The 51,135-nt window shown below is 48.4% G+C and carries 44 protein-coding genes and 1 tRNA gene; 11 read left to right on the plus strand and 34 right to left on the minus strand.

From position 1 onward, the window contains the following. The coding region (locus ABY802_RS03675; protein WP_372625656.1) for a GAF domain-containing protein at positions 1–647 on the minus strand (647 nt) is incomplete at its 3' end. Between the two features lie 159 nt (positions 648–806). On the opposite strand from ABY802_RS03675, the gene ABY802_RS03680 reads away from it, so the two are divergent. Together ABY802_RS03680 and ABY802_RS03685 are read left to right on the plus strand one after the other, a co-directional pair. Next, positions 807–1,208: a translation initiation factor gene (locus tag ABY802_RS03680; protein WP_372625657.1), complete on the plus strand. Its 402-nt coding sequence runs from the start codon at positions 807–809 to the stop codon at positions 1,206–1,208. A gap of 40 nt (positions 1,209–1,248) precedes the next feature. Then, on the plus strand, positions 1,249–2,046 hold the full coding sequence (locus ABY802_RS03685; RefSeq protein ID WP_372625658.1) for a response regulator: 798 nt from the start codon (positions 1,249–1,251) through the stop codon (positions 2,044–2,046). Between the two features lie 36 nt (positions 2,047–2,082). Here ABY802_RS03685 and ABY802_RS03690 read toward each other — a convergent pair whose 3' ends face one another. The 4 genes from ABY802_RS03690 to ABY802_RS03705 all read right to left on the minus strand — a co-directional run bounded on the left by ABY802_RS03690 (position 2,083) and on the right by ABY802_RS03705 (position 11,472). Further along, positions 2,083–3,750: a M28 family metallopeptidase gene (locus tag ABY802_RS03690; protein ID WP_372625659.1), complete on the minus strand. Its 1,668-nt coding sequence runs from the start codon at positions 3,748–3,750 to the stop codon at positions 2,083–2,085. A gap of 239 nt (positions 3,751–3,989) precedes the next feature. After that, positions 3,990–5,300: an amidohydrolase family protein gene (locus tag ABY802_RS03695; protein ID WP_372625660.1), complete on the minus strand. Its 1,311-nt coding sequence runs from the start codon at positions 5,298–5,300 to the stop codon at positions 3,990–3,992. A 15-nt stretch (positions 5,301–5,315) separates the two neighbouring features. Beyond that, the gene (locus ABY802_RS03700) at positions 5,316–8,444 is read right to left on the minus strand and encodes an amidohydrolase family protein (protein ID WP_372625661.1); all 3,129 of its coding nucleotides are present in this window, start codon (positions 8,442–8,444) and stop codon (positions 5,316–5,318) included. 43 nt (positions 8,445–8,487) lie between these two features. Then, positions 8,488–11,472, minus strand: a complete 2,985-nt coding sequence (locus tag ABY802_RS03705) for an EAL domain-containing protein (protein WP_372625663.1) — start codon at positions 11,470–11,472, stop codon at positions 8,488–8,490. A gap of 117 nt (positions 11,473–11,589) precedes the next feature. Here ABY802_RS03705 and ABY802_RS03710 point away from each other — a divergent pair, with 117 nt between their 5' ends. Beyond that, positions 11,590–12,042 carry a cytochrome c gene (locus tag ABY802_RS03710; RefSeq protein WP_372625664.1) on the plus strand — a complete coding sequence of 151 codons (453 nt, stop codon included), beginning with the start codon at positions 11,590–11,592 and terminating at the stop codon, positions 12,040–12,042. 24 nt (positions 12,043–12,066) lie between these two features. Here ABY802_RS03710 and ABY802_RS03715 read toward each other — a convergent pair whose 3' ends face one another. Continuing rightward, a complete protein-coding gene (locus tag ABY802_RS03715) occupies positions 12,067–12,717 on the minus strand; it encodes a cytochrome b/b6 domain-containing protein (RefSeq protein WP_372625665.1) in 651 nt (216 codons plus the stop codon). Between the two features lie 54 nt (positions 12,718–12,771). Here ABY802_RS03715 and ABY802_RS03720 point away from each other — a divergent pair, with 54 nt between their 5' ends. Continuing rightward, entirely contained in the window at positions 12,772–15,117 is a 2,346-nt protein-coding gene (locus tag ABY802_RS03720; protein ID WP_372625666.1) for a penicillin acylase family protein, read from the plus strand. 204 nt (positions 15,118–15,321) lie between these two features. Continuing rightward, on the plus strand, positions 15,322–16,482 hold the full coding sequence (locus ABY802_RS03725; protein ID WP_372625667.1) for a chorismate mutase: 1,161 nt from the start codon (positions 15,322–15,324) through the stop codon (positions 16,480–16,482). A 7-nt stretch (positions 16,483–16,489) separates the two neighbouring features. Here ABY802_RS03725 and ABY802_RS03730 read toward each other — a convergent pair whose 3' ends face one another. From ABY802_RS03730 to ABY802_RS03745, 4 genes are all read right to left on the minus strand, one after another. Continuing rightward, positions 16,490–16,822 (minus strand): hypothetical protein, encoded by a 333-nt coding sequence (locus ABY802_RS03730; RefSeq protein WP_372625668.1) that lies wholly within the window; start codon positions 16,820–16,822, stop codon positions 16,490–16,492. A 16-nt stretch (positions 16,823–16,838) separates the two neighbouring features. Continuing rightward, the gene (locus tag ABY802_RS03735) at positions 16,839–17,228 is read right to left on the minus strand and encodes a VOC family protein (protein WP_372625669.1); all 390 of its coding nucleotides are present in this window, start codon (positions 17,226–17,228) and stop codon (positions 16,839–16,841) included. 32 nt (positions 17,229–17,260) lie between these two features. Then, positions 17,261–18,253 (minus strand): tetratricopeptide repeat protein, encoded by a 993-nt coding sequence (locus tag ABY802_RS03740; RefSeq protein WP_372625670.1) that lies wholly within the window; start codon positions 18,251–18,253, stop codon positions 17,261–17,263. 101 nt (positions 18,254–18,354) lie between these two features. Then, positions 18,355–19,752 (minus strand): MBL fold metallo-hydrolase RNA specificity domain-containing protein, encoded by a 1,398-nt coding sequence (locus tag ABY802_RS03745; protein ID WP_372625671.1) that lies wholly within the window; start codon positions 19,750–19,752, stop codon positions 18,355–18,357. Positions 19,753–19,866: 114 nt separating this feature from the next. Here ABY802_RS03745 and ABY802_RS03750 point away from each other — a divergent pair, with 114 nt between their 5' ends. Then, the gene (locus ABY802_RS03750; protein WP_372625672.1) at positions 19,867–20,760 is read left to right on the plus strand and encodes a TIGR00730 family Rossman fold protein; all 894 of its coding nucleotides are present in this window, start codon (positions 19,867–19,869) and stop codon (positions 20,758–20,760) included. Between the two features lie 33 nt (positions 20,761–20,793). On the opposite strand, the gene tyrA is transcribed toward ABY802_RS03750, so the two are convergent. The 8 genes from tyrA to ffh all read right to left on the minus strand — a co-directional run bounded on the left by tyrA (position 20,794) and on the right by ffh (position 27,387). Further along, positions 20,794–21,930: a bifunctional chorismate mutase/prephenate dehydrogenase gene (gene tyrA, locus ABY802_RS03755; protein WP_372625673.1), complete on the minus strand. Its 1,137-nt coding sequence runs from the start codon at positions 21,928–21,930 to the stop codon at positions 20,794–20,796. Between the two features lies 1 nt (position 21,931). After that, positions 21,932–22,990 (minus strand): 3-deoxy-7-phosphoheptulonate synthase, encoded by a 1,059-nt coding sequence (locus ABY802_RS03760; RefSeq protein WP_372625674.1) that lies wholly within the window; start codon positions 22,988–22,990, stop codon positions 21,932–21,934. 239 nt (positions 22,991–23,229) lie between these two features. Beyond that, complete coding sequence (locus ABY802_RS03765) at positions 23,230–23,871, minus strand: DNA-J related domain-containing protein (RefSeq protein WP_372625676.1); 642 nt, start codon at positions 23,869–23,871, stop codon at positions 23,230–23,232. Positions 23,872–23,909: 38 nt separating this feature from the next. Further along, positions 23,910–24,269 carry a 50S ribosomal protein L19 gene (rplS, locus tag ABY802_RS03770; protein ID WP_290611077.1) on the minus strand — a complete coding sequence of 120 codons (360 nt, stop codon included), beginning with the start codon at positions 24,267–24,269 and terminating at the stop codon, positions 23,910–23,912. Positions 24,270–24,291: 22 nt separating this feature from the next. Next, positions 24,292–25,068 (minus strand): tRNA (guanosine(37)-N1)-methyltransferase TrmD, encoded by a 777-nt coding sequence (gene trmD, locus ABY802_RS03775; protein WP_372625677.1) that lies wholly within the window; start codon positions 25,066–25,068, stop codon positions 24,292–24,294. Beyond that, positions 25,068–25,604 carry a ribosome maturation factor RimM gene (gene rimM / locus ABY802_RS03780; protein ID WP_290611075.1) on the minus strand — a complete coding sequence of 179 codons (537 nt, stop codon included), beginning with the start codon at positions 25,602–25,604 and terminating at the stop codon, positions 25,068–25,070. Before rimM ends, trmD begins: the two co-directional genes overlap by 1 nt. A gap of 27 nt (positions 25,605–25,631) precedes the next feature. Next, positions 25,632–25,883 carry a 30S ribosomal protein S16 gene (gene rpsP, locus ABY802_RS03785; protein WP_046554096.1) on the minus strand — a complete coding sequence of 84 codons (252 nt, stop codon included), beginning with the start codon at positions 25,881–25,883 and terminating at the stop codon, positions 25,632–25,634. 136 nt (positions 25,884–26,019) lie between these two features. Then, entirely contained in the window at positions 26,020–27,387 is a 1,368-nt protein-coding gene (gene ffh, locus ABY802_RS03790; protein WP_372625679.1) for a signal recognition particle protein, read from the minus strand. Between the two features lie 157 nt (positions 27,388–27,544). On the opposite strand from ffh, the gene ABY802_RS03795 reads away from it, so the two are divergent. Then, a complete protein-coding gene (locus tag ABY802_RS03795; protein WP_372625680.1) occupies positions 27,545–28,351 on the plus strand; it encodes an inner membrane protein YpjD in 807 nt (268 codons plus the stop codon). An 81-nt stretch (positions 28,352–28,432) separates the two neighbouring features. Beyond that, positions 28,433–29,722, plus strand: a complete 1,290-nt coding sequence (locus tag ABY802_RS03800) for an HlyC/CorC family transporter (RefSeq protein WP_372625681.1) — start codon at positions 28,433–28,435, stop codon at positions 29,720–29,722. Between the two features lie 44 nt (positions 29,723–29,766). Here ABY802_RS03800 and ABY802_RS03805 read toward each other — a convergent pair whose 3' ends face one another. The 6 genes from ABY802_RS03805 to rluD all read right to left on the minus strand — a co-directional run bounded on the left by ABY802_RS03805 (position 29,767) and on the right by rluD (position 37,698). Then, positions 29,767–30,405 (minus strand): hypothetical protein, encoded by a 639-nt coding sequence (locus ABY802_RS03805; RefSeq protein WP_372625682.1) that lies wholly within the window; start codon positions 30,403–30,405, stop codon positions 29,767–29,769. A 129-nt stretch (positions 30,406–30,534) separates the two neighbouring features. Next, complete coding sequence (gshA, locus tag ABY802_RS03810; RefSeq protein WP_372625683.1) at positions 30,535–32,121, minus strand: glutamate--cysteine ligase; 1,587 nt, start codon at positions 32,119–32,121, stop codon at positions 30,535–30,537. Between the two features lie 93 nt (positions 32,122–32,214). Beyond that, positions 32,215–33,051: a CDP-diacylglycerol--serine O-phosphatidyltransferase gene (pssA, locus tag ABY802_RS03815; RefSeq protein WP_372625684.1), complete on the minus strand. Its 837-nt coding sequence runs from the start codon at positions 33,049–33,051 to the stop codon at positions 32,215–32,217. A 217-nt stretch (positions 33,052–33,268) separates the two neighbouring features. Further along, on the minus strand, positions 33,269–35,842 hold the full coding sequence (gene clpB / locus ABY802_RS03820) for an ATP-dependent chaperone ClpB (RefSeq protein ID WP_372625685.1): 2,574 nt from the start codon (positions 35,840–35,842) through the stop codon (positions 33,269–33,271). Positions 35,843–35,969: 127 nt separating this feature from the next. Continuing rightward, on the minus strand, positions 35,970–36,716 hold the full coding sequence (gene pgeF / locus ABY802_RS03825; protein WP_372625686.1) for a peptidoglycan editing factor PgeF: 747 nt from the start codon (positions 36,714–36,716) through the stop codon (positions 35,970–35,972). 7 nt (positions 36,717–36,723) lie between these two features. Beyond that, the gene (gene rluD, locus ABY802_RS03830) at positions 36,724–37,698 is read right to left on the minus strand and encodes a 23S rRNA pseudouridine(1911/1915/1917) synthase RluD (protein WP_372625687.1); all 975 of its coding nucleotides are present in this window, start codon (positions 37,696–37,698) and stop codon (positions 36,724–36,726) included. Between the two features lie 122 nt (positions 37,699–37,820). Here rluD and ABY802_RS03835 point away from each other — a divergent pair, with 122 nt between their 5' ends. Next, on the plus strand, positions 37,821–38,567 hold the full coding sequence (locus tag ABY802_RS03835; RefSeq protein WP_372625688.1) for an outer membrane protein assembly factor BamD: 747 nt from the start codon (positions 37,821–37,823) through the stop codon (positions 38,565–38,567). Positions 38,568–38,618: 51 nt separating this feature from the next. Here the strand turns inward: ABY802_RS03835 and radA are convergent, their stop codons facing one another. Then, a complete protein-coding gene (gene radA / locus ABY802_RS03840; RefSeq protein WP_372625689.1) occupies positions 38,619–39,977 on the minus strand; it encodes a DNA repair protein RadA in 1,359 nt (452 codons plus the stop codon). 118 nt (positions 39,978–40,095) lie between these two features. On the opposite strand from radA, the gene ABY802_RS03845 reads away from it, so the two are divergent. Then, a complete protein-coding gene (locus tag ABY802_RS03845; protein ID WP_372625690.1) occupies positions 40,096–42,606 on the plus strand; it encodes a PilZ domain-containing protein in 2,511 nt (836 codons plus the stop codon). Between the two features lie 24 nt (positions 42,607–42,630). Here the strand turns inward: ABY802_RS03845 and ABY802_RS03850 are convergent, their stop codons facing one another. Both ABY802_RS03850 and serB read right to left on the minus strand, forming a co-directional pair. Beyond that, entirely contained in the window at positions 42,631–43,530 is a 900-nt protein-coding gene (locus ABY802_RS03850; protein ID WP_372625691.1) for an alpha/beta fold hydrolase, read from the minus strand. Continuing rightward, positions 43,527–44,585, minus strand: a complete 1,059-nt coding sequence (serB, locus tag ABY802_RS03855; protein WP_372625692.1) for a phosphoserine phosphatase SerB — start codon at positions 44,583–44,585, stop codon at positions 43,527–43,529. The genes ABY802_RS03850 and serB overlap by 4 nt, the downstream gene beginning before the upstream one ends. Positions 44,586–44,718: 133 nt before the next feature. On the opposite strand from serB, the gene ABY802_RS03860 reads away from it, so the two are divergent. After that, a complete protein-coding gene (locus tag ABY802_RS03860; protein WP_372625693.1) occupies positions 44,719–45,249 on the plus strand; it encodes an AhpA/YtjB family protein in 531 nt (176 codons plus the stop codon). On the opposite strand, the gene ABY802_RS03865 is transcribed toward ABY802_RS03860, so the two are convergent. The 7 genes from ABY802_RS03865 to ABY802_RS03895 all read right to left on the minus strand — a co-directional run bounded on the left by ABY802_RS03865 (position 45,235) and on the right by ABY802_RS03895 (position 51,004). Continuing rightward, positions 45,235–46,038, minus strand: a complete 804-nt coding sequence (locus ABY802_RS03865; RefSeq protein ID WP_372625694.1) for a TatD family hydrolase — start codon at positions 46,036–46,038, stop codon at positions 45,235–45,237. The two genes, ABY802_RS03860 and ABY802_RS03865, sit on opposite strands and share 15 nt — an antisense overlap. Beyond that, entirely contained in the window at positions 46,029–46,679 is a 651-nt protein-coding gene (gene pdxH / locus ABY802_RS03870) for a pyridoxamine 5'-phosphate oxidase (RefSeq protein WP_372625695.1), read from the minus strand. Before pdxH ends, ABY802_RS03865 begins: the two co-directional genes overlap by 10 nt. Beyond that, positions 46,679–48,418, minus strand: coding sequence for an arginine--tRNA ligase (gene argS / locus ABY802_RS03875; protein ID WP_372625696.1), 1,740 nt, complete (start codon positions 48,416–48,418; stop codon positions 46,679–46,681). The genes pdxH and argS overlap by 1 nt, the downstream gene beginning before the upstream one ends. 12 nt (positions 48,419–48,430) lie before the next feature. Beyond that, the gene (gene prfC / locus ABY802_RS03880; RefSeq protein ID WP_372625697.1) at positions 48,431–50,017 is read right to left on the minus strand and encodes a peptide chain release factor 3; all 1,587 of its coding nucleotides are present in this window, start codon (positions 50,015–50,017) and stop codon (positions 48,431–48,433) included. Between the two features lie 102 nt (positions 50,018–50,119). Further along, on the minus strand, positions 50,120–50,569 hold the full coding sequence (gene rimI, locus ABY802_RS03885; protein WP_372625698.1) for a ribosomal protein S18-alanine N-acetyltransferase: 450 nt from the start codon (positions 50,567–50,569) through the stop codon (positions 50,120–50,122). Beyond that, positions 50,559–50,915 (minus strand): hypothetical protein, encoded by a 357-nt coding sequence (locus ABY802_RS03890; RefSeq protein WP_372625699.1) that lies wholly within the window; start codon positions 50,913–50,915, stop codon positions 50,559–50,561. The genes rimI and ABY802_RS03890 overlap by 11 nt, the downstream gene beginning before the upstream one ends. Before the next feature lie 12 nt (positions 50,916–50,927). Then, a tRNA-Trp gene (locus ABY802_RS03895) sits at positions 50,928–51,004 on the minus strand. Positions 51,005–51,135 lie beyond the last annotated feature (131 nt).

Below are 51,135 nucleotides of genomic sequence, written 5' to 3' on the forward strand. Positions count from 1 at the left end.
ACCGCTACCAGTAACGCCATGGCAGCAGGGGTAAATATGGCTTGCTGAAAATGTTCTGCATCGACAATACCGGCTATTTTGCCTGATTGGTCAAACAGAGGCAAACACGCTTCAGCCTGCACCTTTGGATCGCAGGTATAATACTCACCGCCGGCGGCTAGATATTCAGGCACACTATTAATCACCCGGCCCTGCCCGGTTAAGCCCACAGTACTGTTATTGCTTATTTTGGCAAATTCGCTGTTCAGGGGAAACTCAGCTCGTGAGGCTGCGCCATAATACGCCAGTTTAACCAATACCGGCTCTCCAAGTGTATTGGCACGTGCCTGGTAAATACCAAACCAGTCCTGACCGCTATGCTGTTGATAGTAGCTGGCAATAGCACTAAGTTTACTCAGGGCATGCTGGTTCGCTGGCGTTTCGCCGCCCAAAATAGGCGCTAAGCGGTAAGGCTCTGCTGCCAGATGACCAAATAAACTGCACGCCCCCCCTTCGCCCAACTCGGGCACCAAAAACTGCCACTGAACCGGCCCCAGCGCCGTTTGCAGATAATCGGCGAGCGCTTCGCGCTGTTGTTCAATTTCAGCACTGATATCACCATATTCAGCCAATAAGCCACTTTGTTGTAAATACTCAAATGCGTGCATACTTTACCAGGCTATAGCCGTCCAGATTTCTAAAAGTTGCGCTATTTTAGCAGAAGCAATTAAAAAGCCAAGCCGGGCCGATAAAAACTTGCTGGCAGCCTTTTCGCTCGGTAAGCTGGCGTTAACCGCATATCAACTCTGAATTTCATGGCAAACGTTATGGCACAGAAAATCTCGCTTGACGACTGGCAGCAGCAACTTGGTCGGCGCGCCAGTAATACCGATAACACCAGTCAAAGTAACACCAGCCTGGTCTACAGCACAGAGAGCGGCAGTGTGGCCAAAACCAAACCTGTTGAACAATCTGGTACCGCTTATCCGGACGGTGCGGTGCGTCTGCGCCGGGAAAAAAAAGGCCGTGGTGGTAAAACCGTGTTAACTATAAGCGGCATCGCTAAGCCTTCAGCCGAACTGGCAGAAATTTGCGCCGGGTTAAAGAAAAAATGCGCCTGTGGTGGCGCCGTGAAAGACGGTATTATTGAAATCCAGGCCGATAAGCGGCAACTGATAGAACAACACTTAAGCCAACTAGGGTTTAATGTGAAATGGGCCGGCGGTTAAGCCAGGACAACTTTCAGCAGCATAAGTAACAGGAATTTCTATGCAACAATTGTCACCTGCCGATCTGCATATTTTATTGGTTGAGCCGTCTGATACCCAGCGCAAAATCATCAGCCGTCACTTGAAAATGGAACAAGTGCAACATATTAGCGAGGCAAACTCGGTTAGCAGCGCCTTTTTGCAGATCAGCGAACATCAACCCGATTTAATTGCCTGTGCCCTGCATTTTGCCGATGGCACGGCGCTGGATTTATTGCAGAAAATTAAACAGCAACCTGCGCTCTCAGAAATACCCTTTATGCTGGTATCCAGTGAAACCCGCAAAGCAACCCTGGAAGAATTTAAGCAATCCGGGGTGGTGGCTATTTTACCAAAACCTTTTACCACCGCGCATTTGGGTAAAGCACTAAATGCTGCCATTGATTTACTTAGCCCGAGCGAGCTGGAGCTCTCATTATTTGATGTGCATGATATTCGGGTATTAGTGGTAGACGACAGCCGACTGGCCCGCAATCATATTAAACGGGTACTGAGTAATTTAGGTATCCAGCACCTGACAGAAGCTGAAGATGGCCAGCAAGCCATTGAGATATTAAAGCAGCAGATGTTTGATTTAGTAGTCACCGACTACAACATGCCGGAAGTGAATGGCCGCGAGCTTACCCAGTATATTCGGGAAAACAGCCAGCAGTCTCACATTCCGGTATTAATGGTTACCAGCGAAGCCAATGATACTCACTTAAGTAATATTGCCCAGTCCGGTGTTAATGCCATGTGTGACAAACCTTTTGAACCGGAACTGGTGAAGGCGTTGCTGTTTAAATTACTCGAGCAATAATACTAAAGCACCCAGCCAAGCTGGGTGCTGTAACTGTTATTCTCTGTTGTAGTCTTTTCCAAATACCTTATTAAAAAAGCTGTCTGCTTTCCACAAAGGTCGCTGTAGGGTATTGGCAATATCCCGTGCAATATTAAAGTTAATATCGGCAAAAACTGCACCGGCATCATATCGAATTGGACCGTACTCTTTGCTTAAGCTGGCAATATCATCTGATGGTTTATGATAATGCTTAGCAAAAAAACTGCCCCAGATTTTACCACCATCCTGCTCTGGTTCTTTCGAGGTAAAGCCGGTCATCAGAAAAACAGCCGGTACGCCCTGCTTAACCAGCGTAAAATGATCCGAGCGGGTAAATATTGCCTGCTCTGGCATCGGATCTTCGCTTAAGGCAATGCCCTCTTTTGCAGCTGCCTGTGCAACCACCTGGCCCAGGGTTGAATGATTAGCGCCAAACGCAATTAAGTCAGCAAACGGGTACAACAATACCGGCATATCTAGGTTAACGTTAGCCACCAGACTGGCGATAGGTCTGGTTGGGTTATTGGCAAAATAATCGGCGCCCAGCAAGCCCTTCTCTTCTGCGGTTACTACCACAAATAAAATGGAGCGTTTTGGTTTAAGCGTCAGCTCGCTGAACATCCGCGCGGTTTCCAGCAGAATTGCCATGCCCGCAGCGTTGTCCATGGCACCATTATTTATTTTGTCTTCGCTTCTTAAGTCGTTGCTAAAGCCAATGTGGTCTGAGTGCGCAGTGATCACCACGTATTCGTCCCGTAGCACCGGATCGCTGCCTTCAAGCACACCGATAACATTAGGGCTGCTAATTTGCTGATGCGCACTGCTGGCACTTATACTGGCGATACTGCTTAACGCGAATCCTGCTGGATGCTTTTCGGCGTCCAGCATGCTGAAAATATCAGCCAGGCTTTGTTGCTCCTGCTCAAATAAGCTGGCGGCAGCTTCCGGGTGCAAATAAGCTCCTGCCTGCAACCTGTCATCAGCAGCACCTGGCTCTCCGGCTGCATTTAGCCAGGCCAGCCGTGGTGTGTTTAAATACAGCAAACTATTCGCGTAAGGCCGGGTTTTTTCCTGCTGTGGTGTGTGAATGGTAATAACCCCGATTGCACCGCGCTCTGCTGCCAGCTTTGCTTTAATACTGCCAAGATATGCCCGCTCTTCGCTTGGCAAAGCCGCAGGTAAACCGGCCAGTTGCACCACGATTTTGCCGCTGACATCCAGTCCGGCATAATCGTTCAAACCAAATTCTTCCGATACCAGACCGTAACTAACAAAAACCAGTGGTGCGCTAACCGCCACTTCAGTCCGATTTATTGAGGCACCACTGAAAAACTGCTGCGGATAACTCAGTTGCCAGGCCGTTTCACCGCGGCTAAAACTGAGTTTGACACTGTCCTGCTGTACCCGGGCGGAACGCAGCGGCACCTGCTGAAAATAACTGTTGTTATCCCCTGCCGGGGCCAAACCAAGTGCCTGAAACTGACTGGCAATATAGTTAGCGGCAATCTGGTGGCCGCGGCTGCCGGTGTCACGCCCCTCCAGCTCATCACTGGCTAAAAACTGCAAGTGAGCCTCTATTGCTGCCGGGCGGGCGCTTAGCTGTTGCTCAGACGACTCATTAGGGGCTGAGCAGGCGCACAATAGCAGCGTCAACGCGACACTGCTGCTTAATTTATACAACATGGATTCTCCAAAATAAAAGTCTCAAAGCAAAGTTGGCGCGTGTTCAAACAGGTTTGCCCACGTCGACACGCCGTAAACCCATCCATGGGGTCTCGTTTGCAAGCAGCGTCGTGCTGCTTGCCCTTTGGACAGCCCGTCCAGGGCTCCAACGATCGGCTTAGGGCAAACCTGTTCTCACTTTCTAAGTCAGCAGTACGGTTACGTACTTTCTTTTGACGTGATTTGTAACGTTTTAGCTCTTACTCAGCGCGGTTATAGCGCTGCTTAAACCGCTGATGCAGTTGCTTGTGATGGTTAGTTAAATCAACCGCGCGACCATCTATCCATAAATGCTCAATGCGATGACCACGGTAATCAAAAATATCACCGTCAGACACTACTAAACTGGCACTTTTGCCAACCTCAATACTGCCTAAACGATCAGATACTCCGGCGATCGCCGCGGCATCCAGTGTTAAGGACCGCAGCGCATCTTCACTACTAAGGCCATAGCGCGTAACATGCCCGGCGGCAAATACCAGATTGCGGGTATCCCAGAAGCCATCCAGCGATAAGGCGATCCGAACACCTGCCTCTCGCAACTTACCCGGTACTGAGAAAGCCTGATCGTATGCTTCATCTCCCCGGGTCGGTAAGCCATAAGGTGCCGTGTAAATCACATCTACTTTTGCTTTAGCCAGCTCACCCGCTAAACGCCAGCTATCGCGACCGCCGACAATTACCAGCCGAACCTGATACTTTTCTGCCAGCAGCATGGCCTGACGAATTTGCCGCGGGTCGTCTGCGTGGACAAACAGTGGCAGTTCACCGGCAAAAAATTCCAACATCGCATGCCAGCGTGAATCTTTGCCTTTGTTTAAGCCAGCTTGCTCAGCCAGATAATAGGCATGGGCTTGCTGAAAATACTGATGCAGCTCGGCCAATTGTTTTTGCTGCTTCTCACGTTGTTTTTCTGCACTGTCACGCACCCACCAGCCGTTTTGCACGCTCATTCGCGGCCAGTTTACATGCAGGCCGACATTGGCCTGTACGGTCGCATCCTGCCAGTTCCAGGCATCGAGCTGCATAAAGGCAGAGCGTCCGGTTAACATGGCACCATCAGCATAAATTAAACTGTGACTAAACCCATTGCTGCGGATCGTTGGGATCACCACCGAATCTGCGTTATAGGCTACCTGCACCTGCAGATCCGGATTGGTTGAACTGGTTTCACGATCGTCCCGGGTAGCACGCACCGCTTCGACTTCGATTAATCCTAACTGGTTAATCAGTGCAATTAATCCGGGGTATAGATGCTTACCGGTTAAATCAAGCTGTTGCGCATCCGCCGGCACCGCCAAATTAGTCCCTACAGCCGCAATTTTGCCCTCTACCACTAAAACGTCTTGCTTTACCGGTGCAGAACTTACGCTATGCACGGTCGCGTTTTGCAACAACAAAGGATGTTGTTGTTTATCACCAGGTACCGGATTTACCGCCGCTGCTGTTGTTGAGAGCAGTGCTGAGGTCAGTACCGTTGCCAGCATCACTATTTTGCTTAATGTTTTCATTGCTTATGCTACTCCCTAGTGCTGCAGATACTGATGGTTTTGAGTATGTGCATGGCTGGCATGATCAGCGTGCTGACCAAAACGCAGTTGCAACCAGTCGGCAGTGTCTTCACAGTGCCAGATTGGGTCGTCTTGTTTGTACGCATTCTCAACACCGTCACGGGCAGAATCACCTGCAGTCAGTACTTTTTGAATAAGTTGCTGTTTTTCAACAGCCTGGGCGGCACGTAACGCCATATCCTCATTCCGATCAAAATAACGGGCACCCGCAATCCAGGTTTGCTGCACCTGGGCATAAACAGACAGTGGATGGCCATCCCATAATACAAAATCAGCTTGTTTACCTTCTGCAAGTGAACCGACTTTGTCATCAATTCTCAGCTGTTTGGCCGGGTTAATGGTCACCATCTTCAGCGCTTCGTGCTCATCCATATCACAATACATGGTTGATTTAGCAGCTTCCTGATTTAGCCGGCGTAGCAGGCCCGGATCGTCAGAATTGACACTAACCAGCAAGCCCTGTTCATGCATCAGACAGGTATTGGTTGGAATAGCGTCGTTGACTTCCATTTTGAACCCCCACCAGTCGGCAAAGGTTGATACACTGGCACCATGTTTTTTCATCTCGCTGGCAACCTTGTAACCTTCCAGAATATGGGTAAAGGTTTGAATATTAAAACCCATTTCTTCAGCTACGTTAATTAACATCAGAATTTCTGAGGCAACATAAGAGTGGGTGTGAATATGACGTTTGCCTTCCAGAATTTCAACCAACGTGTCTAACTGGTAGTCACGCCGTGGCGAGAGCACGTTGCCTTGCTGCCGCTTAGACAGCTTGTTATACGCCTGCCAACTGGCCTGATACTCTTTTGCTGCCTGGAAGTTATCCCGAATAAAGGTTTCCACGCCAATCCGGCTTTGCGGATAACGGCTGGTAAACTCATCACCCCAGTTAGATTGCTTAACGTTTTCACCCAGGGCAAACTTAATACTGCCGGGGGCACCACTAAACTTCATGCCCTCTGCCGACTCACCCCAGCGCAGGCTGATAATCTGCGCCCGGCCACCAATCGGATTGGCACTGCCATGTAACAATTGCACCGCGGTCACCCCACCGGCCAGGCCACGATAAATATTAATATCATCGGCGTTAACCACATCACCAATATGCACTTCTGCGGTATTGGCATGACTGCCTTCATTTACCCCTTGCTCTGTGGCGATATGGGAATGCTCATCAATAATGCCTGGCGTCACGTGCAGCGCTTCGCCATCAATAACGGTATAGCCGCGTGGGGTACTCAGTTGCTGACCAATCTTGCTTATTTTGCCATCACGAATAATTAGATCGGTATTTTCTAACACCCCCTGCTCGGTCGCTGTCCACAAGGTGGCATTTTTGATATGCAGGTTTTGTGGTGTTGGCAAGCGCTCCCGGCCAAAGGCACGGTTAGGATACGTCAGCGTTGAGACCATCGGCGCCGGCGCTTTATCGGCTTTGCTATCAGCCGCGACTGCTGCTGTGCGCTCAGCCGCTACGGCCAGCTCAGTACCATCGGCTTGTTGCCAGCGGCCGGTTAATTCACTGCCACGCAAAATGCCACTAAACTGTGCTACTTCAGCTTTACCGGTCAGTTTTTGCAGCGCAGCGCTAAACTGCAGGTTCTGGCCTTGCACCACCAGATGTTTCAAGTCTACTTTGTCATCACCCAGCGTGATCTGACCTTTAAGTTCAGGGGCAAAACCGGTCAAACTTAACGTGAAATTATGGTCTTTCACACTAAGTAAATAATTACCGGCAAACTGTGGCGCGCTAAGTGGTACAAATTGCTGTAATTGTCCAGCAAGCCAGGTGGCCACGATTTCACCGTCATCGAACAAATCACCGCGGCTGACCACAATATCGGCCTGATAGCCGCTGGCGATCTTACCTAGTTGTTTTTCAAGCCCCAGCATGCTGGCAGGAACCGTTGTTAACGCAGCCAAGGCTTTTTGTTGGCTCAGGCCGTGTTTTACGGCTTTACGCAGGTTAGGTAAAAAATCTTCCTTTTTCTTTAAACCATGGCTGGTAAGAGCAAAGCGCACTCCGGCTTGCTCCAGCGCTGCAGCATTAGCAGGGGCACGCTCCCAGTGGCGTAAATCGGCCAGGCTGACATCAATATGTTGATCGGGCAAGCTAACTTCTGGCGCTTTCGGGAAATTCAGCGGTAGCACCAGCGCACGGCCACTGGCTTTTACTTCAGAGAGCCGATTATACTCGTGACCTGAACCTAAAATAGCCGCATTGCTAATGTTAAATTCAGCCAGAATTTTATCGGCTCTAAGCAACGCGCGCTCGTCACTCGTGTCAAACAGTACGCCCAGGTTGGCAGCTTTTGCCACATTGGCCAGGGCCGCATTGTATTCAACGCCGCCACTGATAAAACGAAAGTCCTGTTTGGTTTGCGCCGCCTGATACCAGTTTGCATCGGCAAATGTCTGGCGGATCAGGGCGATGCTGCCCATCAGCGATGACGGGTAGCTTTGGGTAGAGCTGCCTTTACTAAACGACATAAACTGCTGACTGTCCGCTTTTATTACCAGATCATTGGGTAAGCCAGATGCCAGCGAGGTTACAAAGCCAGTGCCCCGGAAAATGCCGTCATGGCGGGCACTTTGTACTGCGGTAAAGCCCTGCTTTAAAAACGCCTCTGCTGCAGCTGCGTCAGGCTTGAACTGGTCAACCCAGCGCTGCTGCGCATGAATTGCTGCATTAGCCGCATTGCCTCCAATTCGTTCGTTTTCATACACAGGTTTACCCCCGAAGCTGTAACCTTCGGCTTTCGGTGCGGCCGGCACACCATACTGCGTGTAGGGGTCAATAAAGCCCGCATATATATGATATCCGGCTAAATCGATGCTCTGATAGCCCTTTGGTACCTTGACATCGCGACTCACCGACTCAATTTTACCGTCGCGGATAAGCACCATGGCACCAGGCAGGGCGGCCCCTGGCTCAGTTACTACAGTGGCGTTGATCAACGCAATCAAATTCGGTGTCTTATCGCGAATACCGAGTTGCGGCGAAGTCTGATCGGCAATACTACCTGTGCTAAACGCACCAAGCAGAGCCATGCTGAACATGGACAAGCGGGTTGGTGTCATAGAAGTTTCCTGTTGTTATTTTAATACGATATTTATAATGTAATCAGGTATTAACAGTGAAATTAAGTTGGCTCAATTCCTGCTCAGCCAATGGCATGCTGTAATAGTAACCTTGTACTTCAAAGCAGCCGTTAGCCCGCAAAAATTCAACCTGTTGCAGTGTTTCAACCCCTTCCGCCACGACCCGCAAATTCATCTTCTGAGCCATGGCGATAATTGCCGCCACGATATCCATATCGTTGCGATCCTGAGGTATATCTTTGACGAAAGAGCGATCTATTTTCAGCTCATCAACCGGAAAACGTTTTAAATAACTGAGTGACGAGTAGCCTGTACCAAAATCGTCGATAGATAAAGAGACGCCGAGGCGTTTTAACTGATTTAACTGGTTAATAGCCGCATCGGTATCGCCCATCAGCATACTTTCGGTAATTTCAAAGATGACCGCCCGCGGTTTTACGCCGGTTCGTTTTAAAATACGCTCAACAATAAGTGGTAAATCCTGATCATTGAACTGACGCACCGATAAGTTAATCGACAAGGTCACGTCATAGCCGCGGCTTTGCTGGCGTGCCAGAAAACGACATGCCTCCCAGATTATCCACTCGCCTATTTGCACGATAAGGCCGGTACTTTCTGCTACCGGAATAAATTTAACCGGCGGCACCAGGGTATTGTCGGGACGCAGCCATCGGATCAGAGTTTCATAGCCGGTAATCACTTCGGTCCGGATATCCATCTTAGGCTGAAAATAGAGTAAGAACTGATTTTCACGGATCGCTTCACGCAGTTGATTTTCAATTTGCAGCCGTTCGTTGGCAGCATCATTCAGATCCTGACTGAAAAAGTGAAAGGTATTTTTACCACGGGCTTTCGCTTCATACATCGCCAAGTCAGCATGCTTTAGCAAGAGTTCTTCTTCTGAAGCATCTTCCGGTGCCACCGTGATGCCAATACTGGCGCTGATCGCCACGTCATGAGTACCTAACTTAACCGGTTCATGAAAGGCTTGTTGCAGATTAGCAGCAATAGTTGACGCCTGATGCCGATCTTTAATGCCACTTAAAATAACCGCAAATTCGTCACCGCCTAAGCGCGCTATGGTATCTTCTTCTCGTAAGCGCGAGGTTAACCGTCTGGCGACTTCTTTTAGCAACTCATCACCTGCATCATGGCCAAGAGTATCGTTGATCCGTTTAAACTCGTCTAAATCAAAATACAACAGGGCAAAGTTGTAATACCCTCTATGCGCCATAGCAATCGCTTTACGCAGCTGGTCCCGAAAATAACTGCGGTTTGCCAGGCCGGTTAAAATATCGTAATAGGCCAGATGTTCCATTTGTTTCTGGCTTTGCTTGATAAAGGAAATATCCTGCATGGCACAAACATAATTAAGCAAATTACCAATGTCGTCCCGAATAGGCGCGATTGCCAAAGACACCCAGAACTGTTTGGCTGGCAATTTCTGATGTTGCAGTAAAATATCGCCACGCCAATGCTGACGCTCATGTAATGTCTGGGTAATTTCGGTGCTAAGTTGTTCCATCTCATCTGCCAGCAACATGTTTAACGGCTGATTTACTACGCTGCGCTCATCACACCCCAGCAGTTCAGTAAGAAACGGATTAAGGTATTCGATACTCAGATGGGGATCGGTCAGCATAATTCCGGAGCTGGAAAATGATACGGCTTTACTTAGCTTACGGGCTGCCCGCTCGGCTTGCTCCTTTTCGGCAATCCGCTCATTTAACCCGGTTACCAACTGACTGATTTCAGCTGACATGCCGGTAAAGGCCCGGTTTAACACACCAATCTCATCTCTGTTATTATCCAGCGTATCCTGCGCCAGATCACCGCGGCTTAGTTTTACAACAGCCCCGGAGAGCCGGTTAAGCCGTTTTAACACAAACTGATAGCTGATAAGGTGCAAAAGAGCAGCTAATACGATGGCAACCGCAATAAATATGAAAGAGATGCGACCGCGAAATTGTTGTAACGTCGCCTTAATCTCCGTTTTATCCAGATAAACCGCAGCATGCCAATTAAGATGTTTCACCGGCGCTGCGGCAAATAAATAGCTACTCTCTGGATTAGTTATCCGCGATGCCGGTTGAACAACACGCGCAACAAGGGCGCGAAGCTCAGGATCTGCTACTACATCTCCCTGATAAACCATATTCGCGGAGCGTACGTTTTTATCGCTGATCGCAGGCAGCTCCTCAAAGGGATCCGGGGCGCGAATCGCTCTACCTTCAGCGTTAAAGAGTAAAACCTGAGTATGGCGATTCCAATAACCAATATTATTGGTATTGCGGGTCAATTCGCTCAGCGTTAAATCAGCCACACTCACCCCAATAAATTGCTCTTTGACATAAATGGGTATCAAAATACTCACCACCCAGTCCTGCCAGATCGGATGGTAATATACGGAGGTCCAGCGCGGTAACTTGGCAGGATTATGCTCAGGCGTTGCCTCAAGATAATACAAATCTGTATGCAGGTTATGTTCTGGCGTCAATGGTTGTAACATCGCCGCCGGTGCAACCCGGATAAACTGGTGTTTGCTGACAAAATAGAAGCGAGAGAACTCTTCCAACATAAAAGGTGCTAACTGCTGCCAGATAAGCTGACTGTGGCTGAATACGGCAGAGGCATCAGATTTCAGGTTAGCAGCGGGTATTGCCGCAGCGGAGAAACTGTCTTGCTGGCGAATAATGTTGTCACGACCGGCGCGCGGAATAGTGCCCGACGCACGGGCGTTATCTGTCAGGTAACGGCTGAGCACCTGACTGGCTAAGATGGCCGACTTTTCTTTATGATCCAGGCGAGCGTCTAACTGGCGCGCATAGTTTTTTGCTGTGCGCTGCACGGCAGCCTGCTGTTGTTCGAACAGGGCTTGCTCCTGCAACAAGACAACAGCGTACCCAAAAACCAGTCCTGCTACCAGAATGGCAAGAAACGCTACCACTGAGAACTTCAGGCCCAGTGAGTTCATCCCTGTTGGTTTTGTCGTGTTTACATCCTTCAATGGAGCGACCTTGCTATTGTTATAATAAATTCACTCTGGTACAACAGACTCTAGCTGATTACTTTTGCAAATACCTCAACATTATTGCACGCAAAACCAACAAAAGAGAACGAACAAATGAAAAAAGCCTTACTTGCTGGCCTTACTGCCCTTATCATATCCACACCATTAGCTGCTGCAACAGCATTTACCGATGCCAACGATGCAGTGAAATACCGTCAGGCTGCCTTTCAGCTGATTCGTCATAATATGGCCGATATCAATGAAATGATTAAAGGCGAAGTGACATACGACGCCGCTCGGGTTCAAAAGCGTGCTGACGCTCTGGTATTAGTCACCACCTTACCTTGGGAAGCCTTTCAGGTAAGCGGCACCGAACAAGGTGGTGGTGATGCCAAAGCCGACATCTGGCAGAATCTGGATGACTTTCTGGAGCGTGGCGAGAAGCTGGCAGCTGATGCCAACTTGCTGCAAAGCGCCGCGCAATCAGGTGATAAAAATGAAGTTCGCAAAGCTTTTGGGAACTTTGCCCGTAACTGCAAAGCCTGCCACGACAATTATAAAGAGTAATTTTATTGTTGCTGTGGCGCTGCTTCATAGTAGCGCCACTAACACCCGCCCCTGCCAGTAATACAATAACAGTAACAACACCAGCAACAACACAAAGAAGCTCCAACTGCTGCGCATGTTAGGTTGTCTGGCATCGTCATTGGTGGTGTTGCCGGTGAACAGGGTTTTAATGACATTATCGTAGCGCCAGCTGTGCCAGAGCGCAAAAAACACATGAAGTGTGGTCAGGATTAAAATAACGTCAATATTATACTGATGAACAGTCGATGCCAGGTCGACCCAATAGGCTGGCAATATTGCAACCAATGGGCCGTCACTCATATAACTGTTATCAAAGGTTGCCAGGCCACTGATCATTTGCAGCGTCAGTAATGCTAGCAAAGTGAAAATCATATAAGACGAGGCCGGGTTGTGGCCTACCACTGGTTTAGCATGCCGTAAATAGCGTATTGCTGCGCCAGGCGTCGCGGCAAACTTGCTAAACCTGGCAGTTTCACTACCCCATATTCCCCAGCCTATCCGGGCAATAATGAGTGATGCCAGGCTATAAGCAAATAACTGATGCAGTGCAATATACCCTTCATTGCCGCTGTACCACAGACCGGCAACCAGTAGCACCATAGCCCAGTGAAAAAACCGTACTGCGCTATCCCATACTTTTATTTTTTGCGCCATTCGGATCGCTCCTGCTATTCTAACCTTTTGATTTTATGATAACGGATCACGTTGATGAAAGGAATGAAATGGCTACTGCTTACCCTGGTGCTGGTAAGTATGGCAATAGTGCTGGCAGGCTACTTCTGGCTACGGCTGAGTTTACCCCAGTATCAGGGCGAGTATCATGCCGCAGTAGCTAATCCGGTAACACTGGACCGTGATGCGCTTGGTTACCTCACAGTCAGCGCCGCCGATCGGAATGATGCCGCGTACGGCATGGGTTTTGCTCATGCTCAGGAGCGTTTTTTTCAGATGGATCTGGCCAGGCGCAGTGCCGCAGGTAATTTAGCAGAATTATTTGGTAAACGGGCATTAGCCACCGACATCGAGCGGCGTCGACACCGTTTTGCCGAGCGGGCTACCGCCGCACTCGCCGCATTTTCAGCCGTCGATGTGCAACTTCTTAGCGCGTACAGCCGCGGGGTGAATGATGGCCTGGCTTCATTAACTACCGCGCCTTTCGAATACACCTTGCTGGGAAGCAAACCTGCCCCCTGGCAGGAAACTGACTCACTGCTGGTTATTTATAATATGTATCTGGAGCTGCAGGGGAAATTAGGTCGTGATGAGTATGCTATGACGATATTGCACGAGGCCATACCGGCAGACTGGTATCAGTTTTTACAACAGCATAGCAGTGATTGGCAAGCGGCTATTGATGGCTCAGAAGTTACAACTATCGCCCTACCTGACAGCCCGTATCCGGAAATATTACGGCGTACTGCAACGTGTAGCGCCTGCACGCCAAAAGACAGTGCCGATTTGGGTAGCAATAATATGGCAGTAATGGGCCGGCTAACGCGTCATGGTAACGCCATCGTGGCCAATGACATGCATTTAACCATAAGAGCGCCCGGCACCTGGTATAAAGTGCAATTAAACTGGCGCAATGACGGTAACTGGCAACAGGTAACAGGCTTAAGCCTGGCCGGGGCCCCCGCCATTGTGGTCGGCAGTAATGGTCATATCGCCTGGGGCTTTACCAACAGTACCGCAGACTGGCACGATTTAATTAAGTTGCAATTATCAGACGACGGCAAATCCTATTTAACTGCACAAGGCTGGCAGCCATTACAGCATTACTATCAAACCATTAGCATTAAAGATAACGAAGATTACCCGCTGCAATTGCAGGAAACGCAGTGGGGGCCGGTTATCACCTATGGTAAACAAACCTTTGCGCTGCGCTGGGTTGCCTATGATGACAGCGCGGTTAATTTTAATTTATTGCAATTGGAAAACAGCAAAAGTACCGAGCAGGCGCTGGCGCTTGGGCCAATAACGGGTATACCCACTCAGAATATGCTGGTTGCTGACAAAGCGGGTAATATTGGCTGGACACCGCTGGGGCCGCTACCTGCCCGAAAGCTAAGCGACTGGGACACTGCGCAGGACTGGAGTGATGGCAAACACAGCTGGTCAGCTAACCTCAGTGCTGAGCAGTACCCTAAAATAGTGAACCCGGAAGCGGGCGTATTGTGGACCGCGAACGCCCGCAGTGTCGGTGGCGATGCGTATAATTTGCTAGGCAATGGCGGCTATGACTTGGGTGCCCGCGGTCAGCAAATACGCAATAGTTTGCTTAGTCAGCGCCCGTTAGATGAACAGGCACTGCATAACATTCAACTGGATAACCGGGCGCTGTTTTTAAGTCGTTGGCAGCAATTGCTGCTTGATGTGCTAACCCCGGAAGTTACTGCTAACCACCAGCTGACAGAGTATCGTTTACTTCTGAGCCAAAGCAGCCGCTATGCCGCCCCTGATGATATCGGCTACACCCTGGTGCAGCAATTTCGTCAACAAACGATTGAGCTGCTGTTCCAACCACTATCAGCCCTGTTGGAGCAACACAGTAGCCGCAGTGCCTATTTAAAATACTCCCTAGAAACCCCTGCCTGGGCTATGCTACAGGCTCGTCGTGCCGACACCCTGCCAGCCGAATTCACTGACTGGTCGCAATTACTGCTTAAGGCCGTGCTTAACAGCAAGCAGCTACTGGAGCAACAGCATGGCAGTGTTCAGGCAAGTCGCTGGGGACTGCACAATCAGGCAAAAATTAACCATCCGTTAAGCAATGCCATTCCAGTGCTCGGTGACTGGCTCAACATGCCGGCTTCAGAATTTGCGGGCGATCGCCATATGCCTCGGGTCCAGTTGCCCTCGTTTGGTCAGTCACAACGCATGGTCGTCGCACCCGGCCAGGAACAAGATGGTATTCTTACCATCCCTTCAGGCCAGTCTGGACACCCGTTATCTCCTTTTTACCGGGCTGATCATCAGTACTGGCTGAATGAAGTCGCTTTGCCTTTTTTACCAGGCCCGAAAAAATATCAGTTAAGGTTAGTTCCTGATGCTTGACTTTAGCCATCCAGACGGATTACTGTACGACCATGAACGCATATAATCGGCCGCTCGGTTTTTTTAGCTTTACCACCCCATAGGGGAGGTAACTGGCCGTGCGTGCACAAATGGCAAGAAACCTCCCGACTGGGAGGTTTTTTTTTGCGTTTAAACGGTTACAGCTGCCGATAATACTTAATGTATGTTTTTAAAGGATGAATCATGGAACTTGACGATATTCGCCAGGCAATTAGCAATACTGATCAGCAATTATTGCAGTTGCTGGCGAAGCGACGCGAACTGGCGTTAAAAGTGGCTGAGGCAAAATTAAGCCAGAACAAACCCATTCGTGACCAGAAACGGGAGCAGACGTTGCTGCTGTCGTTGATCGCACAGGGCAAAGAATTAGGGATAGACGCCCAGTACGTGACCCGAATTTACCATGTGATTATTGAAGACTCAGTATTACAGCAACAAGCCAAAGTGCAAGGCCAGCTGAATGGCGAAAATGGTCCCAGCGTGCGGGTAGCTTTTTTAGGCGGGCAAGGTTCTTACAGTTACTGGGCCACGCAAAAGTACTTTACCCGCAGAGCAGAGCGAATTATCGAGCTTGGCTGCGACAGTTTCAATGAAATTGTCCAGGCAGTTGAAACCGGCCACGCCGACTATGCGCTGCTACCCATCGAAAATACTTCGTCAGGTTCAATTAACGAAGTATTCGACTTATTGCAGCATACCCGATTGTCTATCGTGGGTGAGTTAACCCACCCTATTGCTCACTGTTTACTTGGCATCGCAGGCGCCGAGCTTAGTAAGGTGCGTCAGGTATGTGCTCACCCTCAGGTCATTGCCCAGTGCAGCCAGTACTTGTTGGGGCTGTCTAATGTCAAAATTGATTATTGCGACAGTTCATCAGCAGCGTTCACTAAAGTAAAAGCGTTGCAGGACCCCACCGTTATTGCTATCGGCGGTGAAGAAGGTGGCCAGTTATATGGGCTTGAAGTGCTGGCCCGGGATCTGGCTAACCAGAAAGATAATGTCAGCCGCTTTATTGTGGTCGCCCGTAAACAGGTGGTGGTTGCTAAGGCGATACCGGCGAAAACAACGTTTATTATGTATACCGGTCAGCAACCCGGGGCACTGGTTGAAGCATTATTGGTGTTAAAACAACACGGTATCAGTATGGCCAAGCTGGAGTCGCGGCCGATTCCGGGCAACCCATGGGAAGAAATGTTCTACGTCGATGTGTTTGCCAACCTGGCAGATTACGCCATGACCCGCGCCCTGGAAGAGCTGAATAACATAACAAAGTTCGTCAAAGTATTAGGCTGCTATCCCAGTGAAGATATTGAACCAACCCAGGTTAGCAACAACCAACTGTAATGGCTGATCAGTTGGCTAAACTAAATGCCGCCAGCACGATGGCGGCGACGGACACCAAAGTGCTGCTGATAACTAACAATTTATAAGTTTTGATCTGCCGCTCAGCTTCGGCTGATGCGTGTTCAGCCAGGGCTATCACTTTTTGTAACTGTTCCGCCAGCGTGTGCAATGACTCAGCATTTCTTGTTACGGCTTGCTGCAGTTCACTGATTTGCTGAGCTTGCACTGGATCAGTTTTGGTTTCTGCAGGCTTAGCAGTAAAAGCGGGAATGGCAGTGGTTGCAATGGTGGTGAGGTATGGCCCCAACACTTTAATAAGTGGAATAAGTTGTAATGCCATATAATCTCCTGTGCTATTACTGATAAAGCTCCAGTGGCAAACCATCCGGATCTTGAAAAAAGGTAAACGCTTTGCCGGTAAACTCATCTATTCGCACCGGCTCTACGCTAACTCCATTAGCGGTTAAGTACGCAACAAAATCATTCAGCTTATCCACTTTAAATGCCAGATGGCGTAAACCTTGCGCCTCGGGCTTACTGGGCCGTGGTGGCGGGTTTGGAAAGCTGAACAGCTCCAGTTGGCTGCCATCGGCCAATTGTAAATCCAGCTTCCAGGAGTCGCGTTGTTCCCGGTAGTTTTCAGCCAGTATTTTCAGCCCAAGCAGCTGCGTGTAAAAGGCTTTGCTGCGCTTATAATCACTGCAAATAATTGCCACATGATGAATACCACCCAATTTCGCCGCCACTAGTTCAGCCCCATTTTGTTTGCTGTGTCACGTTATAGAATTTTTTTAATTTCAGATTTTAGATTGTCATCGGTAGTACTGGCCAGCAATGGCGTTAAAATGGCTTCGGCCTGTGCGCGCTGATCCTGCGCCAGGTATAGCTGGCTTAACCGGAATTGCGCCCAGTCGTTAAAGTCATTCATCCGGCCATCAGCTAAAAATTCAGTCAGCGCTGCAATACCCTGTTGCGGTTCTGTTTTCGCCAGAACGCTCGCCCGTCCCAACTGATACAAGGCCAGCAGGCGGCTGCGCTGACCGCCTTCATCCTCTACCCGTTTCTCACTCGCTTTACTAAATTGTGCCATTGCCCCAAGGTAATCCCGGCTTTGCGCCAGTTTTATACCCCGCATAAAATAAGGTTCGGGCCGACTTTGCAACAACTCGCTATTCTGTACAAACTGCTCTGCTGCTGCGCTATCTTCTGCGCTAAACAGCACTTCCAACTGTAACAGCTGACCTTGCAGCGGATCTTGTGCAGCTAATCTGGCCGCAATGGTAAGGGCTTGTTCTTTGTCACCGCCGGCAATACTCGGGGCCTGCGCATAATATTTACCCAAGGCTTTTAAGTAAGCAGAGTTATCAGGCTCAATCTGCAAAGCCTGTTCAAACGCTTTACGACAGCGTTTGGCATAACCCAGCGCACTGAACATACTGGCTTGTTGCGCACTATCGCAACTGGCTCTGCCATACCAGAACTGATAACGGCCGTTGTCCGATTCAATTTTTACCGCTTTAGCCAGCAACTCTTCCGCCACCTCAAGTTGCCCAAGCTCAAGTTCACTGCGTCCAAGCGCTGCTAACAACCAGGCATCTTTGGTTTTGCGATTTACCTTATCGGCCAGCAGTACTTTGGCTGCCGCAAACTGCTGTTGCTGCCACAGTGCAGTAACCTGCTGCTGCAGATCCGTTGGTATTGCTGTTGATTGTCCGGGTTGTGCATTTAATCCAAAGCTTAAAAGTAATGCAGTTAACGCGATCCGTTTCATAGCCATCCTTAATTAACATGTTACTGGCATTGTACCGCCTGACCACGAATTGCCAATGGCTAAGTCGGCATAGTGACAAACTAGCAGTTATAAACTATCAGTTACAGACTAATAGTATCGCCCTTTGCCGGGATCAGCGCGTTGATGTCGAGCTGCTTTAACTTTTCCTGCAAGGCCAGCTGCGCTTCAGGCTCACCGTGCACCAGATAAAATTGCGGTTGCCCGCCAATGGCTTTAGCCCAATCGAGCAGCTCGCTCTGGCCGGCATGCGCTGAGAATCCGCCAATAGTATGCACTTTGGCTTTTACTACAATATCCTGACCAAACATTTTCACCCTTTTTTCCCCATCAACCAGGCGCCGGCCTAAAGTGCCCCGCGCCTGAAAGCCAACAAAAATAAGGTGGTTAGTGTTTTTCCACAGATTATGTTTAAAGTGATGCACGATACGACCACCGTTGCACATACCACTGCCGGCAATAATGATTGCGCCATTGGTTACCCGGTTAATCGCCATTGAATCTTCAACTTTTGGCGTCAGCTTTAACATTGGCAGTAATTGTTGCAAACTGCGTTTGGCGCCTATCTTATTTAAATCGGCCTGATCCAACGCGTGCAGGTAGTCATCATAAATCTTGGTGATACTGATGGCCATTGGGCTATCCAGAAATATTGCCCGCTGCTTTAACCGGCCCTGGTGGTGTAACAATGCCAGGTAATACAATACTTCCTGCGAGCGTCCGAGTGCAAAAGCCGGAATAAACACATTGCCGCCTTCCTTATCCGCCTGTGCCAGGGCGTTAGCAAATTCCTCAATGGTATCCTCCAGAGGTTGATGATTGCGATTACCATAGGTGCTTTCCAGCAACACTATATCTGCCTTATCGATTTCACTGGGATCATACATCAGCACGGTAGCCGGGTTACCTAAATCGCCAGAGAATACCAACTTGCGCATGGCCTGGTTGCCTTTAATCCAAAGCTCGACAATAGCCGAACCCAGAATATGGCCCGCATCGGCAAACTCCAGCTCTAGCCCCGGTAACGGCACCAGCCGTTTGCGATAGGCCAAGGGTTGCAACAGCGCACTAACCCGTTCAGCATTAGCGACTGTCATCACCGGATCGTGCTGCTTCTTGCCAGCACGAGCAGCTTTTTTGTTTTGCCACTCTAAATCTTTTAAGTAAAGGCCTACCGAGTCTTTTAGCAGGACTGGTAGCAATTCAGCGGTACCTGGCGTACAAATTATTTTACCCTTAAAGCCTTTCGCTACCAGTAGGGGCAACAAACCACTGTGATCAATATGGGCGTGGGATAAAATGACTAAATCTATTTCTTTGGGTTTAAACGCAAAATGGAATTTATGCCACTCCCGCACCTGATCGGCACCCTGGGTCATGCCGCAATCCAGCAGAATCTTTTGCTGGTTATGTTCAATCAGATAGCAAGAACCGGTAACCTGACCGGCAGCGCCTAAAAAGGTTAAGTTGGCGACAGACATATTTTTCTCCCTTTGCAGTGTAGCTGTTTTTATATCGCAACTTGCTTGCTAAAAGATTAGTCTATATCAAACATAGTGTGAGTATGTGGTAATAACCACGTTACAGGAGCCCCGATGTCAGACGCCCATAACCTATATAAACGTCATTTCACTTCAGCTGAAGAATCGCGGGCAGCCATTAGTAAGCTGCAGGATCAAGACTCTTACAAGCTGGCATTTGCTGACAACGACTTTTTAATGCAGGACGATTTACGCCATGTCCGCTTGCAGCTGGAATATCTGAAGCCACAGCTGGTGTTAGAGCAACATGGCGTTAAAGCCACCATAGTGGTATTTGGCAGCGCCCGTTTTCTGGCGCCTGAGCAGGCGCAGACTAATCTGCTGCAAGCCGAACAAGCACTGACAAAAGAGCCAGACAATATGGCGTTGCAACAAGCTTTTAAGCTGGCGCAGCGCAACCTTAAAAACAGTGAATACTATTTAGCATCGCAGCAGTTTTCGCAGTTGGTTACTGAGCATAGCAATAAGCATCAGGACAGCGCGTTAATGATTATCAGCGGTGGTGGCCCCGGCGTGATGGAAGCGGCCAACCGCGGCGCGATGGCCGCAGGTGGTGAGAGCATAGGTTTAAATATTGTGCTGCCCAAAGAGCAAAACCCGAACCCTTACATCACCCCACACTTCTGTTTTCAGTTTCACTATTTTGCTATTCGTAAAATGCATTTTTTACAGCGCGCCCGGGCCCTGGTAGCCTTCCCCGGCGGTTTTGGCACCTTAGATGAGTTGTTTGAAACCCTGACCCTTATTCAAACTAAAAAAGCCGAACGAGTACCAGTTATTTTGTACGATAAAGCCTTCTGGCAAAGACTGATTAACTTCGACATGCTGGCAGAAGAAGGTTTAATCAGCCCGCAGGATTTAGAGCTTATTCAATTTGCCGACACCCCTGAGCATGCCTGGCAGCTGATTTACGATTATTATCAGCTGGGGCAAGCACAGTTAGATTAACTAAAAGCGCATGGAGAGTAAGCAATTATACAGCTAACTGCGGCTATCGGCTGCTTTCTGAAGTAACTGCTTACTTTCTTGCAGAAACTCGCTGGCCAGTTCGCCAAAGAATTGCTGACCTTTGGCAAATTCGGCCATTAACCCGGCTTTGTCCTGGTTTTTCAGCAATTGCAGCAGTTCGCTAAAGCGCTGTTGGTAGCGCTCAAGCAGCGCTGAAACATCAGAAGATGACAACATAATATCGGCATACAGCTCGGCGTTTTGGGCAAACAAGCGCCCTACCATTGCCAACTCTAAACGGTAAATGGGTGAGCTTAGCTGCAGCAGCTGACTGAGATCAGCTTGCTCTTCGGCTAAATGGCTACCGTATACCAGTGATGAAAAATGGCGCATTGCCTGAATAAGTTGCATTGCTTTATCATGCTCAAAGGCACTCTGGCTGGCCAGCTCAGCGCCCCATACCCGCAGCTGTTGCAATAACCACTGATATTGCTGCTCTGCCCTGCCATCACACACCACCACCACCTGTTTTACCAGGTTAGTAATATCGGGACCAAACATTGGGTGCAACCCAACCACTGGGCCAGGGTGTTTTGCTAACATAGCGGATAAGGGTTGCTGCTTAATACTGGTAATGTCAGCCAGCACGCAGGTATCCGGCAATGCAGGTAGCTGGCTAATGACCTGTTCGGTCAAAGTAATGGGCACGGCGATCATTACCAAAGCAGCATCAGCGCATAATGCTGTGGCAGTTGGCCAGTCGGCCTGCTCCAGCACCACCACCTGATAGCCAGAGCGCTGAAATAAACTAACAAAGCGCTGGCCCAGCGCACCTGCGCCACCTACCACCACAACTTTACCGCCACCAGGCCGACAACAGACGAAATGATTTTCCTGGGTAGCATAAGACTCTCGCATGATCCGGCGCAGCACATCTTCTACCAGCTCAGGTGACACTTGCTCTGCCAGTGCCTGCTCGCGCCTGGCACTTAGCAGCAATTGCTCACGCTCGGGCACATATACCGGCAGTGCAAACTGTTGCTTTACTTTACCAACTTGCGCAGTGACCTTAGCCCGCTCTGCCAGTAGCTGCACCAGTTGGCTATCAATAGCATCAATTTGGGTTCGCAGCGGCGCTAACTGCTGCTGCGCCTGTTGTTGTTTATCCATGCTAGGCCGCTGCCACCGGACGTTGCATTTGCTGGTGCAAACTGGCTAACAGTTCTGTAGTCGTTTCCCAGTCAATGCAGGCATCAGTTACCGACACACCATAATGCTCAGCCTTACCATCAACTAAATTTTGCCGGCCGCCAAACAGGTGGCTTTCGAGCATGATGCCAATAATGGCTTCGGTACCAGCCAGACGCTGTGATAACACCGCCTCAGCAACGGCAGGCTGCCGATTATGATCTTTATTCGAGTTGCCATGACTGCAATCCACCACAATACCATGCGGTAATTTTAATTTATTTAACTCGGCTAACGCGGCATTAATACTGTCTGCATCGTAGTTAGGCTTAACACCGCCGCGCAAAATAATATGGCCATCAGGGTTACCGGCTGTTTGTACTAAGCTTACTTCGCCGCGCTGATTAATCCCGATAAAGCTATGGCCACTGGCCGCCGACTGCAAGCCGTTTAACGCCACATTTAAATTACCGTCGGTGCCATTTTTAAAGCCAACCGGCATGGATAAACCACTGGCCATTTCCCGGTGAGTTTGCGACTCTACCGTGCGGGCACCAATCGCCGCCCAGCTGATAAGATCAGATAAATATTGCGGGCTGATTGGATCCAGCGCTTCAGTGGCAGTGGGCAGTTCCATGTCGACCATTTTAAGCAATAGCTCGCGGCCCCAGGTTAAGCCGGTTTCCAGATCAAATGAATCATCCAGGTGCGGATCATTAATAAAGCCCTTCCAGCCGACAGTAGTACGGGGTTTTTCAAAATACACCCGCATTACAATATATAAACTGTCGATATATTGCTCCTGCAAGGCTTTCAACTTAGTAGCGTACTCAATGGCTGCCACCGGATCGTGAATAGAACAGGGCCCCGTAACGACCAATAAGCGCTTATCGCGGCCATGGACAATATTGGCAATATCGGCCCTGGCGCGGGCAACAAAATCAGCCCCCTGCTCTGATAATGGCAATACTTTTTTCATTACCGCCGGTGGGCTTAGTGGCTTGGTCGCCACTATTCTTAAATCATCGACAATCTGGCTCATGCTATCTCCATGGGTGGGCTGTTGTGCTGGTGATTAAGCATAGATAAAAACGACAAGAACACTGGTCAGACGCCTTGATGTAAACTTAATATTACAGCACGTAATTAATTAAATACGATTTATGCATAGTAAAGATCTTGGCTGGCAGCGTCAACCCGCTGCAGGCCAATAAATACAAGATAAGTGAGATTTTTTGACAAGGAATTTGCCGTAAACTATTTAATACGAAATAATACGATTTAATGGAATTGTCGCAGTAACTGCTGATAAGCCTGCTGAATTTGTCTGAATTTTTCGGTATGACCATCTGCCCGGTCCGGATGAAATAGCAGAGCCTGAGTTCGATATGCTTTTTTTAACTGTGCCAGACTAAAACCCGGCACTAATTTTAATAGTTGCTGTGCCTGTTGCACCGATAACGTGGTATCAGTTACTGCGCCTTTACTAAAATGCTGCCAAAACTGCCGCAGGTAGTTATCGAGCAGCTGCTCGCTCATCGCATAGAAGTTTTGCCAATTACTGTAGTATTCAGCCCGACTGCGGTTGCCATCGTGCTCTGCCAGGGCAGTAATAGCCTCGTGGCTGGTGTTAAGCAGGGTAACCTTCGCCAGGCCAATGCTCAGAAAACCTGTATTTGCACTATGCCATTCTGATTGCAACCGATACAGCAAATGATACAACACAAAATGTTGCTGAAAACGTTGCAGATCAGGACTTAGTTCAGCGTCACTGGTTAATTTGAGCCCTAAGCGCGACAGCAAGTACTGCTCAGTCAGGCTGCGCTCTGGCGCATCAGGTATGACAGAAAGGATCAGGCTGGCCAGTTGGTTTTGTAACAACTGGAGTACGGGTTCGGTAAGGGGCGGCTGCATAGATGACATAATAAAAAGGCCGGCAAAAGCCGGCCTTTAAGGTTTGCTTAGTTAAGCTTTTCGCGGATACGCGCTGATTTACCTGAACGATCGCGTAAGTAGTAAAGCTTAGCACGGCGAACCGCACCACGACGTTTAACGGTGATGCTGTCTACCAGCGGGCTGTGCGTCTGGAATACACGCTCAACACCTTCGCCATTAGAAATTTTACGGACGGTGAAGGCTGAATGAAGACCGCGGTTACGCTTAGCGATAACCACGCCTTCAAATGCCTGCAGACGGCTTTTGTCGCCTTCTGTTACTTTTACCTGAACTACAACAGTGTCGCCCGGCGCGAACGCTGGAACGTCTTTTTTCAACTGCTCATCTTCAAGCATTTTGATAATGTTTTGGCTAACTTTGCTCATAACAATCTCACTTTACCTGGAATTAACTATCTTGCTGCTGCAACGCCTGGTGTTCCTGTTGAAACTCAGCCAGTAATTTGCGTTGCTCCTTAGTCAGAGCCAGGGGTTTTAATATATCTGGCCGTCGTAACCAGGTCCTTCCCAGGGCCTGTTTCAAACGCCAGCGTCTGATTTCTTCGTGGTTACCGCTCAGCAAAACTGACGGCACCTGTTTATTGGCTAACACCTCAGGCCGGGTATAATGCGGACAATCCAGCAAGCCTTCAGAAAATGAATCCTGCGCTGCAGATAAGTCGTGCCCCAGTACACCAGGTACTAAGCGAGAAACTGCATCAATCAGAGTCATCGCCGGCAACTCGCCCCCACTTAACACGTAATCACCCACTGACCATTCTTCGTCAATTTCGCTTTCAATTACGCGCTCATCAATGCCTTCGTAACGGCCAGCTACTAATAGCAGCTTGTCGTGCGTGGCCAGCTCAGCCACACCTTGTTGATCTAACTTACGGCCTTGCGGCGATAAATAGATGGTATGAACCTTGCCCCCAGCAGCCTGCTTGGCTGCCCGAATTGCTTCGGTTAAGGGTTGAACCATCATTAACATGCCCGGACCACCGCCATAAGGCCGGTCATCAACAGTTCGATGCTTGTCCGTGGTAAAATCCCGCGGGTTCCAGCAATCTAACTGCATAATGCCCTGCTTTACTGCACGGCCGGTTACCCCATATTGCTTTATTGCATCAAACATCTCTGGAAATAACGTAATTACGCCAACCCAGAGTTTAGAGTTTTCCTGCATTAAAACGCCGGGTCCCAGTCAACAATAATTCGCTTTTCAGCCAGGTTGACGCTTTTGACCACTGTATCGGTTAAAAACGGCAACAAACGCTCTTTTTTACCAAATGCATCTGTTCGGTTGGCTTTAACAACAATAACGTCGTTCGAGCCTGTTTCCATCATGTCCGAGACTTCACCTAAGTGATAACCCGCTTCGTTTACTACTGCCAGCCCCATCAGGTCTTTCCAGTAATAATCGCCATCTTCTAATGAAGGCAGCGCCTGCGACGTTACCGCTATTTCAGCGTTAACATAACGCTGAGCGATGTCCCGATCACTAATGCCGTCCAGCTTCGCTATCAGGCCATTGCTATGGCGCTTCCAGCTTGCAACCTGCACCGGTAGCCAGTTACCCTGCAATTTAATTTGCCAGGGTGTGTAGTCAAAGATCCCTTCCGGGATATCAGTGTAAGCAACCACCTTAAGCCAGCCATTAATGCCGTATACGGCACCAAACTTACCAAGGACAACTAAGTCTTTGTCGTCTTTGTCACTCAAGGTTACTACTCCACACCAATTTGCTAATTAAGCAGTTGCTTTCTTAGCGGTTTTTACCAGGTTTGCAACGCGGTCACTTAATGCAGCACCTTGTGCTACCCAGTGATCAACACGCTCCAGGTCCAGACGCAGTTTCTCTTCAGTACCGCCAGCGATTGGGTTAAAGAAACCCACGCGCTCAATAAAGCGGCCGTCACGAGCAAAACGGCTGTCCGCTACCACAACTTGGTAAAATGGACGCTTTTTCGCGCCACCACGTTGTAAACGAATAGTTACCATACCGTCCTCTAAAAATAATCGTTCAGGTTTTAAAAAATAATAAAGCCCCCAGTCAGACTGAAGGGCTGCTGCATTGTACGGATTTTTGCTGCAAATGCAAGGCATTTCAGGCTTTACAGCGCCTCCGTTGCCTTATTTAGCGCGGGGGTAACATCCCCGGTGGCAGTTTGCCGCCCATGCCGCGCATCATTTTCATCATGCCGCCTTTACCGGACATCTGCTTCATCATCTTCTGCATCTGCATAAATTGTTTAAGCAACTTGTTGATATCCTGCACCTGGCAGCCAGAACCTGCGGCAATTCGTTTTTTGCGCGAGCCTTTCAGTAAGTCCGGGTAATTGCGCTCTTTCGGGGTCATTGAGTTAATAATGGCTTCCATCCGCACAAACTGTTTATCATCCAGTTGACCGGCAGCGCCGGCCGGCAGGTTTTTCATGCCCGGCAGCTTATCCATCATTGACATCATGCCGCCCATGCTGCGCATCTGTACCAGCTGCTCCCGAAAATCTTCTAATGAAAAGCCTTTGCCTTTCATCATCTTCTGAGCCATTTTCGCCGCTTTATCTTTATCGACTTTTTGTTCCAAATCTTCGATTAAGCTAAGCACATCGCCCATACCTAAAATGCGCGAGGCTATCCGATCCGGATGGAACGGCTCTAACGCATCGGTTTTTTCACCAGTACCTAAAAACTTAATAGGCTTACCAGTAATATGGCGAATAGATAACGCCGCACCACCGCGGGCATCACCGTCTGTTTTGGTTAAAATAACCCCGGTAAGTGGCAATGCTTCATTAAACGCTTTGGCCGTATTAGCGGCATCTTGGCCGGTCATGGCATCGACGACGAACAGCGTTTCTATCGGTTTTACCGCGCTGTGCAAGGCTTTAATTTCGTCCATCATATCGCTGTCGATATGCAAACGGCCGGCAGTATCCACCAGCAATACATCAAACATCCGGGTACGGGCATGCGCTATTGCCGCGTTAACTATAGCAACCGGCTGCTGGGTTAAATCGCTGGGAAAAAATTCGACGCCAACATCTGCCGCCAGGGTTTGCAGCTGCTTAATGGCCGCGGGCCGGTATATATCAGCAGATACCACCAGTACTTTTTTCTTTTTGCGTTCCTTTAAAAACTTCGCTAGCTTGGCGACAGACGTGGTTTTACCGGCACCCTGTAGGCCAGCCATCAGTACTACCGCTGGTGGTTGCGTGTTTAGTGTCAACTCTTCATTGGCTTCGCCCATCGCTTCTTCCAGCGCTTTGCGAACGATTTTCAGAAACTCCTGACCCGGCGTCAGGCTCTTACTGACTTCCAGCCCAACAGAGCGCTCTTTTACATTGGCAACGAAATCACGAACTACCGGCAAAGCAACGTCGGCTTCAAGCAAGGCCATCCGAACTTCGCGCAGGGTGTCTTTAATATTGTCTTCCGTCAGCCGGCCGCGGCCGCTGATATTTTTTAAGGTTTTACTTAACCGATCGGACAGGTTCTCAAACATTTTTATTACCCGTATTCATTTATTGCAGCGATTATAACGCAGCCAGAGTGTTACGTCAGCCGCTTATCACGTGCTAAAGTGGCTACCCAGAACTGCTGGGCTTAAGCAAACAGTTACCCTACAATAGTCAACACACTGAAAAACAGGATTGTTAATAATGACCGGACTGCTTCCTCTTTTCGCTTTAGCGGCCTACTTGCTGGCGACAGGCTCAGTATTGCTGCGGTTATTTCACCCAAAAGGCCCTCATTTCAAATTAATGTTCAGTGCAGGCATGGTGGGGTTGGTGCTGCATATGCTGGCGCTGACCCAGACCTTGTTTACTCCCGAAGGTCAGAATTTCAGTTTAATGAACGTCAGCTCTCTGGTGTGCTGGCTGGTTACCGTCGCAGTTACCGTTACCGCACTGCGCACGCCCACAGTACTGTTGTTACCAGTGGTGTATGGCTTTGCGGCACTGATGCAACTCGCTATGCTCCTGACTCCTCAGGATTTACAGCTGCATCACTTTGAACAAAACATCAGTTTGCTGGTACATATCACTATCGCTTTTCTGGCTTATGTGGTGCTTACCATGGCAACCTTGTATTCTTTTCAGGTCAGCTACATCAGCGCCAGGCTTAAGCAAAAAGATATTACCCCGGTAAGCCAGTATTTGCCGCCGCTAATGCAGGCCGAAGCCATCCAGTTCAGGCTGTTAATAGCGGGTACCGTGTTACTGGGTATCGCACTATTAATTGGCATGCTGTTTATTGATAACTGGCTGGGTAAAGCCAATTTGCATAAAACGGTACTCAGTGCGCTGGCTTTTGTGGTTTTCCTAAGCCTGTGTTGGGGCCATGCCCGCAAGGGCTGGCGGGGCAGAACCGCCATTACCTTAACCGTTATAGGCACCAGCTTACTGACTCTGGCTTATTTTGGCAGTCGCTTTGTTAAAGAGGTGATAATTGAAAGGCTTGGTTGAAATTAACGGTTTTTGATAGCGCCGGGCGTTAAACTGCTGTTAAGATGCAAATTGATGTTTGGCAATAAAGGTATTTAGCTCTTGGACGACATATCGACTAGTACGCTGTTCATAATTTTAGGCGTGCTTATTGTGCTTTCTGCTTATTTCTCAGGTTCTGAAACAGGCATGATGTCTGTTAACCCCTACCGTCTGAAACATCTTACTAATGAGAAAAACAAGGCTGCACTGCGGGTCAGTCGGCTTTTAAAGCGCCCCGACCGCCTGATTGGTCTGATCCTGATCGGCAACAACCTGGTTAATATTTTTGCATCGACAGTCGCTACTATTATCGGCGTAAGATTATATGGCGATTATGGCCTGGCAATAGCGCCTATTGCCCTGACTGTGATTATTTTAATTTTCGCTGAGGTAACACCAAAAACGCTGGCGGCTTTACACCCTGAAAAAGTAGCACTGCCTACCTCAGCCGTATTATCAGTGCTGCTGAAGGTTTTCTATCCCTTTGTCTGGGCACTGAATAAAGTGACCAATGGCCTGCTGAACCTGCTCGGTGTCAGTCCGGAAAAACATCAGGGCAATAGTTTAAGCGCCGAAGAATTGCGTACCGTGGTATATGAAGCGGGTGCGCTTATTCCGGAACAGCACCAGAATATGCTGGTGGGCGTCCTTGACCTGGAAAACGCTACCGTTGAAGACATTATGATCCCGCGCAATGAGATTGTCGGTATCGATATAAATGATGAATGGAAAGATATTGAACGGCAACTGGCCAACTTCCAATATAGCCGGATCCTGATGTACCGGGATAATATTGATGATGCCATTGGTTTTGTTCACCCGCGAGAACTCATGCGCCTGCTGATTAAAGAGCAACTGACTAAAGCGTCCTTGCTGCGGGCGGCCAGTGAAATTTATTTTATCCCGGAAGGTACGCCGCTCAATACCCAGCTGCTGAAATTCCAGGGCGCCAAAGACCGAATTGGCCTGGTAGTTGATGAATATGGCGATATTCAGGGGCTGGTTACCCTGGCAGACATTCTAGAGGAAGTCGTCGGCGAATTTACCACGGATATTGCCGAGGAGGCCAATGAGGATATCCTGGCTCAGCCAGATGGTACCTTTTTAATAGATGGCAGTATTAACCTACGGGATTTAAACCGGGAAATGAAAATGAGCCTGCCTACCGACGGCCCTAAAACCTTAAATGGCCTGATCCTCGAATACCTGGAAGAAATTCCGCAGGGCCGGTTAAGTGTCAAACTGGCAGGCTATCCAATGGAAATTGTTGATGTGCAGGACAATATGATTAAAACTATTCGCCTGCTGGTTAATCCTAAAAAACCGACTTCAAAAAAGCCAAACCATTAACGCTGTGCCGCGTGTACAATGACATCAATTGAACGGCGGCGCAGTTAACCGAAAAACAGCCGCCATAACCAGCCACGTTGTAACTCCTTTTCACACTTTTTCAGCTGAGCACTATACATCTTTGCCCGATCGTCCACCCGACGTGCTACCGATAACAACCACGCTTTGTTTTTATAGCTACCCCGGCGGTAGCCGCCCCAACCTTCATGATAATTAAGGTACTGATGATAACCATCCCACTTAGAAACCTTATTTAAACGGTGGGTTTTATCAATATACCACCCCATAAAGTCGATGGCATCAGCAAAATTGTCACGACTGGCCCAGAAGCGATCTGCTTCTTTAACGTACTCATCCCAGGTAACCGTTTTCGCCTGCGAGTAGCCATAAGCTGAGCTACCACGACCATAAGGAATAAAACCAATAAACCAGCGCATGGGTGGTCGTGCATTATGTTTAAAGCTACTTTCCTGATACATCATGCTCATTGGCAGTGAAATTGGCATGCCCCACTTTTCGCTGGCTGCGGCGGCATCATGATACCACGAGCGGTTTTCTTTGAAGATTTCACAGATATCTGAGGTGTTTTCTGGTGGAGGTGTGCTGCAACCACTGAGCACTGCCGCCAAGGTTAGCACAAGGATGTTTTTTACATGTTTATGAGGTATTTGAACTTTTTTCATCGGGATGATTCTAACAGCTTGCAAGGATGCAAACCAAGTTTTTGTTATTCCCTTGGATCCTCCTTTTACGGCTGCCACCTGGCAGCCGTTTTTTTATCCTTACCCCGCATACTATCTGGCTGACACAGGTTAATTGCAAGCCGGTACTTCTGCAAAATACTCGGCAATATACTGGTCAAAACTCAGACTGTCTTGCTGTTCAATCTGTTGCTGAGCAAGAATTGATGCCGCTGCCGCTTTGGTAAATGCTTCAGGGTTGTAAAACTGATAGTCTTCGTTCTGAAGCTGCGCCAGATACTCATCTGCTTTTGCCAACATAAAATGACCATTATCCTGCTGGGTACTCAGTAACTGGTTCAACAACTGACCTGACAGCGTTTGCGCCGGATCCAGCAAACAAACATAATATTTTTTTAATGCGTCCTGATAGCCGTTACTTTTATATGCCTCATCTAACCATTTTGCTATGGGCATCATATCGGCAAAAATTTCCTCAGCCCAGTCCAGCATTAACCGGCTGTTGCCATCCTGCAGCAATTCCAGATTAAGCCGCCGGCCGTCGGTTACGACTTTGCGTAGATTGCGCTCAGTAACGGTTTGTTGTTCATCAGAAAGCGTCGGGCTCTCCTGCAATAAACAGTAGAGTAAAAAAACATCCAGCAAGCGCATTTGTTCAGCACTAATGCCAATACTGCTAAAAGGATTAACATCAAGCGCCCGTACTTCTATGTATTCAACACCGCGTTTTGCCAGGGCACAGGTAGGACGCTCACCCGACTCTGTTGTGCGCTTGGGACGGATAGTAGAGTAAAATTCATTTTCTATCTGCAGCACATTGCCGTTAAGCTGCTGGTATTCGCCATTTTGCTTAACGCCAATATTTTGGTACTCCGCAGAGGGCTGGCTTACCGCCTGGTGCAATCCCGCAATGTATTCAGGCAAATTGTTATAAGTGATACTCAAACTAGACTGGGCACTGTTGGTATAGCCTAAATCACTCATCCGCAAAGATGTCGCATAAGGCAGATATAAGGTGCCTTTCCCTAACTGTTGAAACGGATAAGGCGATTGTCGGCCCGCTAAGAACGATTTACACATCGCTGGCGAAGCACCAAACAAATAAACGATAAGCCAGGCATGACGCTTATAATTACGGATAAGTGCCAGATATTGCTCTGAGATAAAGTCTTGCAACGTACTCTGATCACCAAGCTGCTGCTGATATAACACCCAGAAACTGTGCGGTAATGAGAAGTTGTAGTGCACGCCGCTAATCGCCTGCATCATACTGCCATATCGGTTATGCAAGCCTTTGCGATACAACGTCTTCATCCGGCCAACATTAGACGAACCATACTGTGCCAGCGGTATCAATGTATCCTCGCCAATAAAACAAGGCATGCTCGACGGCCATAGCCGCTCTTCGCCTAATTGTTTTACGGTATAACGGTGAATATCTGCCAGTTGCGCCAGCGTGGTTTCTATTTTGTCAGTGGCAGGGGTAATAAATTCAAGCAGCGACTCTGAAAAGTCAGTTGTGATCCAGGGGTGCGTCAGCGCAGCCCCTAAACCTTTGGGGTGTGGAGTCAGGGCCAGGCTGCCATTTTGGTTAATTCGCAGGGTTTCGCGCTCAATCCCCCGCTTTATCCCAACTACCGCCTCGATGTTTTGTTCAGTCGCCAGTGCATGCAGGCGTTGTTGCAGGATGTCAGCCAAGTGGGGGCCCTTACTTTTATTGTTGCCACCCAACATGGGGTGGCGGTGTCAGAATCTCAAGCGTGTTAACGAATTTAGCGCAATGACGACAAATCAGGCACGAGGCTCATTATCAGCGTCATTTACCTTGACCGCGTCATTACGTTCTTGCAACTCATCGGCAAAATCTGCGTCGTTGGTATCACCCACCACATGTTCCAGCTTTAATTTGCGCACACTTCGAATTGTGGTAACGGGGCCGGAGCAGGCATAAATAAAGAAGATACCAAATAGCATCTCTGCCGGACGCGCCGCAATAACCACAAACACCAGCACCACACATAATATCGTCAAAAACGAGACCCGGTCACGCCAGTTTAAGTCTTTAAATGAATGATAACGGAAGTTACTTACCATCAATAAACCGGTGATAATGGTGATAAGGCCAACAAGATAACCGATATTATCGCCATCGACTTCGTAAATGGAACCCGTCCAAACCATGCCGGCTATAATTGCAGCCGCTGCCGGGCTGGCCAACCCCTGAAAAAACCGGCCGTCAGTCACACTTAAGTTGGCATTAAAGCGCGCCAGGCGCAGTGCTGCGCACGCTACAAAAATAAACGCAGCCAGCCAGCCGAATTTGCCTAAATCGGCCAGGCCCCAATTGTAGGCAACCAGAGCCGGTGCCACACCAAACGACAACATATCGGACATACTGTCATACTGGGCACCAAACTCGCTCTGGGTATTGGTTAAACGGGCAACACGGCCATCCAGGCCGTCAAAAATCATGGCAATGAAAATCGCCACTGCCGCCGCTTCAAACCGGCCATTCATTGATGAAACTATTGCAAAAAAACCAGCAAAAAGCCCCCCCGTTGTTAACAGGTTGGGTAGTAGATAAATGCCTTTGCGCGGGCTTGAGTCAGTATTTCTTGAGTCTGTCATAAAACCATCTTTTCTAATTAGCAATCGTCAGATTATAAGGGACTTAGTTTAACATGGATAGGTAAACGGCAAAAGTTGCTACCCTGCCCACCACAGCGCGGTGCGACAAAAAAATCAAATCAACCTAAAGTACAGATGAAAACGCTACAGCGCGACATCACTCGCCCTGTAGCGTTTATCACGTTATTACTATTGCAGGTTAAGTAATAAACGCCGCTTAGCTGGTAATAACAAAGTGCTCGCCATCATGGTCAACCTTAATAGTAGCGCCCGGCAACATGGTACCCTGCAATAACGTTTGGGCTAACGGGTTTTCCAGGTGCTGCTGAATTGCCCGCTTTAATGGCCTGGCGCCAAACAACGGGTCAAAACCAACTTCGGCCAGTTTATCCAAGGCGGCCTCGGTTACCTTTAACTCATAATTACGCGCTTGCAGTCTTTGCTCCAGCCGTCCCAACTGAAAACGGGCAATTTGTTTAATCTGAGTGGTATCCAATGGGTGAAACACAACAGCTTCATCCAGCCTGTTCAAAAACTCTGGCCGGAATTGTTTGCTTAAGACATCCATCAACATATTTTTCATCTGCTGATAACTGTATTCCTGATAATGCTCCTGAATTAAATCAGAGCCCAGGTTAGAGGTCATGATAATAACCGCATTCTTAAAGTCGACTGTCCGGCCCTGGCCATCAGTTAAACGCCCGTCATCTAAAACCTGCAGCAAAATATTGAACACATCCGGATGGGCTTTCTCTACTTCGTCCAGCAAGATCACGGAATAGGGTTTACGTCTTACCGCTTCCGTCAAGTAGCCGCCTTCCTCGTAGCCCACATACCCCGGAGGCGCACCAACCAGCCGTGACACGGCATGCTTCTCCATAAATTCAGACATATCAATCCGAACCATATTATCGGGGCTGTCGAACAAGAACTGAGCCAGTGATTTGGTCAGCTCCGTTTTGCCGACGCCGGTAGGCCCCAGAAACAAAAAAGAGCCGATAGGTTTATTCGGATCGGCCAACCCCGCCCGGGAACGCCGAATAGCGTTTGCCACAGCCGCAACGGCTTCGTGTTGTCCCACTACGGTATTGTGTAATGCCTCTTCCATCCTCAATAACTTGTCACGCTCACCTTCGAGCATTTTACTGACCGGAATGCCGGTCGCTTTTGACAACACATCGGCAATTTCCTGCTCAGTCACTTTATGGCGCAGCAGCGTCATTTCCTGCATTTCTGCCTGACTGGCTAAATCGAGCCTCTTCTCCAACTCTGGAATACGACCGTACTGCAACTCAGACATCCGTTGCAAATCACTAACCCGCCTGGCAACCTCTAAATCAAGCCGGGCCTGCTCTAACTCCGCTTTGATATTCTGGGTACCCTGCAAGGCGGCCTTCTCTGACTCCCAGACTTCGTCCAGTTCGTTATAGTTAGCGTCCAGCTCCTGAATTTGCTCCTGGATAATTTCCCGCCGTTTTTTACTGCCCTCATCAGACTCTTTTGCCAGCGCATTGTCTTCCAGTTTCAACTGAATGATCCGTCGCTCCAACCGGTCTAGTTCTTCGGGTTTTGAGTCCATTTGCATCCGGATGCTGGACGCGGCCTCATCAATTAAATCTATTGCTTTGTCCGGTAGCTGCCGATCACTGACATAGCGGTTTGACAAGGTTGCGGCAGCAACAATTGCCGGATCAGTAATTTCCACCGCATGGTGTAACTCGTAGCGCTCTTTTAAACCACGTAAAATGGCAATGGTATCTTCCACTGTAGGCTCTTCTACCAGTACTTTTTGAAAACGCCGCTCCAGCGCAGCATCTTTTTCAATGTACTTGCGATACTCATCTAAGGTAGTAGCGCCAAGGCAATGCAGCTCACCGCGCGCCAGGGCAGGTTTTAGCATGTTACCCGCGTCCATGGCGCCTTCCGCTTTACCGGCGCCAACCATGGTATGAATTTCATCAATAAATAGAATGACCTGACCTTCTTCTTTAGCCAGTTCATTTAGTACGGCTTTTAAGCGCTCTTCAAATTCGCCCCGATACTTAGCACCCGCCAGCAAAGAGCCCATATCAAGCGACAGCACCCGTTTATTTTTCAAGCCCTCAGGGACTTCTTTATTAATTATCCGCAGTGCCAACCCTTCGACAATGGCGGTTTTACCTACGCCTGGTTCACCGATCAGAACCGGGTTATTTTTGGTGCGCCGCTGCAATACCTGAATACAACGCCGGATCTCTTCATCGCGGCCAATAACCGGATCCAGCTTACCGGCTTCAGCCCGTGCGGTCAGATCGATAGTGTATTTGGTGAGTGCCTGCCGGCTGTCTTCTGCGTTGGGATCATCGACATTCTGGCCAGCCCGGATCTCTTCAATTGCTGACGTGACCTTTTCTTTGCTTACGCCCAGTAAGCGCAGAATATTACCCAGCTCAGTTTTATCTTCGGTTGCCGCCAGCACAAATAATTCACTGGAAATAAACTGATCTTTGCGCTTTTGGGCAAACTTGTCGCATTGCTGTAAAAGCTGAGCAGTCGCTGTTGATAATTGCAGGTTAGTACCCTCGCCCTCTACCCGCGGCAAGCGCTCTATTGCTTTGCTGACTTTAGCGCGCAACTCATTAAAATTAATTGCGATTTTATTAAGTAAATCACGGACGGTTCCCCCCTCCTGATTTAACAAAGCAAACATCAGATGAACGGGTTCAATAAATTGTTGATCCCGCCCTAATGCTAATGATTGCGCATCTGCAATCGCTTCCTGAAATTTACTGGTAAATTTATCTAAACGCATGGCTGGCTCCACATCATGTCACGTTGATGTGTTATAAGATTGGGTGATGCTGGGTAAATATCAAGCAACAAACGTCAAAAAATTGACTTAGATCAGCAAAACTGCAAAACCATAAGCGGCTAATGGCTTAATCAAGCCAGATAGCAGTAGCCATGCGGCCGGTTTGGCCATCGCGTCGGTAGGAAAAAAATGTTGACGTTTGCTGGTAGGTGCAATGCTCAGCGCCATAAATGTTAGTAATACCACAGCGGGCGAGGCGCTGACGTGCCAGCAAGTACAAATCGGCAAACCACTTTCCGCTGGCTCCGGGTATAAATGCGGCGCCAGCGTGCGGATCTTGCCGCATAAAAGCGGCACGAACCTCAGCACCAACTTCAAAAGCATGCTGGCTAATAGCTGGTCCTAGCCAGGCCATACAGGCTTGTGGCTGACTGAATAACTGCACCGTGTTTTCAATAATACCATCACACAAGCCACGCCAGCCGGCATGCACTGCCGCCACTTCCGTGCCCTGCTGGTTGCAAATTAATATTGGTAAACAATCTGCGGTCATCACCGTGCAGATAAGCCCGCTCTGACGGCTGAAACTGGCGTCAGCGTTGCCACTGGTAACCGCTGATGATGACAGGGTTATACAACGCGTACTATGGGTCTGATTAAGCCAGACCGGCTGGCCGGGCATACCAGCCTTGCTTTGAAACTGTTGCCGGTTGCGTCTGACCGCTTCGACGCAATCACCAACATGCTCCCCTAGATTTAAACTCTGAAAAAGCCCTTCTGAGTACCCGCCATGGCGGGTAGAGCTGATGGCTTTAACGTTTTCCGGCGCTGGCCAGACAGGTTTAATCAACTCAGACCTGATAAACTCAGACATAGCCAACTCAGGCTTCGTCCATACCATGCAACAGGGTATCTGCGCGTAATGCGGCATTCAGCTCAACTAAATCAGCAGGCAATGGCGCATGCCATTCTAATATTTCACTGGTAATAGGATGAGCCAAACGTAGCATCGCCGCGTGCAAAGCCTGGCGCTTAAAGTTACGCATCATCACCAGTAAACTCTCCGCAGCTTTACGTGGCGGCCGCGGCCGGCCACCATATACCGGATCACCGACCAGTGAGTGATTAATAAACGCCATATGCACCCGGATTTGATGAGTACGGCCTGTTTCCAGACGCAAACGTAATCGGGTATGGCCCCGGTATTTCTCCATAACCCGGTAATGTGTCACGGCTGGCTTGCCGCCATCAATCACTGCCATTTGGGTCCGTTTGGTCTGGTGACGGCCAATTGGTTGATTAACAAAACCACCGCCGGTCATCTTGCCATAACAAATGGCTTCGTATTCACGGGTAATTTCCCGTGCCTGCATTGCCTCAACCAGATGGGTTTGCGCCGGGATCGTTTTTGCAACCACCATTAAACCGGTGGTATCTTTATCGAGACGATGAATAATACCTGCGCGGGGTACTTCTGCAATTGACGGGCAGTGGTGTAGTAAAGCGTTGAGCAAAGTGCCGTCGGCATTACCTGCACCGGGGTGCACCACCAGGCCTGCAGGTTTATTTATCACCAGAATATGCTCATCTTCATGCAGAATATCCAGCGCAATTTGCTCGGCACCAAAACGTTGCTCCTCGACAATATCTGCAACAATATCAACCTGCTCGCCACCAACCACTTTAAACTTTGGCAGGTTTTGCACACTCTGATCCAGCTGCACTGCATCGGCCAGGATCCACTCTTTTAACCGCGATCGAGAATAATCCGGGAACATTTCTGCTAAAACCTGATCTAAGCGCATACCATAAAAGTGGTCAGGGACGATTTGTGAAAGTTTTATCTGTTTTGTCATGACGGAAGCAGTTATCCTGTGTGCAACCCCAACTTATCTGGGGTAGAATCGCATTAGCGGTTATTTTAGCGATTTTACGCCCGACTAGACAGCCATTTAGCCAAGTAGTTACGGATTTTTACATGAAAGCGAATTTTTTACTGATAGTAGTGGTTTTTTTAGCGTTAAGCGCCTGTGCTGGCAAGCCTGCTCAGCCAGATCCTAGCAGTCAAACGGCCCAGGCCATGTATCAGCAGGCCAAAGAAGTGTTAGATAACGGTTTGTATAACAGAGCAGTTGAGCTGTTGCAGGCGGTGGAGTCGCGCTATCCGTTTGGTCCTCTGGCGCGTCAGGTTCAACTGGATTTAATTTACGCTTACTACAAATCTGGAAATTTGCCGCAGGCATTGGCCAGTATTGACCGTTTTATCCGGCTTAATCCGAATCAACCAGATTTGGATTACGTTTACTATATGCGGGGTTTGGCTAACTTAAAAGCGGATGAAAATAGTTTTCAGGAGTTTTTTGGCGTTGACCGCGCCGACCGTGATTTAAGCAGTACCAGACAAGCATTTGATGATTTTAAAATTCTGGTCACCAATTACCCACAGAGTAAATACAGTGGCGAAGCTAAAGAACGGATGGTGCATATCAAAGATACCTTGGCCCGGCATGAACTATTAATCGCTGATTATTATATGCGCCGTGGTGCGTTTCTGGCAGCGGCTAACCGTGGCAAGTATATTGTTGAATACTATCGTGACTCACCTCACGTCGAGCAAGCGCTCGAGGTGATGGTTGAGAGCTACGATAAGCTTGGTCTGGAAAAACTGAAGAACGATACGTTTAAAGTGCTTAAGCTAAATTTTCCGGCTAATAACCGTTTCTGATCCGATGAAGCCCCGGTTACCGGGGCTTTTCAATTGGGCTAAGCGGCGCCGTCAAATTGCCTCCAGAGCGTCTGCCAGTTTAGCCACCGCAACCACCTCCATCCCACTGATTGGCTCCTTGGGCTTATTACCAAGTGGCACAATAGCCCGTTTAAAGCCATGTTTTGCTGCCTCTTTCAGGCGCTCGATACCACTGGGCACCGGCCTGATTTCTCCGGCTAATCCGACTTCGCCAAACACCACTAAATCATTTGGTAATGGCCTATCCCGAAAGCTGGATACTAATGCCAGTAAGGTGGCTAAATCAGCGCTGGTTTCATTTACCTTGACACCGCCAACCACGTTAACAAATACATCCTGATCCGCCATTTGAATACCGGCATGACGATGCATTACGGCCAGTAACATTGAAATCCGGTTTTGTTCCATACCCAGGGTGACCCGACGCGGATTATTTAACGGGGAGTGATCTACCAGCCCCTGGATCTCTACTAATAATGGCCGGGTACCTTCCCACAATACCATCACAATACTGCCAGACTGATCTTCTTTACCCCGGGTTAAAAAGATCGCAGAAGGATTCTTCACCTCTTTCATGCCCTGGCCGGTCATGGCGAATACGCCAAGTTCATTAACCGGACCAAAGCGGTTCTTATTGCCACGCAAGGTACGATAGCGACTGTCAGTATCACCCTCCAGCATGACTGAGCAATCAATACAATGCTCCAGTACTTTCGGGCCGGCCAGCGAGCCATCTTTCGTTACGTGGCCAACCATAATAATGGCAATATTATATTGTTTGGCGAAACGGGTTAAAAACGCGGCGCTCTCTCTTACCTGTGACACACTGCCAGGAGCTGACTGAATATCGGCCAGATGCATCACCTGAATAGAGTCAATCACCATAATCCGTGGTTTTTCCTGCTGGGCCAGTAAACATACCGTTTCAACATTCGTCTCAGCCAGCATATTCAGTTTACTGCTGGGTAAGCCTAAGCGCTGCGCCCGCATGGCAACCTGTTGCAACGACTCTTCACCCGTGACATAGAGCGCACTCCCCTGCTCTGCCAGACCGCACATTAACTGCAACAGCAGGGTACTTTTACCCGCCCCGGGCGCACCGCCAATTAAGATGGCAGAACCCGGCACAATACCGCCGCCAAGCACCCGGTCAAATTCAGCAAAGCCCGAACTAAACCGTGGGACGTCTTGCAAGTCAACTTCGTCCAGCCGCATCACTCTGGCTTGGGCAGCACCGGCATAACCCTGGCGGGTACCTGACGTTTTAGCTGTACCCAGCCGCACCTCGGAAATACTGTTCCAGGCACCACATTCGCTGCATTGACCTTGCCAACGCATAAAGTCGGCGCCACACTCATTACACACGTATGCCGTTTTTACTTTTGCCATTATCAAAAATCCTAATTTGAAAGAAAGGCATAGATATTGCTTTTCAATTTATAACCACGTAGCGTACTACGATTATAACCAGAAGGCGCCTGAATTTTGGCATCTGAATAACGAAACTATGACCACTGAAGACCTGAAAGAGTACGTTGAAATAATTGAGCGCATGAAAAGCCTGATAAACTCTGCAGAGTTTGATCAGGTTTTCAGCTCGCTTACCTCAGACCTGCCCAAATCTAAACAGTTTCTGTTGAAAATGGAATTAAAACGTATGGCTCAGCCATGCGATTATTTTATCGATTTACGCGGCCACGTCGATGGCGAAGTCCGACCCTTTGTTTATCGTGACAAAACCCATTACATGGACGATAACGCCATTCAGATATTTGAAAGTGGTATCAAACAATATGGCGGTTATACCCTGGGTGTTTATGAAGACGTATTAAACGCCGACAATAACTTTCGGGTCATCCACAAGAAAGAAACTGCGCAGCGGGTTAAGTCTGGATTAAAAGGTAATGACGCACCCGATGGCCCCCCAAGCGGCAGTTCAGCCGAGCAAGATAAAGCTAAACTAATTACCTTTGGTCATTACGTCAGCCGCACTGAAGAGCGAATGAATTTTGGTATCGATGTCGACATTAAAGTTAATGACAGTCGGTTTGTTGCCACCACCAGCGATCTGTCAATCTCAGGTTGTAAGTTAAAAATTCCCAAAGGCCGAACCGCAAACGCCGGTGATACAGTAACCATTAATTTTACGGGTCTGGAGCAGGAATTCACCCTCGATATCCCTGAAGGTATCCAATATCAGCTGGTCGATATTGAACAGCTCGATAAAGTAAATTACTGGCGCTTAAAAAAGCTGCCTTCAGAGCAAGACCAGGTTTTCAGTAACTTCCTCCAAAAATTTATTCATGGCAATAAACGGCGCTATAAAGTCAATCTTGATAACACCACCGACGCTGTTACTACCAAAGGATATGAACAGTTTTATTTGCCCAGGTTAAATAGCCTGCCAGTATATCTTGCTGTTAATGAGGGCGCGGTTAGCCCACGTTTTGCGTTGACCACCGATTATAACAAGTCGGTATGGCATTATTTTCTGGATGAACAACAACGCTCAGTCCTGATAACGTTGCTGACAGTCAAACGCCTTAAACATTTGCTCGCCCAACCCGGACCGGAGCGCTCTACTATCCTTTATTGCTTTACCCATGCCGCCAAAGGAAAATTATATTATTACTCAGCCACCGCAGAAGAATTGCTGGCCGCGCCGGAATTACGTGATACTTTCTTTGGTTTTGGCGCTGCCAAACCTAGCTGGCGGGTTTTTCATTTAAACCTGATAAAAACCACGGCCCAGTATGCTACGGCTAACTTTACGTTACCCGAGTCACCACAGAAGCCTGATGCCAGCCCGGCCAAAGCGGCGATAACGCCGCTGGTACAGGGCGTAATAAAAAATCTGCGCTACATTGCCGGCCTAACCGATATTAGCGCCAATAATGCGACTAACTATCAGCAATATACTTATAACCCCGCCCATCTGGCGAAGTTAAATCAGTTTGGTCATAGAAAACTACCACAAGTACCGCCATGCGAGGCTGTACCTGTCCAATATATTAATCTGCGGGCTGAATCGCGCTATTTATATAAAACGACGGTGCAGCTGAGACACAACGAACAGCTGGTTGGCGGATTTACCCGTGATTTCTCTACCGGTGGTTTACAAATAGAAACAATTCAGCCGGTGCAGTATAAAAAAGGGGATATTATTGCGCTGGATTTAGTTGACCTGCAAAAGATAACCAATAAACACCAGTTAACCCAATTGCCTTATGAAGTAATGGCAGTAAGTAAAAGTCAGAGCATCATGAATTTGAAAGCGCTGGCTACTGAAGCGAACCATACGGGTAAGCAATTTTTCCAACAGTTAATTCAGAATAACCGGGCAAAATTGACCCTTGCCGAAGAAACCCCTAAGTACCCTGGTTTATCTGAAGCACTGCGCAACATGTACTTAAAATCACTGAATAACTTCGCGTTCTACCTGCACCGAAAAGGCATCCGCTATGAACTGAATGTGATTGCTCAGGGTGCTTCACCCAATGCGCTGCATACTTTGCTGTTGCAACACAGCAATCAGGGAACGCTGGACTTAGAATTGTTATTGAAAAACAGCACCGCCAACCTGCAATTTGCCCAGCAGCTTAAAGCAATGAAACGCTTTGATCCCCCCAAAAGCTATGAGCTATATATTAAAGCGCCACGCGCATCTTCTGCATCATCAACGGCTTTAGAAAGCTTTTATGATTATGAATTCAGCGATGAACAACAAAAGCAGGCATTCATCAAGAATGCATTACGCGAAGCCACGTTATTTGCGTTTCGCTTGTTTTTGTCCCGCACAGGACGTCCAGATACCGACTATATTGCCAAGGAAATTAGTTACATCAGTGTTTATGCTATTCACAGGGCGAAAACCCTGGAGGAAGAGCTATGGAGCGTAGCAGGCGTAGGTGATGCGGTAGATATCAGTAAAGAACTGGCCTGGCGTTACGGTAGCATAGCGCATGCCGAGGATGATAATTTACGCCAGCAGCGATTAAACAACAGCAAAAGCCGTTGAAGGTAGCGGGATAGATAGCCAGTATCAGTTGCCCAGATTAAGCAGCCACTGGTTAATCTGCTTAAAGTGATCTTCGCTGGCGCTTGGGTGGGTCAGCATAGAAATATGATCGTAGTCCTGTAAATGGCCTTGTGCACGTCCCAGTAAGGTATATTTACTCTGTTGCTGGCCAGTTTCCTGCATAAAATGCTGCACATCAGCCGGGTGGCCAAGTAAGGTATCGTTTACCGCAGCAAAGTGCCAACTTGGTGGCCACGGTGTTTGCTGACCCGCTCTGGCATAATCAAAACCGTCCGTTATATCGGCAAAAGGCGCCCCTTTAATCCAGTTGATTGTATCGGACAAAAACGCTGTCGGCTCATTATCAGCACCCAGCCGCCATTGTCTGGCCGGCACATACCCATATTTTTTCCCCAACCAAGGCGCGAAGCGATTCCAGACCCAGTCAATTTTGATTTTTCGCTCCAGGCTCCGGACGCTGATCACCCTTTTGGTTCCAAAATAGATTTTAGCCCTGACTTTACTGATTAACTCTGGAAAGCGAGCCAGTGATGCGGCTAAAAGCACGCCTCCCCAAGAGTGAGCAACAATGGTTAAAGGCTGCTGATGCTGCTGATAGACAAAATCAATTAATGCCGGAATATCCCGGGTAATAACCTGATGTTGGTTTTGCTCAAACCCGGTAACCAGTTGCGGTTGCGATAAACCGCGGCCGGCAAAATCTGCGCAGTAGCCAATAAACCCCTGGTCGGCCAGAAAACAAGCTAAACCTTTACCTGAATGGCTGTAAAAAATGCGACCATTTTCAAGCGCGCCGTGCAAAAACAGGATCGGACTTAATGACTGCTGCAGCGGTATTAAACGTCGTAAATGCAACTGATACTGCTGCAAATCGACATACATTGAGCTTTGCTGATGCTTCATGCACAGTCCAGTAAATACAATAGCTGCAACAATGACCCCTGATTAATTCTGGCTGATGCGGCTTGCTGTACTTTAGGTTTTGCATGAAATGCCACGCCAAGTGCTGCCGTTTTAAGCATAGGTAAGTCATTGGCACCATCACCAATCGCCACGGTTTGGCTGTGGGCGATACCAAACCGCCCGGCTAACTCACTAACGGCCCGGGCTTTAGTGCTAGCATCAACAATATCCCCTATCACTTTACCGGTTAATATGCCGTTATCAATCTCCAGTACATTAGCAAAGGTCGCGTTTAACCCCAGGCGTTGTTGCAGCAAATCGGTAAAGTACGTGAAGCCACCAGAGGCGATAGCTACCCGCCAATTCTGTTGCTGCAACCGGCTTACCAGAGCAACTAATCCAGGCATTAGCGGTAAATCATTAGCAACTTGCTGCAACACGGATTGTGGCTCACCTTTTAATGCAGCTACCCGCTGAATTAAACTGGCAGCGAAATCCAGTTCACCGTTCATTGCACGGGCAGTTACCGCCGCTACCTGAGGACCAACCCCGGCCAGAGCAGCAATTTCATCAATACATTCAATAGTAATGGCCGTTGAGTCCATATCCATCACCAACAGGCCAGGTTCAGACAATTTGACCTGCTTATCAAGATAGACCAGTTCAACATTCTGCTCAGTCGCTAAACGATACAACTGCTGAAGCTGCTGTGCCGATAACATTCCTGTCAGCTGGATAAGCAGACCTGCTGGCAATTCGGGATGGGGCTGCAGCAGTGAAACCTTTAACCCGCAATCAGCTGGCAGTAACACAGCAATTCCATGCAGCAGCGAACCGTCGACTGGTTTGCCAAACAAACGGATTGAACAGTGGCTCAACAACAAAGGAGTATACTGAATAGCTTCAGATTCAGGGAACAAAGGTACTGCCTGCTCTGTCTGCAACTGCAGATGTTCGCCTTCGGCCTGAAACCAGAAAGCAGTTTGCTGAGCCAGAAGCGCGGCAATATCAGCACTGGTCAGCTGCGCCGGACTGACGGTTATTAAGAACGACAATGGGTAACCTATACTTGGAGTTAATACCATGGCATGCTTAGCGTATCAGAGCCAGCAGCAGTATGTTTAAAAAAATATGCAGAACAATATCGCAATACCGAGTTCCACTTCAAGTTTTATTAAGCTGGTTCAATTGGCTATTGCGGTCGCTGGTATCTGGTTTGTGCTGCATAGCTGGGTGAAAACCAGCAATCAGGGCCAGGCTATTTTGCAAAGCCAGGCAGAACAACTGATGCGGGAAAATCTGAAAACCCTCTCCCAGGCCGCAGCCTACCTGATCGAGCATGATCAACTGGATGGTCTGGAACAACTTACTCAGAATATTGCAGCCAGTCCATTTTTATACGACGTGGTATTCTACGATAGTAACGGTGTGCGGATAAGCTGGTCTGAAGCCAGTGCGGCAGCGCGGTTGATGTACGGTAAATTCGCCAGCCAGCCGCTGGTGCCAATGGTTCAGGAAATTCGCAGCCAGCAACAATTACTCGGTTATATTAAGATTAGTCTGCAACCTGATACAAAACTGAACCCCAGTTTTGCCCGCTGGCAGAAGCTGATGCAGCAGTTACTGCTGTTGTTACTGGTTACCGGTTTAACCGGCTATTTGCTGCGCCGCAGTTTCTCACGTCTGTCACGCCATGGTATTCGCTTACACAAGCCTTAACACTGCTGCAGTATTTTGCCAAAGTGCAGCTGCCAGCGCTGAGCGGCTTTCACTTCGTAATTGACAGAACGTATCAAATACATCGATTAGCCTGGCGGGTGTATTAATCTGCCCCTGCGAGCCAGCCAAGGGCATTGCCGGTGCATCGGTTTCCAGCACAAAGCTGTTTAGCGGTAACTTTTGGATACTGTTGCGGGTTTTTCTGGCTCGCTCATAAGTAATAGTGCCGCCAATACCCAGCTTGAAACCACGATCTAAAAAGGCAGCAGCTTGCTGCTGACTGCCGGAAAAGGCATGTAAAATACCGCCCTCATCAAACTGCTGTCGTTTCAGCTCTGCCAGCAATTGCGGCTGGCTTTTACGATGATGCAATATTACGGGTTTAGTGTGCTTTTTTGCCACAGCAAGTTGAGACTCAAACAACTGTTGCTGAATAGCAAAAGTATTTTCGGCTAAGGCGAAATCCAGACCAATTTCGCCTACCGCACAGACGTTATCTGCCTGCTGTCGGATGAGCTGATCCAACCGCGCGACATCAAGCAAAGTATGCTTAGCTGCCCACCAGGGATGAATACCTAAAGCTATATGCCAGGCGGGTTGTTCTGTATGCAAGTTAAGTAAGTTAGACCAGGCAGCAGGTGCAACCGCCGGGATAACTAACGCCGCTACTCCCACTTGCTGAGCCTGTCGCCACAGGCTGTCTTGCTCCTTTGCAAGTTCAGGTAAATCAAAATGACAGTGGCTGTCAATTAACCGCAACGATGCTGCAGGCTCTGCAATCAGGGACATAACCGTTCAATCTGCCACGGGGGTGTAGCATCAGCATTAGCTGTTCTGCTATACATAAAGCGATCATGCAACCGGTGCTCGCCACCTTGCCAGAATTCTATTTTATGAGGCCTGACTAAAAAGCCGCCCCAGAACGACGGCAAAGGAACCTCGCCATGCGCAAATTTGTGTTTTATCTCGGCAAATTTTTGTAGCAATACCTGCCGGGTAGATACTGGCCGGCTTTGCTCTGACGCCCAGGCAGCAAGCTGGCTTTCTTTAGGTCTGGACAAAAAATACTTTAACACCTGGCTATCGGGCACACGCTCTGCCGTACCATATACAATAACCTGGCGCTCCAGCGGGTGCCAGGGAAAGTGCAGCGATACTTTAGGGTTTGCTGACAGCTCAGTTGCTTTTCGACTGCCCAGATTAGTGTAAAAGGTAAAACCCTCCTCACTAACGTCTTTAAGCAACACCAGCCGCTGTGATGGCTGACCATCACTATCGACACTCGCCACACACATCGCAGTCGGGTCCGGTAACTCTGCAGCAATAGCATCCTTTAGCCAGAGTTCGAACTGCGCGATCGGATTGCTGTTAAGCTTGTCCAGCTCCAGCTTATCTTTGGTATAACTGCGGCGAATATCATCAATTTTCATTACATGCGCTCCATGACCTCTATCCCCAGCAAATCCAAACCTTGCTGCAGCACCTTAGATGCTAAAATACTGAGCATTAAACGGCTGTTACGTATTTCTGGTTCAACGCCCTCTTTTAAAATTGGACACGCTTCATAAAAGCTCATATATAAACTGGCCAGTTCGTACAGATAATTACAAAGCAAATTAGGTTGGGCGTCTTTTATGACCATTTGCAATGTTTCTTCTAAGCGCAATAACTTCACCGCTAACTGTTTTTCCTGCACAGACTGCAACAGAATATCAGCCTGGAAATTCTCAGTGGCATCAGCTTTGCGTAAAATACTGCGTACCCGGGTATATGCATATTGCAGATACGGGGCAGTAGCACCTTCAAAACTGAGCATAGCATCCCAGCTAAAAATATAATCACTGGTTCGGTTTTTAGATAAATCGGCAAACTTTACTGCGCCAATACCAACCTTATTAGCGATATCAGCAACCTCAGCTGCGGTTAACTCTGTCGCTTTTTCCTGTAACACCGTATTGGCCCGAACCACTGCTTCCTCCAGCAAATCAGCAAGTTTTACCGTGCCACCGCTGCGGGTTTTAAAGGGTTTACCATCTTCTCCCATCATGGTGCCGAAAGGGCAATGATCGTAAGCAGTACTATCACGCAGATAACCTGCTTTGCGGGAAACCAGCTCCACTTGTTTAAAATGCAGCGCCTGACGAGCATCAGTAAAAATAATAATCCGATCGGCAGATAATTCGTGGCTGCGGTACTGGCATGCGGCTAAGTCAGTGGTGGAATACAAAAAGCCACCACCGGTTTTCTGAATAATAAATGGCGAAGGATTTCCTTCTTTATCAGCCAGCTCGGCTAAGAACACCACCAGCGCGCCCATACTTTCTACAGCAAGTTTTTGCTGCTTTAAATCATCCACAATGCCATGCAACATGCTGTTATAAGCACTTTCCGGTTTAATATCAGCGTGCTTTAGCGTCACATTAAGCTTGTGGTATACCTCGTCGCTGTGCTTGATGGAGGTATCAATAAATAACTGCCATAGTTTCTGACAATGCTCATCACCGCTTTGCAGCTTTACCACATACTGACGCGACTTATCGGCAAATCCGGCTTCATCATCAAAACGCTTTTTAGCTTCGCGATAAAAGTCTTCCAGATCTGCTAAAGCCACCTGCTCTAAATCGATCCCGGCTGCCAGTTTATCTTCGAGGTGTGCTATCAGCATGCCAAACTGGGTACCCCAATCGCCCATATGATTCTGGCGGATAACTTTATCGCCCCAGAATTCAAGAGTACGAACCACAGCGTCACCAATAATGGTTGAGCGTAAATGGCCGACATGCATCTCTTTGGCTAAATTAGGCGCAGAGTAATCCACCACTACAGTTTGTGGTTGTGGGTTAACACTAACGCCGAGACGTTTATCTGCAGCGGCTTGTGTTAATTGCATCGCCAACCAGTCAGCTTTAAGTGAAACGTTAATAAAACCCGGGCCGGCGATTTCTGCTTTTTCAGCAATGTCAGACAAATCCAGTAAGGCCAGTAATTTATTTGCAAGCTCTCTGGGGTTGGTTTTTAATAACTTTGCAGCGCTCATTGCCCCGTTAATCTGGTACTCACCAAATTCAGGCCGGGTACTCTGGGTAACAGCAGGATTGGTGCCTTCTGGCAATCCCAGTGTATTGAAAGCGACTAAGGTTCTGTCAGTAAGAAGTTGCTTAATATTCATAATACCGGCCTGTTAATGTTCACGGGTCTTCTGGAAGGAAATTTTCGGATAGCGTTCAGTGGCCAGATTCAGATTTACCATCGTCGGCGCGATATAGGTCAGGTTATCACCACCATCCAGCGCCAGATTAGCACTGGCCTTATTCTGAAACTCCTGCAAGGCTTTGCCATCAGTGCTATATACCCAACGGGCCGTTGCTACGTTGACACTTTCGTAGATAGCATCAACATTGTATTCAGATTTGAGCCGGCTAACCACCACATCAAATTGCAACACGCCCACCGCTCCAACAATTAAATCGTTAGTGTCCAGTGGCCGAAATACCTGCACCGCACCCTCTTCAGATAATTGCACTAAGCCTTTTAACAGCTGCTTTTGTTTTAACGGGTCGCGTAAACGAATGCGCCGGAACAACTCTGGCGCGAAATTTGGAATGCCACTGAATTGCATATCTTCACCGGTGGTGAAGGTATCGCCAATTTTAATGGTGCCGTGGTTATGCAATCCGATAATATCACCAGGGTATGCTTCATCCAGATGCTCACGATCGCCAGCGAGGAACGTTAAAGCTTGCGGAATAAGCACATCTTTACCAATCCGCACGTGCCTTACCTTCATGCCTTTTTCATATTTGCCCGAAACAATTCGTAGAAAAGCCACCCGGTCCCGATGTTTAGGGTCCATATTGGCCTGAATTTTAAATACGAAGCCACTAAAGCCGTTTTCAACCGGTTCAACCTTGCGGCTATTCGTTAAACGTGACTGAGGTTTGGGCGCCCATTCGGTAAGGCCATCAAGCATATGGTCAACACCAAAGTTACCCAGTGCAGTACCAAAAAATACCGGGGTCAATTCACCTTTTAAAAATAAGGCCTTATCAAACTCATTACTGGCCCCCTGAACCAGCTCCATTTCATCTCGTAATTGCTGGGCATAATAACCAATCCGTTTGTCTAACTCTGGGTTATTCAGGCCTTTGATCACATCAAGATCCTGAATGGTGTGGCCCATGCCCGATTTATACAAAATAACTTCATCACGCAGAATATGATAAACGCCTTTAAATTCCTTACCTGAGGCAATAGGCCAGGTGATCGGCGCACAGGCGATTTTCAGCACACTTTCTACTTCATCCAGCAGATCAACAGGGTCGCGAATATCACGATCCATCTTATTCATAAAGGTAATAATTGGCGTATCACGCAGCCGGGTGACTTCCATTAGCTTAATGGTCCGGTCTTCAACACCCTTAGCGCCATCAATTACCATTAAACAGGAGTCTACTGCGGTTAAAGTACGGTAAGTATCTTCCGAGAAATCTTCGTGACCAGGGGTATCAAGCAGGTTTACCAGACAATCATTATACGGAAATTGCATTACCGAAGTGGTAACCGAGATACCCCGCTCCTTCTCCATTTCCATCCAGTCTGAGGTGGCAAACTGACCAGATTTTTTACCTTTTACCGTACCCGCTCTCTGAATAAGATGGCCGAACAACAATACTTTTTCAGTAATGGTGGTTTTACCGGCATCCGGGTGGCTGATGATTGCAAAAGTGCGTCTGCTATCAATTTCATGCAGAAATTTATCTTTAGTCATGGTATCCAATATCGGTTAACAACCAGAGCGCTGGCTGGCATAGCAATGAAAAATTATTGTCGGGGATTATAGCAGCATCACTGGCGCTGGCACAGCGTGGGATTAATTTGAAAACCGAAGTGGCAGACACATCATCAGCGCGTCTTCTTTCCCGCTGGCACTGCTGTAGTAGTTTGGCCGACAGCCCGCCTCAATAAAACCAGACTTAGTGTACAAATGAATGGCAGCTTGATTGGACGCTCTGACTTCTAACCAGGCTTCTGTTGCATCACGCAGCTCAGACTGACTAATAAAATGAGCAAGCAACTTACCACCCAAACCCTTGCCTTGCTGATCGCGACGAACACAAATATTAAACAGCTGGCTTTCAATCGCAATAAACTGACCAAAGTAAAAACCGAGCAACTGCTCGTTTTCGAAAATACCGAAGTTGAAATACTGGCTACCAAAGCAGGATTTAAACACGCCCTCAGTCCAGGGATAAGGATTTGCTGCCGTTTCAATCAACAGTAAAATAGGAATATCGGCGGTAGTGAGTGCTTTAATCAGCATCGTCAACCTGCAAAGATTGCAGCAATATCCACAGTTGTTTTTTAAGCGCGGCTTGCTGTAATAAAGCAAGAGCCGGTGTAATTAGTGAAGTGTTATTATTGGTTAGCGAACAAACCGAGGCAGTAGGGTCAAGTTGCCAATCTGTAATTGTCGTCAGAGTCAACATCCGTTTTATATCATCGGTTAGCAGCGAATTAGGCGGTTGCTGTAACGCTACCATATCGTTGCTGTTGTCAGGAGCGCACTGTGTATTTATTAATGCTTCAGGAAAAAAACCGGCACGAGGCTGTAATGGCCTTATATTAAGCTGACGAAGTAATTGCGACTGACTTGCTGATATATTCATAATCAAGAGAAGTGGCAGGGGCAGAGGGATTCGAACCCCCAACCATCGGTTTTGGAGACCGCTGTTCTACCAATTGGAACTATGCCCCTAGCGTTGAAGGCGCCATTATACAAAAGCCACCCCAAAGGTAAAGCGAAAAGCTGTACTAGCGCATTCAATTGCATATAAAACGAGCACCCGTCTTTACATTATGGTTAATGTAGCATAACCCGGTAGTCAA

This window comes from Arsukibacterium sp., assembly GCF_041616895.1.
Classification (GTDB): Bacteria; Pseudomonadota; Gammaproteobacteria; order Enterobacterales; family Alteromonadaceae; genus Alishewanella.

Bases quoted from the DNA above. Each gene is read 5' to 3' on its own strand.
- rluD (WP_372625687.1), bottom strand. From the start codon at position 37,698: ATGACAAAACAGATAAAACTTTCACAAATCGTCCCTGACCACTTTTAT.
- pdxH (WP_372625695.1), bottom strand. From the start codon at position 46,679: ATGAAAATTGATGATATTCGCCGCAGTTATACCAAAGATAAGCTGGAG.
- ABY802_RS03690 (WP_372625659.1), bottom strand. From the start codon at position 3,750: ATGTTGTATAAATTAAGCAGCAGTGTCGCGTTGACGCTGCTATTGTGC.
- prfC (WP_372625697.1), bottom strand. From the start codon at position 50,017: ATGACTAAAGATAAATTTCTGCATGAAATTGATAGCAGACGCACTTTT.
- pgeF (WP_372625686.1), bottom strand. From the start codon at position 36,716: ATGTCTGAGTTTATCAGGTCTGAGTTGATTAAACCTGTCTGGCCAGCG.
- ABY802_RS03795 (WP_372625680.1), top strand. From the start codon at position 27,545: ATGACCGGACTGCTTCCTCTTTTCGCTTTAGCGGCCTACTTGCTGGCG.
- ABY802_RS03760 (WP_372625674.1), bottom strand. From the start codon at position 22,990: ATGAGCCAGATTGTCGATGATTTAAGAATAGTGGCGACCAAGCCACTA.
- ABY802_RS03745 (WP_372625671.1), bottom strand. From the start codon at position 19,752: ATGTCTGTCGCCAACTTAACCTTTTTAGGCGCTGCCGGTCAGGTTACC.
- ABY802_RS03850 (WP_372625691.1), bottom strand. From the start codon at position 43,530: ATGAAGCATCAGCAAAGCTCAATGTATGTCGATTTGCAGCAGTATCAG.
- ABY802_RS03710 (WP_372625664.1), top strand. From the start codon at position 11,590: ATGAAAAAAGCCTTACTTGCTGGCCTTACTGCCCTTATCATATCCACA.
- ABY802_RS03680 (WP_372625657.1), top strand. From the start codon at position 807: ATGGCACAGAAAATCTCGCTTGACGACTGGCAGCAGCAACTTGGTCGG.
- ABY802_RS03700 (WP_372625661.1), bottom strand. From the start codon at position 8,444: ATGACACCAACCCGCTTGTCCATGTTCAGCATGGCTCTGCTTGGTGCG.
- ABY802_RS03765 (WP_372625676.1), bottom strand. From the start codon at position 23,871: ATGTCATCTATGCAGCCGCCCCTTACCGAACCCGTACTCCAGTTGTTA.
- ABY802_RS03720 (WP_372625666.1), top strand. From the start codon at position 12,772: ATGAAAGGAATGAAATGGCTACTGCTTACCCTGGTGCTGGTAAGTATG.
- ffh (WP_372625679.1), bottom strand. From the start codon at position 27,387: ATGTTTGAGAACCTGTCCGATCGGTTAAGTAAAACCTTAAAAAATATC.
- ABY802_RS03695 (WP_372625660.1), bottom strand. From the start codon at position 5,300: ATGAAAACATTAAGCAAAATAGTGATGCTGGCAACGGTACTGACCTCA.
- tyrA (WP_372625673.1), bottom strand. From the start codon at position 21,930: ATGGATAAACAACAACAGGCGCAGCAGCAGTTAGCGCCGCTGCGAACC.
- rplS (WP_290611077.1), bottom strand. From the start codon at position 24,269: ATGAGCAAAGTTAGCCAAAACATTATCAAAATGCTTGAAGATGAGCAG.
- ABY802_RS03730 (WP_372625668.1), bottom strand. From the start codon at position 16,822: ATGGCATTACAACTTATTCCACTTATTAAAGTGTTGGGGCCATACCTC.
- radA (WP_372625689.1), bottom strand. From the start codon at position 39,977: ATGGCAAAAGTAAAAACGGCATACGTGTGTAATGAGTGTGGCGCCGAC.
- ABY802_RS03845 (WP_372625690.1), top strand. From the start codon at position 40,096: ATGACCACTGAAGACCTGAAAGAGTACGTTGAAATAATTGAGCGCATG.
- pssA (WP_372625684.1), bottom strand. From the start codon at position 33,051: ATGACAGACTCAAGAAATACTGACTCAAGCCCGCGCAAAGGCATTTAT.
- ABY802_RS03750 (WP_372625672.1), top strand. From the start codon at position 19,867: ATGTCAGACGCCCATAACCTATATAAACGTCATTTCACTTCAGCTGAA.
- ABY802_RS03890 (WP_372625699.1), bottom strand. From the start codon at position 50,915: ATGAATATATCAGCAAGTCAGTCGCAATTACTTCGTCAGCTTAATATA.
- ABY802_RS03865 (WP_372625694.1), bottom strand. From the start codon at position 46,038: ATGTCCCTGATTGCAGAGCCTGCAGCATCGTTGCGGTTAATTGACAGC.
- ABY802_RS03725 (WP_372625667.1), top strand. From the start codon at position 15,322: ATGGAACTTGACGATATTCGCCAGGCAATTAGCAATACTGATCAGCAA.
- trmD (WP_372625677.1), bottom strand. From the start codon at position 25,068: ATGCAGGAAAACTCTAAACTCTGGGTTGGCGTAATTACGTTATTTCCA.
- rimI (WP_372625698.1), bottom strand. From the start codon at position 50,569: ATGCTGATTAAAGCACTCACTACCGCCGATATTCCTATTTTACTGTTG.
- ABY802_RS03805 (WP_372625682.1), bottom strand. From the start codon at position 30,405: ATGAAAAAAGTTCAAATACCTCATAAACATGTAAAAAACATCCTTGTG.
- argS (WP_372625696.1), bottom strand. From the start codon at position 48,418: ATGAATATTAAGCAACTTCTTACTGACAGAACCTTAGTCGCTTTCAAT.
- rpsP (WP_046554096.1), bottom strand. From the start codon at position 25,883: ATGGTAACTATTCGTTTACAACGTGGTGGCGCGAAAAAGCGTCCATTT.
- ABY802_RS03740 (WP_372625670.1), bottom strand. From the start codon at position 18,253: ATGAAACGGATCGCGTTAACTGCATTACTTTTAAGCTTTGGATTAAAT.
- ABY802_RS03715 (WP_372625665.1), bottom strand. From the start codon at position 12,717: ATGGCGCAAAAAATAAAAGTATGGGATAGCGCAGTACGGTTTTTTCAC.
- clpB (WP_372625685.1), bottom strand. From the start codon at position 35,842: ATGCGTTTAGATAAATTTACCAGTAAATTTCAGGAAGCGATTGCAGAT.
- ABY802_RS03685 (WP_372625658.1), top strand. From the start codon at position 1,249: ATGCAACAATTGTCACCTGCCGATCTGCATATTTTATTGGTTGAGCCG.
- ABY802_RS03835 (WP_372625688.1), top strand. From the start codon at position 37,821: ATGAAAGCGAATTTTTTACTGATAGTAGTGGTTTTTTTAGCGTTAAGC.